Genomic DNA, 46,694 nt, shown 5'->3' on the forward strand with positions numbered 1-46,694 from the left:
AACTTGCAAAGAACATCGACGAAAACGAGCTCTTTACCATCCCGACGCCGATGACTCAGGACCGCTTGGAACAAATTCTCATCGACTACGGCATGATGGAAAAAGACTACTCCATTTAAAAACTTTTTATTGCCAACTATCTCTAAAAAAATCCTGCCCAATCGGGTAGGATTTTTGCGTAAAAAGCTATCCATTATTTTTTCGATTTTCTTAGCACTTCCTCTATAGTAAAATCTTCCTTGCTGAAGAAAAATGTCTTTTTGCCTAAATCCTGAAGCGATGCTCCAAAATGATACGCGGTTTCGTCTATAAATAAGAATCTATCATGGACTCCATAACTGGGTAAAATTTTAATGGGACAATTCGCGTACTGCACATTGTACGTCGTCAGATCTACTTCAAAAACTTTGCTTTTGTCATAGGTGTAAATAGTAACTGATACATCTTTACTGCGCTTGAGCATCATCGCCAATGTTTTCTCGTTCACATAGTTGTCTACAAGAACGATTTTCTTTTTTGCTTGACGAATCAAATTGCAGACGAATACATATGCATCGAATTCTTGGTTGTTGTAGAATAGCCCCTTTGATTTCAATTCATTTCGGTCCATTGCCTCAAAAACTTCGTCTAGCCTGCGGTCGTATTCGGCATTTTTGCGGTCTTGCTCTAAAACTTTTGCCTCGACATTGGAAAGACGATTGATACATATGGCTTAAATCTGTCTCCACCCCAACTTGAAATCACATTTTGTGATTTCAAGTTTTGTAGTTCATCTGCTGTTAATTGAAAGCAATATCTTTCGGGGAATCGTTCTGCATTTCGTTTTACGGCTTGATTTATGGCTCTGGTTTCCACCCCATAAAGTGTTGCTAAATCGCGATCAAGTAATACTTGTTTGCCTCGAACGATTTGAATCATACGTTCGACACCGGATGTTGTGAGTGGGCTAGAGATGGCAACATCTGTATTTTCATTGTTTTTCTTCATTTTTTTCTCCTTATAACAAAAAAAAGCCGTGCTCCTTTAGATATAAAGAACACGGCTTGTTGCAGGTGTATCCTGCGACTATAGCTTAACTATGGTTAATATAAAAAAAATAAATGAAATAGCAAGTCTTCGTATATGTTTCAAGAATTCTCGCCTTTTACTTCCCGATGATTCCGCTGGCGACCACGCCTTTGTCTGCATAGAGCACGAGCACTTGTCCCGGAGCAGATGCGAATTGCGGTTCGTCAAATTTCACGCTGATGGTGCCTGCGGCGGTGTCCAAAGCTGTAATTTTTGCTGTTGCGCCTTTATGCCCGAGACGAATGTGTGCTGTGAGCGGTTCCTTCAGCAAAGGCGATGTTTCCGAAACCATCAAGTTCAAGTCAACGGCAGAAACTTCGGTACAGCTCAATGCGCTTCGCGGTCCGAGAATCACCTGGTTGTGGTGCGCGTCAATTGCTACAACATAAAGCGGTTCCGCTTGCCCGCCGATGTTGAGTCCCTTGCGTTGCCCAATCGTGTAATGCACAATGCCCTTGTGCTTCCCGAGAACCTTTCCATTCACATCGATAAAATCTCCGGGAACGTTGTCGCTCTCGTCAAACAGCACCGAGTAATCGCCGCACTCGATAAAATCCTGGCTCTCACGCTTTGTTGCAAAATCGTCCCAGCCGATTTCCTTGGCGAGCGCTTTCACGTCTGCTTTCTGCATTCCGCCGAGCGGGAAAATCACAGTGGAAAGTTGCTCTGCCGAGAGTCTTGATAAAAAGTATGTCTGGTCTTTATGCTCGTCTAGCGCTTCGTACAAGAACGGAACATCGGGATTCTTAAAATCGAGTCGTGCGTAATGCCCTGTCGCAAAATAATCGAAATCAATCCCGAGCTTGCGTGCCGCATGCTGTAGCGCTCCAAACTTGATGCTCTGATTGCAACGGACGCACGGATTCGGCGTTCGCCCTGCGCGGTATTCTGCACGGAAATAGTCGAGAACTTCGCGCTTGTAATCTTCGGCGACAGGAACAACGTAATGCGGAATTCCGAGACGCTCGGCAACAAGCTTTGCTTCCTCGATATTTTTGTCTTCGCTAGGGCCGTAGCAGCCTTCGCGGCCTTCAACCGCAGGCATTTTTACGGAGCCGTCCCATGTCGCCATCGTCATGCCGACAACTTCGTAACCTTGCTTTTTCAGTAAATACGCCGAAAGGGCGGAATCCACACCGCCCGACAATCCTACAGCGACACGTTTTTTTTCAGACATTTTTGCATCCTTTAAAACACAAATAAACGCTAGAGAGGCGAATGGAACCTTCTAGCGTTTTTCACTCAATAATGAATCATCTTAATGTTTTTTTCGGTTTCTACTGCGAGGCGAATGGAACCGCGAAGCACTTACCGAACAAATTTCAAATTAATTTACCACTTCCTACCGTCTACTTCCTACTGCCTACTTATTATTAGTCAGCGAAGAGCGGAGTGGAGAGGTAACGGTCACCGCTATCCGGGAGGAGTGCGACAATCGTCTTGCCCTTGTTTTCCGGACGCTTTGCAAGTTCGATTGCGGCATGCAAAGCAGCGCCAGAAGAGATACCCACGAGAATGCCTTCAGCCTTGGCAATTGCCTTGCCGGCGGCGAATGCGTCTTCGTTCTTGACCGGGAGAACTTCGTCGTAGACGGAAGTGCTCAAAGTATCCGGGATAAAGCCTGCGCCAATACCCTGGATCTTATGCGGACCTGCAACGCCCTTGGAGAGCACCGGAGAGGATTCCGGTTCGACAGCGACAACCTTCACGTCAGAATTCTTGGACTTGAGGTATTCGCCAACGCCCGTGATCGTACCACCGGTACCGACACCTGCGACAAAAATATCAACCTTACCGTCCGTGTCTTCCCAGATTTCCGGACCCGTTGTAGCCTTGTGAGCAGCCGGGTTTGCCGGGTTCACAAACTGTCCCGGAATGAAGCTATCCTTGATTTCGGCAGCGAGTTCGTTAGCGCGGGCGATAGCGCCCTTCATGCCCTTAGCACCTTCAGTGAGAACGATTTCTGCACCGTAGGCCTTGATGAGCTGGCGACGTTCAACACTCATGGTTTCCGGCATCACGATGATGATGCGGTAGCCGCGAGCGGCAGCGACAGAAGCAAGACCGATACCCGTGTTACCAGAAGTCGGTTCGATAATCACGGAACCCGGTTTGAGCTTGCCGGCAGCTTCGGCGTCGTCGATCATAGCCTTGGCAATACGATCCTTGACAGAACCTGCGGGGTTGAAGTATTCGAGCTTTGCCACAATCTTAGCCTGGAGATTGTTTTCCTTTTCGATGTGGGAGAGTTCGAGGAGCGGGGTATGACCGATAAGCTGGTCAGCAGATGCGTAAATTTTAGACATTGTAGAATCCTTTTTTTAGTTAAAAGTTAGAAGTAGGAAGTAGGAAGTTTTTGCTTGCGGTGAAGTTTATTTTTGCTATAACTTCCTACCGTCTACTTCCTACTGTCTACTGTTATTGTTAAATCTGGTCAAGAGCCTGTGCGAGGTCGTTGATGATGTCTTCGTAGTGTTCCGTACCGATGGAGAGACGGATCGTTGCAGGAGAGATACCAGCTTCGGCAAGTTCAGCCGGAGTGAGTTCGGAGTGGGTCGTTGTATACGGGTGAACAACGAGGCTCTTCACGTCGGCAACGTTAGCGAGCAAGCTGAAAATCTTGAGCCCGTCGATGAACTTGAAGGCTTCTGCCTGGCCGCCCTTCACATCGAATGTGAAGATGGAACCTGCACCGTTCGGGAAGTACTTCTGGTAGAGAGCGTGCTGCGGATGATCTGCAAAGCTCGGGTGGTTGACCTTAGCGACCTTCGGGTGCTTCGAGAGGAATTCGAGAACCTTCTTGGTATTTTCCACATGACGGTCGAGGCGGAGCGAAAGCGTTTCAGTGCCCTGCAAGAGGAGGAATGCATTGAACGGAGAAATTGCTGCACCTTCGTCGCGGAGAAGAATAGCGCGGATGTAAACGATGTAAGCTGCAGCGCCAGCTGCTGCGGTGAAAGGCACACCGTAGCTCGGGTTCGTTTCGGTGAACTGCGGGAACTTGCCAGATGCAGCCCAATCAAACTTGCCACCGTCAACAATCACGCCGCCGAGAGTCGTACCGTGACCGCCGATGAACTTCGTTGCAGAATGCACGACGATATCAGCACCGTGTTCGAGCGGACGAATCAAGTACGGAGTACCGAAGGTGTTGTCGATCACGACCGGAATCTTGTTCTTGTGAGCGAGTTCGGAGATGGCCTCGATATCCGGGATGTCGGAGTTCGGGTTGCCGAGAGTTTCGATAAAGACGAGCTTCGTGTTGGACTTGATGGCGCCTTCGACTTCTTTGAGGTTGTGGATGTCAACGAAAGTCGTTTCAATGCCGAACTTGCTGAGCGTATGTTCCAAGAGGTTGTAGGTGCCGCCGTAGATGGAGCGCTGAGCGACCACGTGGTCCCCCTTGCGGGCGAGAGCCGTGATGGCGTAGGTAAGAGCTGCTGCACCAGAAGCGACTGCGAGACCTGCGATACCGCCTTCGAGAGCTGCGATGCGCTTTTCAAAAACGTCCTGCGTGGTGTTGGTGAGGCGACCGTAAATGTTGCCTGCATCCTTCAGGTGGAAACGGTCAGAAGCGTGCTGGGCGCTGTGGAACACGTAAGAAGTGGTCTGATATATAGGAACTGCGCGGGAATCGGTTGCCGGGTCTGCCTGTTCCTGACCAACGTGGAGCTGAAGAGTTTCGAAATGGAGCTTGTTCTGAGTCGTCATATTATTTAAATCCTCTTGTGCGCTTTTGCGCAAATTTTCGCGTTCGCCCGATCGTTTTGTAACTGTTGGCGTCGGGCGACGCGATTGTTAATGGGTTTGCTCAATCCTGAGCGTTAAAATTTTGCGGTATTAGGCCCGCCTGCCTTCGGCTAGATTATACATTCGACATCGCATAGCGAAATCCTCCAGGCTTTTCCCTTGCGGGGTGCCTCGTTCGTTTGACGTGCATAATTTAAAAACTTAATCCTACTAGTCCAATAGGAAAGTAGGGTGAATTATAAAAATTTTTAAGAAAAGTTGCTTATCTATAAGCAAAAACTATAACAAGACCGCAATTTTGGTAATAACGAGGGGAATTTTGCTGTCATTCCCGCCTCCGAGCGGGAATCTCCCTTATCTTTCGTACTTATTTACGAGAGCCTTCGCCGTTTCCAGTATCATCTGCCTCAACTTTTTCGGCTGTTCGACCGTCGCGATGTTCCCATAATACATAATCCACTGCTTGAGTAGCTCGTTTACCTCGACCTTCATTGTCACGCGGATCTCGTCGCCTGGCGCATCTTCCATTTTCATGGAGCGGTGGTACGGGCGTTCCTTCAAAAAGTTCTTGGCGTATTTCGGGAAGTAAATGACAACCTTTTCTTCTTGCGGATTTTGATCGCCCAAAAGCAGTGCCCCCGTGCGGATGCGCTTGCGCAACGATTCGACCACCTTCGAGTCTTCTTCAAAAGTTTCCTTCAGCAATTTTACCGACTCGATGCGCTGCAATTTTAACGCGTAAGTTTTGTCGGGGTGGTGCTGCGAAACGCAACCGATATAAATGTCTCCATGACTTATAGCGACCATCAGCGGAACGCGTGGCTTATCCGATGGCGTTCCCCAGTTGTCTGTGTATTTTATCTGTACTTTCCGCTTTTGACGAATCGCGTTCAGAATAGTCGGCAGGTTCTTGCTCACGTCTTCGTCGTAATTTGGCGGAGTCCCCATAAAGAGAATGCGGCCGTTCAATTCTTTCGAATAGCTCTTCAGAACGTCTTGCTGCTTCGCAGGCAAATCCTGCGTGATTCTCTTGGTGAGGTCTTCGATAAGGCTTGATGTTGTCGGGTACAAGTTCGCGATGCGCTGCAAAAAGACAAAATGCAAAACCATGTCGCCAAAATCCGGGAATATGAGCTTGTTCGCACGTTCAAGCGCTGCCTGGTAATAAGTCTTGCCGCTGTCAGTAATGCGTTGGATGTAACGGCTTTCGAGATTTGTCAATGCCTGCATATCGCGCTGCACACTTCGCAATTCATTTGCGGGAATATCCAAATGCTGCATGATATCCGTAACGCTATAACGATTGTTATAGTGTGCCATCAGGTACACAAAAATTCGCACCATGCGTTCGCCGCGACCCGGATTTTCCATAAGACCTCGCTTAAACATGTCATTCCCCTAACGGGGCCTGACTAGTTCGCCTCGGATATAGAAACATGCAAGCATGTTTCTGCATCACTCGGCTCCTTTGTCATTCCCGCCTCTGAGCGGGAATCTCCCTTTCCTTTCAATATAAATAAATCCGACGACATCTATTGTCGCCTGACAATACTATATTTCTTTCTATGCCGACCTTCACTAAGTACATCCAAAACGAAGAACACTATTCCGAAGTCATTTCCCGTATCGCAACAGTCCGCGAAACGCTCTGGATCGGTACCGCCGACATCAAGGATGTTTACGTCAAACAGAACGGTGAATCAATTCCGCTGCTTGGACAACTCGCAGGACTCCTCAAGCGTGGCGTGGGCGTGCGGCTCATTCACGCCAAGGAACCCGGCCCGAACTTCCGCGAAGATTTCGACCGCTATAAGATTCTCGCGACCGATCTCGAACGCGTCATGTGTCCGAGGGTCCATTTCAAGATGATGATTTTCGATCTAGAAACCGCCTACATCGGCTCCGCAAACTTGACAGGCGCTGGCATTGGCTTGAAAAGTTCCCTCCGCCGCAACTTTGAGGCGGGAATCCTCACGAACGACCCGCAAATCGTCGAACCCGCCATTGAACAATTCGATACGCTTTGGATGGGCGCCCACTGCGAAAAGTGTGGCCGCCAAGAATTCTGCGGAGATAGAATCAAGTAGCATCTTGAACGAAAAAAACATATTTCCGTTCATTTCGATGAAGGTTCTGAAAAAGTGCTATGTGTTTTTTGAGGCTTTTGAGTAACATTGCAACTTGGAACAGTTAAAAATGGATTTTATGGATTTTTTTTTACCCTTCTTTTATTTTGAGGTTAATTTTATACCGGGTGCAATAATTGAGGCTCTGTTTTGAAATGGTGAGCGGGAGGGACGATAAAGTAAAAAAATGCTGGTTTGACGATGATGCAGATTTGTCTTTTCTCAATAAGACAATTCTTATAAAAGGATGAAAAACACGAAATCAATTGGAGGAAGGTCAATGACGGTATGGAAAGTTGGTTGCCGTTGGAGTAAAAATGGAAACGAAAATTCCAAAATTATTTCTGTTTTTAGGCGTAATGGATTAATTTTTGTTGGGGAGCAGAAAGACGAATTTAAGAAAATAAGGAAAGGTGACTTAATTGCCATAGCCGATGGTTATAAGGTTGTCTCTGTTGCTAAGGCAACTTGTAATGCCGTATTTTTAAAGGATCTCAATCCGATAATCCGAATACGCGGCAATGAATGGAATATTATCGATAAGGATTGGGCTCTTGAAAACGCTATTGGTGTAACAGCAAAGATATTTGATCTTCAGGAACCAAATGAATCGTTAAATGAAACATCTGATAATCAACAAATTTTGTACAAAAAACGAGGATCCTGTTGTAGGGCTATTCAAATAGCAGACAAAGTTGAGAATCTATATGAAATGTGCGCAACTTCTTCTGAAAAATTCGATATTGATTGTAAAAGGTGCTCTCTGAAAGATTTGCTTGATTCCAAGACTCATTATGTAATCCCTGTTTATCAGCGTGAATATTCCTGGGGTGAACCGCAGATTACTAAGTTCGTGCGGGATTTGTTGCTAGGTTTTTGTGGCGTTTCCGGTTTTGATGAAGATGAGAATGGTAAGAAGAAACTTCTACCAAAAGTAAATCCTGCACCAATGTTTATTGGTACGATGCAGTTGTCTTGTCGCAAGTATATTACAAAGAAAGAGCATGAACAAGATGTGATTGACGGTCAGCAACGTTTCAGTACGCTTTTATGTTTATTGAAATACCTATCATTTCTTTGTGACGCTTCAGATATTCGATTCACCGATATTCTTGAATCTAGAGTAAATAAAGGCAAGGAAGATGAATTTTTAAGCGAAGCGATGTCTTTTGATTCTTTAGAGATTTTGAATAATGATTGTTCTAGTAACAAATATTTAGAAAATATTAAGCTAATTAAAGAAACATTTGAGGAATTAGATTTCCCATTCGAATGTTATGCGGATTTGCTGAAATATATTAAGGATAATATTTGGTTTGTTGTAATAACTACAAAGGCAGGTATTTCTAAAACATTGGAAATTTTCAATACGATTAATACCGCTGGTCTTGACTTGAATGGTGGTGATTTATTTAAGGTGAGATTGTATGAATACCTTAAAGACAAAAGGGGAGAAAATCAATTTGATGGCATAGATAGTTTATACAATCAGATAAAAGAGTCAAATCTAGAATGGCGAATTAATCATAATTTCGACTTAGTGAATGTTGACATGGTTCGTGATGTCTATAAAACATATTTGATTACTAAGTTTGATTTGCCCAAATCTATGTACGAATGGGGAACCGACCGTTTTTATGACACGCTATTTGATGTTTGTCTAGATGTTGCTCCACATCAGGAATTAAACACCAATAAGGCACACGGGGTTGTTCTTTGTTTAGAGGATTTGCAAAAAGTTAAAGATGCCATTATTCGTTGGAATAAAAGAAATGTTGATTCGCAAGAAAAGATGATTGCCGACCTATTGGTTTGCAAGTCGCGGTATGGAAGATATTGGCAATATCCTATCCTCTATTTACTGTTTATGAATGAAAATAATGTAGAGAATGTCTATGAAACATGGCAATTGCTTGCAAGAATTTTCTTTGCGTATAGTATTTATTATGCGAAGATTGTAAACGAAGGAAAAAATTTTATGTATGGTATTTACAAAATGCTGTGCAATAAAGATGCTGCAAATCTTGTGAAAAATTTAGAAGAACGAAAAATAGGATTGCAATGGATGGTGAATAATGTATTAACTGGCTCCATCACGGATAATCAAAAAAAGAAGGATTTAATCTGCATTGTGTCTGCATTCCTCAAAGAACCCTCTATATCGGATGAACTTGGTATAGAGCAACTGAGAAACCGACTTTCTTGGGGTTTTGATGTGGAACATATTCATGCCACAGGAGATGGAGCTGTAGAAGTAGACTGGATTCTTCAAAATAGCATTGGTAATTTAATGCTGCTAGAATATGATATTAATCGTTCTATAAAGGATAAGCCGTTTGAAGAAAAGGTAAAACGCTATCGGAAAAGTAAATATGCTGTTGCTCAACAAATGGCGGAAATGAAATGTTGGGAAAAACAACAAATTCAGGGGCGAAAAGAATCAGAGAAAAAAGCGATATTGAATTTTTATAATCAAACTTGATAAATCTTATGCTTGTAGATAATTAAACTAATTTCTCGCACGACATTAATTGTCGTGCGTTTCTTTTATATTGCATGGTGCAAAATTGAGGTTAAAACCATGCAGTTACATTACGAAAATACAACCGAAAATTACTTTAAAAATAAGCGCGAAATGCTTGGTAAAGAGGGTGTCTCTGAAAAGTCTCTGAGCGGTCAGCCGACTTTTATAGACTTGAAAATTATGGAATTTTGGAGCCGCTTTATGCGGTATTATCCAGATGGGGATTGTCGGGTCTTTTGCGACAAGTATATGACGGATGAATGCGTTGCGGCTTTTTTGGATAGAGTGTGTGAAGCCCGTGAATGCATTGAACTTCCTACTGGAATTACGACGGAGATTGAGGATAAGTGGTACAAGTCGAAGGACCTTCTCGAAGAATTCCATAAAAGCCGAAGAATCATTTTTGCTAGGCATTTCCTGGACTTTGTTGCTCATTGGGGCGATGGTGATGCTTATACACGTCAGTTGCTTTCTCGGTCAATTCAAGAGTGTTCCGCAAATTGGCTTGCTGGTGGATGCGATGAAAGTGATGTGTCGATGCAGAGGACTTTTGAATTGAAGCGTCTTTTCCATCTTTCTGATGAAGCCTTGGATCTTGTGCTGTATTTATGGCTGCGCGATCATCATAACATGTTTTTTAAGGTTGAAAAAATCTCGAAGATGTTCGATTACTTTGACTCGTCTGAGCGGGGGTCGTTTAGGCGAATTTCTTTGATTGCGGGGCTGGAGCCGGCGACATTGCATGAACTCTGTTCAAAGGAGAGCGCGCTTATCAAGTTCCAGTTGGTGCGTGTGGAGGAAACGAATCGAAATGCAGATTTGAAAATCAAGCGGTGTGAACTGTATTTGGCGAGCGAGGTAAGCGATTTTCTGTATGGATTTTCGGATATGTCAAGGATTATGGATTTGAAAACGGCGCCAAAGCCTTGCGTCAATTATGCCCAGATTTCCAAGACGAATCCGCAGGCGTCCTTTGTTTTGCAGATGCTGAAAACTCATCAGAAGGGCTCGCCACTCAATATCCTTTTTTACGGTCGTGAAGGAACGGGAAAAACGGAACTTGCGAAAGCGCTTGCTCAGGAGTTGAATGTTCCTTTGTTTGCCGTGGGCTTGGGTGACGAATCTATGGATAAGGAATCCCTTTTGCAGACTCGTTTGCGTTCCATGTTGCTTGCCGATTGGGAATGTGAACGGAGTGGTGGCGTAATCCTGATGGATGAGGCTGATTTGGTTTTGAATCAGGCGGAGAAAGGTTTGCTGAATATCATTTTTGAAAATCTGAAAACGCCTGTCATTTGGATTACGAATAATATTGCGTGTATTGAAAATAGTACTCGTCGCCGGTTTGACTATTCTCTGGAATTCTTCACGTTCAGTAATAAGGAACGCGTTGCAATTTGGCAGTCTGTTCTTGAAGCGCAACAAGCGGAATCGATTTTGTGCAACGACGAAATAGAAAGTATTGCGAAGGAGATTCCCGTGATGGCGGGGAGCATTACTTTGGCGGTTCGTCAGGCGCAGCGGATGCTGGCGGCGGATTTTTCCCCGTTGAACGTGGTTCGTGAAATTGCGTCGTCTCATGCCAAACTTTTGGGCATATCGATGGGCTCGCAAGAGGCTAAAGGAAACGAGTATAATATGGAATGTGTCCGCATTTCTAGCGGGGATGTAAAGAATATTGATTATGTCGTTCCGATGCTCAAAAATTTCGATGCGCAATGGCGTGCTTCAAAATTGAATGGACGCAGAGAAAACTTGAACATCTTTTTGTACGGTCCTCCGGGAACAGGGAAGTCGGCTTATGCAAAGCATATTGCTCAAGATATTCTTGGTCGTGATTTGCTTGTGAAGCGTACAAGCGATATCCTTGGTGGAATTGTGGGCGATACGGAACGCAACATTCGTGAAATGTTCAGAGAAGCTGAACAGAGTGATGCTATTCTTTTCATTGACGAGGCTGATAGTTTCTTTGAAAATCGAGGCAATGCAAAAAATCACTGGGAAGTGACTTTGGTAAATGAGTTTATATGCCAAATGGATTCGTTCAACGGAATGCTTATTGCAGCCACGAATTACGAGAACGTTTTGGATTGGGCAATCCGTCGGCGTTTTCAGCTGAAGCTGGCGTTTGACTATATGGACTCTAAGCAGGTTTCGAAAACATGGACATCGTTTTTTGGGGATAAATGTCCAAGAGAAGTTCTTGCTTGCGATAATGTGTCCATTAGCGATTTTCAGAATGTTCGCCGTAAACTAGCGTATGTTCCCGCCGACTTGCGCACGCGAGAACTGATTACGCAGAACATGCTCGAAGAAATCGCCAACAAAGATGACCATCAAGGACGCAGATTGGGGCTGTAATTTATTTTACAGTAAAGTTACAAAACGTCGCTTGCCACTATATTCAAATATTGATTCATTAATGCATGACCCTTGAAAAGGCCTCAGGCATCCGAAAAAAAATCGGATGCTTTTCTTTTTTCAAAACTAGGAGGCTGAATGAGTCAGGAAAAACGCGGCCGTATTGCTTTTGTGATGCTGTTGCAGTTATGTCTAGAATTGCAAATCGAAACGGTAAAATGTATATTAGGAGAACAAATATGGCCTTAGCAATTAGCAATATCCCGATTTTGACGGATGCGGTGGCGGAATCTTTCGTGAAAAATGCGGAAGAGGCCGAACGTAACTGCGGATCCATTGACTTTACTCGGCAACATTCCGAGTGGAGTGGGTTTGATATGCGCAATGCTGCACGAATTGATAAACTAAGGGCTGAAGGAAAATGGCCTTTTTAGAATCTAATTGCATTCGCACGGCTCTGACTCTATCAGTTTTAAATCGTTGTAATACTTTTTCTTGTGGTAACGAAGACCTTGATTCGTTCTTTTCTAGGGATGCCGTTAAGTATAGCCAACAGCTGATGGGTAAAAAGAAACAGATAGGCAAAAATCTACCTTGGGAAAAACGGGATTTGATATATCCTGCGGTGTTGATAGGTCGACTTGGTGTAGGTGTACCTTTTAAGAAACTAAAGTTGCAAGAGCTGATTCTATTTTATAGCCCCTTCAAATACTCTTCTACATTCAAATAATTGATATCCCCAAAGCGGTCTTTTGCTCCGCGGTAGATGACGTTCTTGCTTAAGATTTTCCCGTAGCGAAATTCCGTCTCGGCGCATTTCTTGGGGTCAAGCAAGTGGCGACATTGCTCTTTGGCGATTTTGTCGCTATGCTTGATTTCGTAAATTTCGGAACAGGCGCTTTGCGGGTCGAAAACCACCATGTCGAACTCGCCAACGGCGAATTGCAATTGGAAAACTTGCTTTGTGGGGTTTGCAATTTTGGTCTCCAGGAGTACAATCTCTTCCATCATACGTCCGCGGATTTCGTCGAGAATTCGTTTCTCGATTGCCATACGCTCAGTAATCGGAACTTGTTTGAAAGTCTCGTCTAGCAAAAGGCTCTTGATGAGTGCTGATGCTTGGGCGTAACGGAGTCCTGGTTGCGAAAGAACTGTACGTGTGCGGTGCTCATTCAGGTTGGACATATTGACAATATCGATGTCGCAAGTTAAATCTAGTAAGTCAAGGTATTCCTTGATTTCTATGCGGTGTGGCTCGCTAATTTCTACAGATTGTTCTGCATTGTCCTTGATAAGCAAGAGATGTTTTAGTTGCTTGGTAAAAGCGTTAATGTCGATGCGGTCGAGAATGTCGGTGGGCTTGTTTCTGTCGCGACGCAGATTCGATGCCGATATTCTTAAATCGTTTGACTTAAATTTTTTAGTCAGTACGTCTATGGTGAATCTGTGGTTGACGTCTTCTACGATGCGGTTGATGGCGCTTGTCAATTCGCCTGCATTGTATAGATCTTGCAATGCACGGAAGTGCCCTTCGTGCTGGTAGCATTTGAGGGAATGTTGAATGTTGCGTGCAATGGCGGAATCCACGTAATCGTTTGCGCTTTTTTGTGTGGCGAAAGTAAACTTGTCTGTGTTGTAGTTGCTCCCGCCCATGCTCATCGTTCCGCCGAATTCGATAAATTTATCAATGCCTGCAATTCCAAGAACGTTTTCAAATTCACGATAGGGGATGAATGTTGTGTGCAATAAAATGCAACGGTCGTAAAGTTGCTCGTCTTCAGAAAAAACAAATCCCAAAGAATCAGTCCCGGATAAAACCACTTTCATGCCGCCGGCGGCGAAAATATCGGAGAATAATGCGGCACCTTCGATGAAATCGTTTAGCAAGGTCACTTCGTCAATGAATACGTAACGAAAACCAAGCAATTCTAATTGTTTCAGGTCGTGGTTGACGTCAGCGAGCGAATGTCTAGAGCTCAGCTGAATAAACGCCGTTTTCTGTTGCATGTCGGCAGGCATTTCGCCAATAAGTTGGCGGATGAGCGTCGTTTTGCCTGTGCGACGTAGCCCGTATAGGATGAGAACTCGGTCGTTGTTTTCTCCGTAAATGTAATTGTGGAGCGTGCTAAAGCTTTCGCGTTTTTCCCATTTCATGACGGGTTCGAAAAAACGGGTGAGTTGTGCTCCAATTTTTATGTCGGTTTTGAGTTCGGGTTTTGCAGAATATGGAGCGATGTTTTCAGCAACCATCAGTTGCTGAATGTTTTTCGATGAATTCTTTTTCGCTTTTTCTGTCGCAATTTTTGCAGCGAGTTCCGCAAATTCATCATCCTTGACTCGGCGACTGTGCTGCTTGCCGTTTTCGGTCCATTGATAGTAAGCGTAACGCTTGCCGTTGATGGTCTTGAATGTAATTCCGCCGATGCTCATGCTCTCTCCTTTTAACTTTAATTTAACTTATTAAGTTAAAAAAGTCAAGAGCAAGTTAAATCACTCAGCTTGCGTTAATGCTTTCTGATAAATGTCGTTCATCACGAGGCCCGCAATCATAAACCCGAAAATGGCGGTGGCGTGAGCCATGGTGCCATTGATTTGGGCTTTGCTGCTGCACCATTCGTGATCGACGAGTTCGGCGTTCTTGAGTTCCGCTTCGCTACGTTCCTGACGGACTTTAGGACACATGCAAGCGGCGGTTCCGCAAGAAGAATTTTGACCGCGGTTTTTTAAGAGTTCGTCGCTGTAGACACACAACACTTTTTTGGCGAGCTTTTTCTTTTTGCGTTTGAACTTGTCGCGCAGTGCTCGGGCGAGCGGGCATCCGGCAACTTTCCAGAATTCGGCAACCTTGATTCGCGTCGGGTCCATCTTGAGGGCGGCGCCCATCGAAGAGAAAACGATGGCCTTGGTGCGTGTGGCGTGCCAAAGCAACTGCATCTTGTTTTCGAGACTGTCGATAGCGTCAATGATGTAGTCAAAAGTGTCCAGCTGGAATTTCTCGGTGTTCGCTTCTTCGTAGATGTCTTGCAACGCAATGATGTTTGCATGCGGGTTGATTTCTAACAAGCGATTCTTGAGAACTTCGACCTTGACTTGGCCCACGGTTTTTGTAGTGGCCATCAACTGTCGGTTCACGTTGGTAACGCATACGCGGTCAGAATCAACAAGGACGAGTTCCTTGATGCCGGAGCGGACCAAGCTCTCGGCACACCAGCTGCCGACTCCGCCGAGTCCAAAAATGATGACGCGTTTTTGATAGATACAGTCCATAACATCGTTCCCGAGAAGGAGCGATGTACGGTTGAAAATCCCTTTTTCAATTCCCATGAGAATCCTGCAAACTAGCGGAATTTACCCGAACAAACGCAAAACGCGTTTGATGCCAGCAACAAAACGGTCGATGTCGCGTTCAAGCGTGTACACGCCGAAGCTCAAACGGAGCGTGGCGTCCAGCCCAAAGCGGTCCATCACCGGTTGCGCGCAATGGTGTCCGCTGCGCACGGCGACGTTTTCTTCGTCAAGAATCATGGCCGCATCACCGACGGCGATTCCGTCCAACGTAATGCTGATAAGCGCTCCGCGTTCCTTCGGGTTGCCGAGGACTTTCACTTGCGGGATTTCTGCGAGCTGTTTCAGAGCGTACTGCGTAATTTGTTCTTCGTGCTTGCGGATGTTGTCGAGGCCGACGTTATTCAGCCATTCGATGGCTTTCCCAAGTCCGATGACTTCGGCAATGGCGGGCGTACCTGCTTCAAAGCGAGCCGGGACATCTGCGTAAGTTGTCTTTTCGAACGTGACGTTCTTGATCATTTCGCCACCGCCATGCCATGGCGGCATGCTGTCGAGCACGTCGTACTTGCCGTAAAGAACGCCGATGCCAGTCGGGCCGTACATCTTGTGGCCGCTGAAAGCGAGGAAATCGCAGTCGAGCTTCTGCACGTCAATTTTGATGTGGCTAGAACTCTGGGCGGCGTCAATCAAAATTTTTGCTTGCGGGGCGAGCTTACGGACGGTCGCAATGATTTCTGCAATCGGGTTCACGGTGCCGACGGAGTTGCTCACGTGGGCGACGGCGACCATCTTGGTGCGCGGTGTCAAAAGTTCCGGGAGCTTGGTTAAATCTAAATCGCCGTCATCGCGGACGGGAATGACCTTGATTTTTGCGCCCTTCATTTCGGCGACGAGCTGCCAGCTCACAATGTTCGCGTGGTGTTCCAAACCGCTGATTAAAATTTCATCGCCCGCTTCAAAGAACTTGCGTCCGTAGCTCCAAGCAACGAGATTGATGCTTTCGGTGGTGCCGCGCGTAAAGACGATTTCGTCTTCGGATTTTGCGTTGATGAATTTCGCAACGTCTTTGCGGGTCTTTTCAAAGGCTTCGGTCGTGCGTGCGCTGAGGCGGTAAACCCCGCGCTTTACGGAGCTATAGTGCTCGCGGTAAAAATCGTCCATCGCGTCGATGACGCTTGCGGGCTTCTGGGTCGTGGCGGTGCTGTCCAAAAAGGCGAGTGGCTTTGATTCTTTGTCGCCTGCGACCAACATCGGGAATTCATTGCGTAAGACTTCTGCGTTCATGCCCCAAAAGATAGAAATCCTCTATAGCCGGAGTCAAATTCAAGTAAAATATTATTAGAGTTCAAGATTTTTTTTGATTATTCGTTAGGGATTGTTTATAATTCGTTATATATTAAAACTATTCATGTATCATCCCGACTTAGGATTTGTCATCCCGAGCGAAGTCGAGGGATCCAGTTAAGTTTCAAAAGAGGAAAAAATGAAAAAGTTTTTTGTGGCAAGTTTGATTTGTTCTGCAATTTTGGCGCAGGGTGGTTTTGCCCAGGAAGCGCTCCGCAATGCCGTTGATTCCAATAATTGGAAAAAGGTTAAAAAGATTGTCAATTCCGGCGAACTTGAAGAAATCTATTGCGGCAAGATGTCTGCAAAGAATGCGGCGAACATTTATGGCAAGCATTTTAAGCAGATGCCGGATGAAGCGTTTGCCGCCTGCCCGTCCCAGTTTGCGTATGGTTTTGGCCCGAAGGTGTGCTCGATGGCAAACGCCGCGAATGCCTGTTCGGGTGTCATCAAGTATTTGCTCGCTGATGGTGAAAAGGGAAGTGCAAAGGCTCTCAAGACGCTTGACGAGGTGGCTAAGGCGGCAACGAAGACAAAGGCTTTTGGAAAGCAGTCTCTCGTGAGTGTCGATACGACGGTCTGGAAACCGTGTCCCAAGAAAGGTGCTGCACGAACAAAGTGCATTGCCCAGTGCAAGGTGGATGCAAATTCCCTGATGGCGATTGACCACGATGTGAACTGCAAGACGAAACCTGAACAGATGGTGGACAAGACGATTAAGGTCTACAAGCCGTCCCCGGTTTTTGCAAGCTTGCGCGAAGGTCTTTTCGAAGGTTTCTGGAAGGCTCCGATGTCTGTTGCCGGGACGTATGCTGCACTCGCAGGCAAGTATGCCAAGGTGCTCTCGATTCCCGATACCGCAGTGACGGGTCTCCATTACGTGAAGACTTGGGCTGCCAAGCATAAGGGCGCTTCGCTCCCGGGCGGTCAGCTGTTCCGCTTCTGCACGGCCTGGAAGGGCAAGGTCGATCCAATTCTTTCTGAAGCTGGCTTCAGTACGCGCTGCCCGGTTTTCAAGAATTTTGTGGACAAGCGTGACAAACAAGTTTACAAGGTCAAGGAAATCGGTGGCGTGGACTGGTTCGTCGAGAACTTGAACTACAACGATCCTGATGGCTCGATTTGCTACGACCGCGACGATGCAAACTGCAAGACGTTCGGCCGTCTCTACACGCAAGAAGCCGCCAAGAAAGCTTGCCCGGCGGGCTACCATCTCGCCACAGATGCGGACTGGAAAAAGCTTGAAGAATACGCCGGTGGCGCACGCTCTGCGGCACTCAAGCTCAAGAGCAACGGCAGCGACGATTATGCCTTCACGGCCATGTTCGGTGGCTACGCTAACAAGACCGGCGTCTGCACGACGATGGGCGAGGGTGCTTACTTCTGGACTGCCGATTCCGAAGAGGATTCTCGTGGCAAGGCCCGCACAATGTTCAGCTCCGATAAGGATGTCGGCTCCATCTCCGTGGACCCGAGTTTCTATCTTGCGGTCCGTTGTGTAGCCGGAGCTAACGAGTGATGGAAAATTTGAACTCGGGCGCGTTTGCGCCCACTTGCACACGTGAAACTTGGGTCAAGCGCCAGGCGCTGATGGCCCGCGTCCGTGATTTCTTTGTTCGTCGTAATGCGCTCGAAGTCGAGACGCCTGTGCTTTCTGCATACGGCGGAACGGACCCGCAGCTCGATTACTTTGAGATCGAAGATCCGAAGCGGTTCATGATGACGAGCCCGGAATTTCACATGAAGCGCTTGCTTGCTGCAAAGTTCGGTGACATTTTCCAGATTACAAAGTCGTTCCGCAAGGATGAATTTGGCGGTCACCACAATAACGAGTTCTCGATGGTGGAATGGTACCGTGTGGGTATGATTCAAGACAAACTCATGGATGAAGTCGAAGACCTCGTGAGTGAAATCATTGGGACTAAACTAAACGCCCGCCGCACCCGCTGGATTGATGCTTTCAAGAACTACGCTGGCGTGAATCCGTTTTGCGAAAAGCTCACGGACTTTGCGGATGCTTGTAGCGCCCGCGAGATTCCTGTGCCCGAAAAGAGTGAGACGCTCACGCGCGAAGACTGGTGGGACTACCTCATGGTCTTCCTCGTGGAACCTGCACTCGCTAGTAACGGTCCCGAGTTCATCTTGGATTACCCGCCGTCGCAGGCGGCTCTGGCGCAGACGTACGTGGATGATGATGGTTACACGTGGGCCCGCCGCTTTGAGCTTTTTGTGAATCAAGTGGAACTTTGCAATGGTTACACGGAGCTTACGGATCCTGTGGAACAGCGTCGCCGTTTTTATGCTGATTTGGAAATCCGCAAGGGGATGAATAAGCCCTTACCGCCTATCGACGAACGGTTCCTTGCTGCTCTTGAATCGGGAATGCCAGCTTGCTCTGGTGTGGCGCTTGGGCTCGACCGCCTGTTCATGCTCGCTCTCGGTAAAGAAGAAATCGCCGACGTAATCCTCTTCCCAAGTCCTATTGCTTAACGCACACTCTCGTCATCCTGAGAGCGAATGCCCGAAGGATCCAGTTATTTTTCGTATTACAATCCCAGCAGTCTCTTTAGCTCGTGCCGGACTTTGAGTTCGTTGAGTGTCCCGACATCGACATGCTGGATCTTGTCGTCCTTATCGACCACGAAACTCACGGGAATCACGCCTGGGTTCCCTAGCGCCTTGAGCGCGTCGTAGTTCCAGTGGAGCATCGTCCACGGAATTTCCATGCTCTTCTTGTACTTGCGGGCGACCTTCTTGGAATCGTCTTCGTCGATCATCAGGATCCTGAGGCCCTTCGGGCCAAAATCTTCGTGGAATTTCTTAAGAATCGGCAGTTCCGCCCGGCATGATGGGCACCACGATGCGGTCAGCACAATGAGCGTTGCGGTTCCCTTTTCGCTCAGGTAGTCCGATTTGCCTCCCATCACATCGTCTGCCGTGAAGTTCACGACAGTCTCCGGGAAGTTCAGTTTGTAGCGGGACTTCGCCTCGATCGCATAAAACGCGAAGCCGAGGAAAATGACTGCCCCTACCCATGCGAGTATTTTATAAGTGGATGAACGCATTGCATAAAGAATTTATGAAATTTTTGGGCTTTTTAAATTATATTCTAGTGCATGGCATATAACATTCAAGATCTTTTAGCAGAAATGGTCAAACGTGGGGCCTCCGACTTGCACATTACGGCCGGTGCACCCCCTCTTATTCGTCTTTCCGGCAAGCTAACCCCCATCGGGGAGAATAAGCTCAAGCCCGACGAAACCATGCGTATGACTTACAGCTTGATGAATGAAGCCCAGAAAAAGACTTTTGAACAGCAAAAGGAATGCGACTTTTCATTCGGTATTGCAAATCTTGCGCGTTTCCGTGCGAACGCCTACTTGCAGCGTGGCTGCGTGGCGCTTGCCCTCCGTATTATTCCGCTTGATATCAAGACGTTTAAGGATCTCGGCCTCCCGAAGATCATGGCCGAATTTACGACCCGCCCTTCTGGCCTCGTGCTTGTGACGGGCGCTACCGGTTCTGGTAAGTCCACGACTCTCGCTGCCATGATCGACAAGATCAACAAGGAACGTCACGACCACATCTTGACGGTCGAAGACCCGATCGAATTCTTGCACAAGCATCAGGGATGCATGATCAACCAGCGCGAAGTCGGTAGCGATACGCACAGCTTTGCCCAGGCGTTGAAGATGGCCCTCCGTCAGGACCCGGACGTGGTGCTCATCGGCGAAATGCGTGACTTGGAAACGATCCGCTCGGCACTTACGATTGCAGAAACGGGTCACTTGACTTTTGCAACGCTTCATACAAACTCTTGCGTCCAGACGATTAACCGTGTGGTTGACGCCTTCCCGAAGGGTGAACAGCAGACCGTGCGTACACAGCTCTCGTTTGTGCTCCAAGGCGTCATCTGCCAGACCCTTTTGCCAAAGATTGGCGGTGGTCGCGTGATGGCGTACGAAGTCATGAACGTGACGCCGGGTATCCGCGCTTTGATTCGCGATGACAAGGTGCACCAGATTGAATCCATGATTGAAATTGGTCAGAAGTTCGGCATGAATACGATGAACATGTGCTTGTGCGACCTCGTCAAGAACCATAAGGTTGACCGTTTTGATGCGCTTGCTCGTTCGTCGAGTCCGGATCAGTTGGAACAGTTGTTTGTAAAGGAAGGGGTGTAATCGATGGCAGAATTTTTGTACAAGGCTCAAAACTCTCAGGGCAACAGCTTTGAAGGTACGCTTGAAGCAAAGGACAAGGCCGAAGCCGAAGCACTCCTGCTCCGTCGTCGCTTGGTCATTACAAGCCTCAAAAAGAAGCCGACCGAAATCAAGATCAAGATTGGTTCTGGCATCAAGACCGAAGACATCACCCGTTTTACGCGTATGTTCTCGTCTATGTGCTCGGCAGGTCTTCCGATGTTGCAGTGTTTGAACATTCTCGAAGCCCAGTGCGAAAACCCGGAACTCAAGAACGTTGTGCATAAACTCACTCAGTCGATTAACGGTGGTTCTTCTCTCGCTGATGCTCTAGCGCAGCATCCGAAAGTTTTTGATTCCCTGTATTGCAACATGGTGGCTGCCGGTGAAGCGGGCGGTATTCTTGAAGGCATCTTGGCTCGTCTGGCAGAAACGCTCGAAAACAACCAGCGCCTCAAACGCAAGGTGAAAAAAGCTTTGACGTACCCGGTGATGGTTATCATTGTGGGTATTGTCGTCGTGATTGCCCTTATGACGTTCGTGGTGCCGACATTTGCTGAACAGTTCGCCGCCCTTGATGCAGAACTCCCGGCTCCGACGCAAGTCGTGATGGATATTTCTGATTTTGTACGAAATAATGGTGCGTTTTTGTTTATCGCACTTATTATTGTCATATTTGCCTATAAGATGATAATGCGAATACCGCAAGCGCAATTTGCAATGGACAAGTTTACGCTAAAGGTCCCAAAACTAGGTGATTTGCAGATTAAGTCCGCAACAGCTGGCTTTGCGCGTACGCTCGGAACGCTTTTGAATGCTGGTGTTTCTGTGATGGATGCCTTGAAGGTGGTTGCTTCAACGGCTGGTAACAAGGTTGTTGAAAAGGCTATTTATAAAATATCGATTGGCATTGCAGGCGGTAAGTCGATTGCCGAGCCGATGGAAGAAGTGGGCATTTTCCCGCCCATGGTGATCCAGATGACTGGAGTCGGTGAAAAAACTGGTAACCTAGGCGGTATGCTTTTGAAACTCGCTGACTTCTACGATGAAGAAGTGGATGCCGCAGTCGATGCCGTCGTGAGTATGATTGAACCGCTCATTATCGTGTTCTTGGGCGGCGCCGTCGGTGGCCTTTTGATTGCTATGTATATGCCGATGTTTAGCATGGGCGACGCCATCAAGGGTTAAAATTTCGCTGAAAACACATCGCGATACGGTATCACGCTTTGGCTCACGTATTATTATACGCTACGCCAAAGCGTTCTTTGTCTCGCTCGGTTTTGAGCAAAATTTGGAAAGAATGGCTTTAGGCAAAATCTCATTTAAATTTTAAAGACGGGGATTCGACGTCTCGTCTTTTTGCATTGTCATGCCCGCCGCTGAGCGGGCATCTCCTATTTTGCTCTGTCATCCCGGCCTTGCGATGCGCTGAGCTTGCCGAAGTGTGCCGGGATCACCTTCTCGTATAACAAACCCTTCCTACTTCCTACCGCCTACGGTCTACTGCTTTCCCAGCCTGTGTATTTCGCGGTTTCGAGAATTTCGTTGGCGTTCTTGACGCGTTCTGCGGAAGGTGTTTGCGTGTCTTTAAGGGCGTAGTCGATGCCGAGTTCTTGGTACTTGCTAAGGGCAAATGCGTGGTAGGGGAGGACTTCGACGCGTTTGACGTTACTCAGCGTACGGATGAAGTCGCGGGTACGCGTGAGGGCTTCGTCATTGTCGCTGATGCCTGGCACGAGCACGTGGCGGATCCAGATGGGCTTTTGGATGCGGTCAAGGTAGCGGAAAAACTCGATGATGTTTTCGTTACTGTGGCCCGTGAGTTCCTTGTGCGCGTCGGCGTCGATGTGCTTGATGTCCACGAGCAAGAGGTCGGTGGATTTCATCAGCCGTTCGAACTTTGCAAACTGTTCGCCTGTGCTCCTGAACGTGACTCCGCTCGTGTCGATGCATGTGTGGACTCCCGCCGCTTTTGCCGCTTCGAAGAATTCAATCATGAAGTCGATTTGTGCGAGTGGTTCGCCGCCGCTTACGGTGATGCCGCCGTCGGTTCCCCAGTAGGGCTTGTAGCGTACGGCTTTTTTCAGCAGGTCTTCGGCGCTCATTTCGAACGATCCGTTCTCTGTCCCGTTTACACTTTTCGTCCCGAAATCCCATGTTTCCGGGTTGTGGCAGAACTTGCAGCGCATGGGACAGCCCTGCAAAAATACGACAAAGCGGATTCCCGGTCCATCGACCGATCCGAACGTTTCGAGCTTGTTGATTCTTCCGAGAGTCATGCTGTAAAAATAAAAAAGTCTTGCTCCGCATTAAAGTGATATTTCGTATTACAGAATAAAGTCTGTGATTTTATGCATAGGTCTAAACAATGCGAGATAAATAGTCAAATAATTTGAGGAAAATGATTGTTCGTCGTGAGAATGAAGGCGTCGGCCAAGGTGTATTCTTCGCAGTAGTGTGCAAAACGAGTGTTGCGACGGGCTGCTTGCAGACCGGCATAACCGAGTGAAGCCGCTGACGCCGTAGGCGTCAACTCCGAGCTGGGACCCCGCCCGCATGACGTGCTTTTTGCATTAAAAAAGAATCCTGGCGGTGAGCCGTATTCTCTATATAATACAAACCTCGAAAAAAATCCAATCATAGCGCGTCAGTACGCTATATTGCTTGAAAATTATTCGTTTTTAATTGAAAGTTCATTTATATTTAAAGGAGTGATAAGGAGGAATCTTTATGAAAAAATATTTGCTCGCTTTGATGGCTGTTGCAGCGGCCTTTGCAATGCTTACAGCTTGTTCCGATGAATCAGGCGTTAATAATGGCGTTGGCGGTTCTGCAAGTTTAAACACGGGATCTCAAAAATCCTCAGATTATGAAGTGGGGATTGGTTCGTGCGGTGGCGGGCATTTGGCAAAAAGAGCTGAATTTGGGGATGAATCCATTGATTTCGTTATGAACGAGGACGGTTCTGCTGTTTTTTTCTTGAATACGATTTCAGGTTGTGCCGAATATGGACATGTAACAGATGTTAAGTTGGAACGTCATGACGATACTTTATTGGTTCATGATGTTTTTGAATATTACCCAGATTATGATAGTCGCCCCATACATAATTGCCTTTGTTTTGCCGATTATAGAGTGAAAGTCCCTGTAGAGTATATTGGCGTCAAGTACCTAGAATTTCACGATGTTTACACCATCGTTTATAAGGATAAAGAGTAAGCGAAATTTTCTATCTTTGGCACCGTGCCAAGAATCATTAAGCTCACCGATAGAATCCAGTATTTACAGATGTCGAATGACCCGCTGAGTGCGGATGTCATCGCTGTGCGCGGCGATCGCGCGTGGTGGATTTTTGACGTAGGCGCGTGTGATGAGGCGGCGCAGTTTATCAACGCGCTGCCGCGCATTCCTGTAGAAGAAGCGGCGATTCCCGTTGATGAGAATGGGGCGAATCTTGCGGCATGTAACAATGCCGCGCGTCTTGCGAAAAATGTCGTCATTTCGCATTTCCATCGTGACCACTTGCTGAATGTACAGCGCATGTGCGGTGGCGAGATTTCGCTAGACATTGATGCGCTTTATGTGGGCGCCTACACTTCAAAAACATTCGGTGAAATTGAAGGCGTTGCAAAGAACGTCGTGATGGAATCGCTTTCGTTTGACGATGGTGTGCAGATCCAAATTTTACCGATGCCCAATAGCCATGCCAAGGGTTCGCTTGCGCTCATCGTGGATGATTTCGTTTTCTTGGGCGATGCGACTTACCCGATGGTGGGGCATGGCGCACCTGACGTTTATAACGTGCAGATTCTTGGCGAACAGATTAAGCTCTTGAAGTCTCTCACGCCGTCTCGTTTTTGCTTGAGTCATAAGCGTGGACTCGTACGCGATAAGACTTCCGTGATTCAGTTCCTCGAATCAGTTTACGCTCGCCGCCAGAAAAACGAAAATTACATCGTGGCATAGTTTTCGCGGCTTTTCAAAGCCTGCGTTCCCCAAAAATTTGCGGCATTCCCTAAAACAAAAAAGGTTCCCTTTCGGGAACCTTTTTAAGCTTTGTGGCTTCTCGCGAACGTTTGTTGCCTTGCGGCGTTGAGCGCTCGCGGCGCTTTTCAAAGCGATTAGAGCACACCGTGTGCCTGGCGGGCAATCACGTCGAGCTGCTGTTCGCGAGTGAGCTTGATGAAGCGCACAGCGTAGCCGGAAACGCGGATCGTGAAGTTCTGGTATTCTTCCTTTTCCGGATGTTCCATAGCGTCCTTGAGCTTTTCGACACCGAACACGTTCACGTTCAAGTGGTGGCTGCTCTGGCCGAAGTAGCCGTCGAGCACCTGCACGAGCTTGTTGGAACGTTCTTCGTCGTTGTGGCCGAGTGCATCCGGGTTGATCGTCTGCGTATTGCTGATGCCGTCCAAGGAGTATTCGTACGGGAGCTTTGCCACAGAGTTGAGCGATGCGAGGAGACCGTTCTTTTCAGCACCGTAGCTCGGGCTTGCACCAGGAGAGAACGGTTCGCCAGCCTTGCGGCCGTCCGGAAGGGTACCGGTAGCCTTACCGTAAACAACGTTACTCGTGATGGTAAGAATACTTGTGGTAGCTTCAGAATTGCGGTAAGTCGGAGTCTGCTTGATCTTGGCCATGAACGTCTTGAGGAGCCAAACAGCGATATCGTCGGCACGGTCGTCATCGTTTCCATAGCGCGGGAAGTCGCCGACAATCTGGAAGTCTTCAGCAAGGCCTGTAGCCGGATCGCGGATGACCTTGACCTTAGCGTACTTGATGGCAGAAAGGGAGTCGACAACGTGGCTGAAGCCTGCGATACCCGTAGCAAACGTGCGGCGGACATCCGTATCGATGAGGGCCATTTCGGCAGCTTCGTAGTAGTACTTATCGTGCATGTAGTGAATCAAGTTCAAGGTATTCACGTACAAGTGGGCAAGCCAGTCCATGTAAAGTTCGAACTTGTGGACAACTTCATCGTAGTCGAGGTATTCGCTAGAAATCGGCGGATATTCCGGGCCGACCTGCTGACCCTTCACGAGGCATTCATCCTTACCGCCGTTGATGGCGTAGAGGAGAGCCTTGGCGAGGTTTGCGCGGGCGCCGAAGAACTGCATTTCCTTACCGGTCTGGGTTGCAGAAACGCAGCAGCAGATGCTGTAGTCATCGCCCCAAATCGGACGCATCGTGTCATCGTTTTCGTACTGGATGGCGCTGGTCTTTACGGAGATTTCAGCAGCGAACTTCTTGAAGTTGTACGGAAGACGCGGGCTGTAGAGAATCGTGAGGTTCGGTTCCGGAGACGGACCCATGTTCACGAGAGTGTGCAAGAAACGGTAGTCGTTCTTGGTCACCTGATGGCGACCGTCCTGGCCGAGGCCAGCAACTTCGAGCGTAGCCCACACCGGGTCGCCGCTGAAGAGTTCATTGTAGCTTGTGATACGTGCGAACTTCACCATGCGAAGCTTCATCACGAAATGGTCGATGATTTCCTGAGCTTCGATTTCGGTGAGTGTGCCGTTCTGCAAGTCACGGGTCATGTAAATGTCGATGAAGGTCGAGACGCGGCCAACGCTCATGGCGGCACCGTTCTGCGTCTTGATGGCGGCGAGGTAGCCGAAGTAGAGCCACTGTACAGCTTCGTGAGCGTTCGTGGCCGGCTTCGAAATGTCGTAGCCGTAAATCTTTGCCATGGCCTTCATGCCTTCGAGAGCCTTGATCTGTTCGGCAAGTTCTTCGCGTTCACGAACAACGTGTTCGGTCATGTCCTTCTTGTCGGAGAGAGCCTTGTCGGCCTTCTTCTGTTCGATAAGATAGTCAACACCATAAAGGGCAACGCGGCGGTAGTCGCCGACGATACGGCCACGGCCGTAAGTATCCGGAAGACCCGTGATGATGTGGGCCTTGCGGGCCATACGCATATCCGGCGTGTAGGCATCGAATACGCCCTGGTTGTGAGTCTTGTGGAATTCCGTGAAGATGCGGTGGAGTTCTGCGCTCGGCGTGTAGCCGTAGTTCTTGCAGGATTCTTCCGCCATCTTGATACCGCCAAACGGCATGAATGCGCGCTTGAGCGGCTTGTCGGTCTGGAGACCTACGATCTTTTCGAGATCCTTGGTTTCATCGGCAATGTAGCCTGCCGGGTGGCTTGTGAGAGTGGAGACAACGTCCGTGTCCATGTCAAGGACGCCGCCCTTTGCGATTTCCTTCTTCTGAAGGTCTTGCAGTTCTGCCCAGAGCTTATTTGTTGCTTCGGTCGGACCCTGCAAGAAAGATTTGTCGCCGTCGTATGGGGTATAGTTCTTCTGGATGAAGTCGCGGACATTGATTTCTTCCTGCCAGCGACCGCCTCTAAAGCCAAGCCATGCTTCCTGCATAGTAACCTCTTTTGTCTCGGATCCGGCTGTAAATACAATTAAAAAGTTGTTTAACTTTTCAGCGTTGTAGAAAAAGATGGACCCGAATTTGTGCTTTTTTCTATCAATCTTTTTTGTAAAACGCAATATACATATTAAAAAAGGGGTGGGCAAGGTATAAAATGAGCCTTTTCAGCCGAAATAGGCGTTCCAAAAAGCTTACGGAAAGCTTATGTGGTCAATTTTTGAAAAAGTCGGTTTTTTTATGTAAAAGTGCTTCAAAAATATGTAAAATACGGTTGATACAGTTGGTTTTAAAATGCCTCTCGCTGGGCATACGATGCGAAAAAACAGAATCTATCTTATAGAAAAAGAAATTAAGAGGTCAACAATGAAAAAGATTCTTATCCCGATGGCTGCTGTGGCATTCTTCGCTGCCTGCTCCGAAGTAAATGATTCGTTTATCCCGGTTAATCCCGGTCAATCTGAAGTTTCTTCCAGCTCTGAAGCACAGCTCCCGCCTGCAGGTGAATCTTCCAGTTCCGAGGCTCTGATCGGAGATCAGTCTTCGAGTTCTGAAGCTCTTTTTCCGGAACTTTCTTCTAGTTCCACTGTGCTTCCTGAACTCTCTTCCAGCGCAGGTTCTCCGGCTGATCCGCAGTTCACCTACAAGGTTCCGTATTTGACAGAACTCGATCCGACCAAGACGTACACCTTCTACGGTGCAGAACTCACTGGTCTCGATCAGTTTAAGTATGGCCGTTACGAAGCTCGTATGAAGATGGCTGCCCTTTCCGGTTCTGTAAGCTCTATGTTCCTTTACTACGATGACTCCTGGAAAAAGGATGTTGAGCCGTGGAACGAAATTGATATTGAAGTCCTTGGAAAGGCTCCGGGTTCCTGGCAGTCTAACATCATTACCCGTGAAGGGGATCCGTCCATCAAGTCGAATACCGCTTCCGAAAGCAAGCCGCTTCATGACTTTGGTTTTGATGCCACCCAGGGTTTCCACCTGTTCGCGATTGTCTGGACGCCGGAATACGTGTCCTGGGAAATCGACAGTGTTGAAGTCCGTCGCGATACGCTTGGCATGAGCCGTGGCAAGCATGCCGATGCTGACCAGGTCGCTTTCTTGACCGAAAACCAGTCTCTTCGCTTTAACCTTTGGGCTTCCAAGAGCACTGCATGGACGGGTAAGTGGGCAGGAGGCGTTGGCCTTCCGATTGAACAGCAGATTGATTACGTCCGTGTCTACGCTTATGATGTAGCGACCAAGACCTTTACGCTTTCCTGGCAGGATGACTTCGATGGTGAAGATATCGATCCGCAGCGTTGGAGCAGGGGCGATTGGGAAATGGAACGCGTGAACCTTCGCCCGGACAATGTGATTGTCGAAAATGGTGTTTGCCGTCTTATCTTGGACTACGAAGCAAACTAAAAAAGTTTGGTGTATAGACGTAAGCCTCCCAGAGAAATCTGGGGGGCTTTTTGTGTGTCATTCCCGCTTTGAGCGGGAATCTCCTTTATAAAACATTTTTTGCTTTTCTCAAAATGTAAATGATTGTATATTGAATTCTAATCATTGGTCGTTAGTCATTAGTCGTTACTGTTTACTGCCTACTTCCTACTGATAACTAATACAGAGGTAATCATGAAAAAAATTTTCCTTACGGCTCTTGCCGCAATTTCGCTTGCTTTTATGGCTTGCGCCCCCTCCAAGCTAGACATTCAAGAGGCTTCGATTACAAGCGATGTGTTGATCGAAGTTCGTCAGGTGTTGAATGATTCTATTAGTTTGTATGTCGGAAACGTTTTCTATCTGAATTCGAAACAGATCGTGGCCGACGACATGTACCCGCTGCATGCAAGTACGCGTGACCCTGCTGAATTCGAAAAGCTCACGCCGACAGATGTGCTCAATAGCGATGAAGAGTTCCTGAATTACTTGCGCCGCAAGGCCCCGGACATGATGAACGTGGGCATCGTGATTGGCGAGACGGCGTACAACGAAGTTGGCTTTGACGAGACTGCTGCCGTCGAAAAGCTCACCAAGATTTTCCAGAAGATTCAGGGCGGTTCGCTCAAGCTTTTCCACGAAAAGAACGGTGAACTCACCGACATGAAGAAACTGTACTAGTTATTAGTCAATAGTCATTAGTTATTGGTACATTGTCATGCCCGCCTCCGTGCGGGCATCTCCTTTTTTTTCTAAATTCGTGCCCGTAAAAAATCAAAGGAATAGCTATGTCCGAAAAAATGACTTCTGCGCAAGTGCGCGAATCCTTTATCAAGTTCTTCGAATCCAAGGGCCACCTCTTCGTGCGTTCTTCGCCGGTGGTTCCGCATGACGACCCGACGCTCATGTTCACGAACGCGGGCATGAACCAGTTCAAGGCCATCTTCCTTGGCGACAATCCGAAGGGTTGGAAGCGCGTATGCAACAGCCAGAAGTGCCTCCGTGTGTCCGGTAAGCACAACGACCTCGACGTCGTGGGCCGCGACAACTACCACCACACCTTCTTCGAAATGCTCGGTAACTGGAGCTTCGGTGACTATTATAAGAAGGAAGCTATTGCTTGGGCATGGGAACTCCTCACCGAAGTTTGGAAGCTCCCGAAGGAACGCCTCTTTGCTACGGTCTATCAGGACGATGACGAAGCCTGGCAGATTTGGAAGGACGTGTCCGGCCTCCCGGATGACCGCATCATGCGCTTCGATGCTCACTCCAACTTCTGGGAAATGGGCGACACCGGTCCGTGCGGCCCGTGCTCCGAAATCCATTACGACCGTGGCGACCTCGCTACGCAGGCCGAAACGTTCAAGGACCCGATCAAGGGCGTGAACGGCGAAAACGACCGCTACATTGAAATCTGGAATAACGTGTTCATGCAGTACGAACGCGTGAGCGACGGCTCCCTCATTCCGCTCAAGGCCAAGAACGTCGATACCGGTATGGGCTTCGAACGTATCTGCGCTATTCTTCAGGGCAAGACCAGCAACTATGATACCGACGTGTTCACCCCGATTATCGCAAAGATCGCTGAACTCTCCGGCGTTCCGTACAACGATGGCGAAGCTGGCACCCCGCACCGCGTGATTGCCGACCACATCCGCGCTATTTCGTTTGCAATTGCTGACGGCGCACTCCCGTCTAACGAAGGCCGTGGCTACGTGCTCCGTCGAATCCTCCGCCGTGCTAGCCGCTTTGCTCGCCTGCTCGGTCAGAAGAAGCCGTTCATTTGCCAGCTCGTTCAGGTGCTTGCCGACACGATGGGCGATGCCTTCCCGGAAATTCGCGAGCGCAAGGAATTCGTCGCTTCTGTCATCAAGAGCGAAGAAGAAAGCTTTATTCGTACGCTTGACGCTGGTCTCGAACGCTTTGCCGCCATCTCCGCCGAACTCAAGAAGGGCGACAAGATTCCGGGCGACAAGGTGTTCCTCCTCTATGATACTTATGGATTCCCGCCGGACCTCACTGGCATTCTCGCCGAAGAAAAGGGCCTCCTCATTGATGAAGAAGGCTACGAAAAGTGCATGAATGAACAGAAGGAACGTGCCCGTGCCAACATGAAGCAGGGCATCAACACGATGGGTACCGAAGGCTGGACGCAGTACAGCGAAGCTAGCACGAACTTTGTCGGTTATGAACTCTCCGCTTGCGAAACGAAGGTTGTCCGCTGGCGCGAAGACAAGGGTGTTTTGAGCATCGTTCTCGAAACTTCTCCGTTCTACGCCGAAATGGGTGGCCAGGTTGGTGACAAGGGAACGCTCGTTTCCGCCGACCTCGAAATCCAGGTGTTCGACACCGTGAAGGTGAACGATACGGCCCTTTGCCGTGGTAAGGTTGTGAAGGGTACGGCTGACGAAAAGACGATGGGCGCCGTGTTCATGGCTACGGTCGATAACGATCGTCGCGCTGACATCCGCAAGAACCACTCCGCAACGCACTTGCTCCAGGCCGCTCTCCGCGAAGTGCTCGGCACTCACGTGCAGCAGCAGGGTAGCTTCGTTTCGAACGAACTCCTCCGCTTTGACTTCAGCCACTTTAATGCTATGACTGCTGAAGAAATCCAGAAGGTCGAAGACATCGTGAACGCGAAGGTCATGGAATGCTTGCCGGTCCACACCGACGTGATGGACGTCGATGAAGCTAAGGCTAGCGGTGCTATGGCTCTGTTCGGCGAAAAGTATGGCGACAAGGTCCGCGTCGTGAAGATGGGTGACGCTGGCGTCGAATTCTCCCGCGAACTTTGCGGTGGCTTGCATGTGCAGAACACCGGTAACATCGGTCTCGTGAAGATCGTTTCTGAATCTAGCGTGTCTGCTGGCGTACGCCGTATCGAAGCAGTCTCTGGCCGTGGCGCTCTCTCGCTGCTCCGCGCCGGTACGCAGATTCTCACGGCTCTCCGCGAACAGCTCCGCTGCAAGGATGCCGAAGTTCTCGACCGCATCCAGCAGGCGTTTGCCAAGACGCAGAACCTCGAAAAGAGCCTCCAGTCCGTGAAGCTCGAACTCGCAACGCTCGCTGCTGCCGAACTCTTGAACGGTGGCATCAACGTGATGGGCGTGAACCTCTACGTGCGCGAACTCTCCTTGCCGGATGAAAAGTACAAGAACTTGCTCGACGGTGTTCAGAACAAGCTTGATGTTGATAGCGTTGCCGTGATTGCAAACAAGGACAATGGTTCTGGTAGCATCGCCGTGATGGTTGGCAAGAACGTTCAGGCCAAGGGCATCAAGGCTGGCGACATCGTCAAGGATCTCGCCAAGGCTTGCAACGGTAAGGGCGGTGGCCGTCCGGACCGTGCTCAGGCTGGTACTCGCGAACCGGAAAAGATTGCCGAAGCTATCGCTAACGCTAACAACTGGATTCGAGCTAAACTGACCGCTCAGCCCTAAGTTCAAAAAAGAACGTGTGATTGGGCATCGCTCTCGCCACCACGGCTTGTTAATACAAGTCGCTTGTGGCTCACAATGCTCGGTGCATAATGTCATTCCCGCCTCCGAGCGGGAATCTCCTCCTATAAAAGGTGTTCCTCGCATTTATGCGTGGCGCCTTTTTTTTGTTTGTGGACCTGGGGCCGCGCGCTTCTCAATCTCGCGGCATTAAAACGCACTCGGCTCCTGCGCGCTTCTCGGTTGCGCGTCTCTCGTAAAAAAGCAACAGCCTGTTGCTTGCTTTTGCTATAGCTTGGTTCTATATTATACTCGTCAAAAGAAATGATAAACGATCAAAAATATTTTATTTGCAAAAGGAGAGTATTATGGAAGTACGAGAAGTTTTGCTTAAGTTGCGCTCGAATCAAAACCTGACCCAGGACCAGATGGCCGAACGCTTGCATGTAACGCGCCAAGCTGTGAGCCGCTGGGAAACTGGCGAAACCCAGCCGAATACCGAAATGCTCAAAGTCATCTCCCGTGAATTCGACGTGTCCATCAACACGTTGCTCGGCGCTCCGCGCCAACTCTTCTGCCAATGCTGCGGAATGCCTCTCAGCGAAGATTCCATGATCAGCCGTGAACCCAGCGGCGAATTCAACGAAGATTATTGCAAGTGGTGCTATACTGACGGTAAGTTTGTTTACAACGACAAGTCGGTCCTCCTCGATTTTCTGCTTTCGCACATGCCCAATCCCGACAATACTCCCGACGCAGAACGCCGCGCCTTTTTCGACAAACACCTCTCGCAACTAAAGCATTGGAAACAAGCGTAAAGCGTTTTGCACAAAATACGTATAGAAAAATCCTATAAAACGCTATAGTTAAATATATCTTGCTGATAACTCTTGCTAATCTTATCTTTTGTGCGAAAAAAATAGGAGAGTAAAAATGAATATCAGTAAGATTATTTTGTCTGTTGCTTTTGCCGCTATTGCTGCGTTTTCTGCCGAAGTCATCAAGGTTGGTGCGACTCCGGAGCCGCATGCTTCTATCTTGAACCTGGTAAAAGAGGACCTCGCCAAGGCGGGTTATGAACTCAAGGTTGTTGAGTTCACAGATTACGTGACTCCGAACGAGACGCTGGAATCTGGCGAATTAGATGCCAATTACTTCCAGCATTTGCCTTACCTCGAAAGTTTCAATAAAGAAAAGGGAACGCATCTTGTGAATGCGGGCGGCATTCATGTGGAACCTTTCGCACTTTATCCGTCGAAGAATTCCAAGAAAAAGGTCAAATCGCTTGCGGATTTGAAGAAAGGTGCAACGATTGCGATTCCGAACGACCCGACCAACGAAGGGCGCGCCTTGCTTTTGTTGCAGGCTGCTGGCCTTATTAAGCTTGATCCAAAGTCTGGCATCACTGCAACTCCCATTGATATTACCGAGAATCCGAAAAAGCTGAAGTTCAAGGAACTGGAGGCTGCTTCGCTCCCGCGCATTTTGCAGGATGTGGATGCGGCAGCCATCAACGGCAACTATGCGATTCCGGCAGGTCTTAATGCATCGTCTCATGGTTTGTTTGTTGAAAATGCGAGTTCGCCTTACGTGAATGTTATTGCGGTCAAGGCGGGTAACGAGAAGTCTGCAAAGATTCAGGCCTTGGTGAACGCCCTCAAGAGCGAAAAGGTCAAGAATTGGATTAAGGGCAAGTACACCAAGGGCGAAGTGGTTCCCGTTTTTTAGATTGCGTCAATGCAGCTTAGGCTCGAGCATCTCAATAAAACATACACGACAAAACGCGCAAGCGTCACGGCAGTCAAGGATGTTTCCCTTGATTTTCCTGATAATTCCATCATCGGCATTATCGGCAAGAGCGGGGCTGGCAAATCTTCGCTGTTGCGGCTTGCGAGTTTGTTAGAAACTCCCGATAGGGGCGAGGTCTATTACGATGGCGTTCGTGTGGACCATTTGCCAAAAAAAGAGCTGAACCGCCGTAGGCTCGAAATCGGAATGATTTTCCAGAATTTTAATTTGTTCAGTTCTCGCACGGCAGGCAAGAATGTGGCGTTCCCGCTGGAACTTGCAGGTTGGAACCGCCGCGATATCGACGCTCGCGTCAAAGAGATGCTTGCGCTTGTGGGCCTTGAAGACTGCGAGAAGTCGCCGATTACAACACTTTCGGGCGGTCAAAAACAGCGCGTGGCGATTGCACGTGCCTTGGCGCCGCGGCCGAACATTCTTTTTTGCGACGAAGCGACGAGTGCGCTCGACCCGCAGACGACTCACGAAATTCTGGACTTGATTAAGAAAATCCATGCAGGAATGAATCTCACAGTGGTGATGATTACGCACCAGATGGAAGTGGTGCGCGATGCATGCCAATATGTCGCTGTTGTAGACAAAGGTTATGTTATCGAGACGGGTGCGGTGTCGGATGTTTTCCGTTCGCCCAGGCACGAAATCACTCGTGAATTTTTATCGAACATCCGTCGCGAAGAAATCACAGTGGATTCCGCTATCGCTTATTTGCAGGCTCAAGGTTACGAGGTGAACAAAAGATGAGTCCTATAACAGAACTGGTTTTGCAATCGACTTGGGAAACTGTCGTCATGGTTTTCTTTTCGACGTTGTTCGCGATTCTTCTCGGATTTCCTCTTGGAATTTTCTTATTTGTCACATCTCCGCGCGGTATCGCTCCCAAAATTATTCCGTATCAATTAATTAGCCGTATCGTGAATGTGCTGCGTTCGTTCCCGTTCGTGATTTTGATGATTGTGCTGTTCCCGCTTTCCCGTGTGGTGTTGGGTACGGCGATTGGAACTGAGGCAACGATTATTCCGCTATCCATTGCGGCGGCTCCTTTTATTGCGCGCTTGACCGAAACGGCGTTGAACGAGGTGGACAAGGGCGTAATCCAGGCGGCTGTTGCCATGGGCGCATCCAAACGTCAGGTGGTGCGAAAAGTGTTGATTCCCGAAGCGCTTCCATCGATTATTTCTGGTGTTACTTTGACTATAATCACGCTGATTGGCTATTCGGCGATGGCGGGGGCAATCGGCGGGGGAGGTCTTGGTGATCTAGCCATCCGTTATGGCTACCAGCGTTTCCGTACTGACGTAATGATCGAATCGGTCGTTATCATCGTTGCGATGGTGGAGGTTATCCAGTTCCTCGGCAACAAGGCGGCAACTTTGGTGGTGAAATACCCTATCGGGAGTTTTGGACGCCAGAAAAGTCCTAAATAATTTCTTGAAACTTCTTTTTTTTTGTTGCAAAAAGCGTTTTTCTGCGGAACCCTTATTGCCAAGATTGCCTAATTATAATGTATAATTAGGGAGCAGGTTGGAAATATGGAGCCGTTATTTAATCTAGAAAGCATTTATGTTACAAACGTAATCGGGATAGTTCTGATTGCTGTCATGATTGTTTGTAATTTATGGCGTTTCCAGACGCGCAGCCGTGCGGACCGGAATTTGCTATTGATGATGTTCCTTGCTCTCACGAGCTGCATTGCCGACCCGATTTCCTATTCGATGAAGGGCGTGCCGGGAATTCTCCCCAAGATTTCGGTCTACGTGACTAGCTCTTGGCTTTTTGCGGCGAATATGCTTGCGAGCTTTTTTTGGGTACGCTTCCTGTCGTTTCATCTGAACGGTGGAATCCCGCGCCGTACAAGGATCGTGCTGGATTCTATTGTTGCCTTTGGTCTTATTTTACTCGTAATTAACCTTTTTGTTCCGATTGTGTTTTTTATCGATGAAAACAACCTCTACTCTAGAAGTTATCTGTATGTTGTTTATTTGATGATTGATTACTTGCTCGTTCTATATAGCTTGGTGACGTATTTTAAAGCGAGAGCAAATGGCGGATTCCTGAAATTTTTCCCGATTTGGGTCTATATTGTACCGATACTTATTGGAGGCGTTGTCCAGTCGCTTTACTATGGCATTTCGGTTATTCCCACAAGTATTGCAGTTTCGATTGCGGGTGTTCTTGCGAGCCTTCAGAACGAGATGATTTACCATGATCAGCTGACTGGTCTTTTTAACCGTTCTTATCTGCACTACATGCTGGAAAAATGTATGGTTCGTCCGAAAATCAAAATTTCGGGCATCATGATTGACCTGAACGGTTTTAAGCATATCAATGACAAATTTGGGCATGCCATGGGAGACGATGCGCTAGTGATGTCTGCGCGTCTCCTGAAATCGGCTGTGGGAAACGCCGGAAGTGTTATCCGCTATGCGGGCGATGAATTTATTATTTTGTTAAATACGCAGGATGACGAAGCGATAGAAAAATGCATAACAAAAATTCGGAATTTGTTTGATGATTTCAATAAGAACGCTTCTAAACCGTATGAATTGTCCGTTTCTGTCGGATCGCACAAGTTTGATATGAAGATGGAAAGTGTCGATACCTTCATCAATATTGCCGATGCCCGCATGTACGAAGACAAGAAGGCTTTCTATGCCTCTCATGCCAGGATGGATCGCCGTAAGCGATAGCTACCAATGTGGCGTGTGTTTTTGTTGAGATAAATTAGATTCAACCTGTAAACCTTGTATTCGTTTTTGCTAAATTTTGACTGTAAATTTTAAAATAAGGTATTGCCTTTAAAATTAAGGCTTTATCCAAAAATTACGGGTGGAATTTGAGATATGAACGATAATAGATCGTACAAGGAAATCCCTTTTCAAAATTTGGCGCCGATCGATAATGTCAAGGATGAGGTGTCTTTTAAAGCACTTGACTATGCGCTGTCCGAAAAGAAAATTCATAATGTGGCTCTGACAGGAAACTATGGCTCTGGAAAAAGCTCTGTCTTGGCGAGCTATATTAAGCAACAGAAGGATAAACATCAATTTCTTAATGTTTCATTAGCGACTTTTGCTGTTGAAAAAAAAGATGAAAAGACTTTAAGTAGCCAGAAAAAGCTTCCTAAAACAACAATCCATGCAATAGAAAAGAGCATATTGCAACAGATTTTTTATACAAAATCTGGTGAATGTTTTCCGTTTTCGCGATTTAATCGTGTGAAGAACATTGATAAAGCGAAAAGAATTTGGATTTCGATTTTTATCCTTATTATATCCATTGCGTCGATTGTCGTTGCAAAAACGAATTTTGAACAGATTAAGTTAGAAAATGTTACGCAGTTGAGTGGTTGGTCAATCGGGCTGCTTATTGTTGCTGTTGTTGGAATTATTGTTGCATTTATTGGCCTTTATCAAATCATCCCGTATATAAGCAGAATTGGATTTACAAAAATATTTGTTCCAAAAGCTGAAATAGAACTCGGAAAAAAGGATTCGGAATCCTTGCTGAATAAGCATCTGGACGAAATCTTGTATTTCTTTGAGGTTACAGATTATGATGTCGTTATCTTTGAAGACCTGGATCGGTTTAAAAATACGGAAATATTTATAAAGCTTCGTGAATTGAATACGCTTCTTAATAACTATGAGAATGTTAAACGTAAGCGAAAAATTGTTTTTATTTATGCGTTGCGCGATGAAGTGTTTAGGGATAGTTCCCGTACCAAGTTTTTTGACTTTATAATTCCTGTTATTCCTGTAATTAGTAACCAAAATTCTGGTGACGTTTTGGTTAATCTCAGAAAGCAAAATAAGGAAAGTGTGTTGAAGGAAATAGATGAAAATTTCCTTGAAGATATAGGCCTGTACGTAGATGATATGCGATTGTTGAAAAACAGCGTGAATGAATTTAAAATATATGACCAGAAAATAAATGTCGAAGATTATAAAACTAATGAGCAGGCTGATACTACCAAATTTCACGATAAAACAAGCCGTGATCGGAATAAAATTTTTGCCTTGGTGCTGTACAAAAATCTGTATCCTAAAGATTTTGCAGATCTAATTTGTAACAAAGGCGAACTGTATGAAGTGTTTAAAGAGAAAAAGCAATTGGCGGGTAAAAAAATACAGGAAATACAGAAAAAAATTCCTCCGTTGGAGGCGCAAATAGAAGTACTGGAAAAACAGGCTTTGAAAAATGTGAAAGAATTGCGTGTTTTATATGTTGCGACCGTATTTTCGAAAAGTTCGCGATATTCCTATGATATTGAAGATTTGTATGATTATGTTTCGGATGAAAAATTTGAAGAATTTTGGAAACAAGGCTTGTCAAGTCATGTTGCTTTTTTAAGTGCTCAAGAAGAAATTGATCCGCAATATACGTATGATCAACGTGAAAAAATGATAAAGGATAAATCGAATGAAGAAATTGCTAAAATAAAAAAGCAAATTGACGAATGTCGAAATGCGATTTCTGATATGGAACAGAAATCTATAAAAGATATGTTGCTGGATTTCCCTGAGATGGATTTTGTTTCTAAAATTAAATCCCCTCAAAAAAAGGAATTTGTTGATTATCTTTTGCGCCATGGATATATAGATGAAAATTATTCTCGCTATATCTCGTATTTTTATGGAAATTCATTAAGTGAAAATGATACGCGTTATTTACGGTTGATTAAGAATAACCAAGCTCCAAATGATGTCTTTCTGGAATTGAGCAATTTTGGAAAAGTTGTTAAGCGCATTCAGAAGCATGAGTGGAAATATTTTGCTGTTTTAAACCTTTCTTTATTGAAATATCTTTTGCAAATAAAAGACCGCCATTTAGATTATTTCTTAAATACGCTTTGGAAATATAAGCAGCAAAATTCAGATTGTACATTCTTAAGTGCATTGAATGTTGATTATGGTCTTACCCCAACTTTGTACAATAAGGTATATAAACTTTTTAATGATAAGAATAACTGGTTGCAAGTTCTTTTTGAAAAAGAAAGTAATAGTGTACGTTATAAATTCTTTAGATATACGGATTTTGAAGAGAAAAAAGATGATGTTGTAAATTTTCTGTCTAAGGATGTGTCTTTTTTGTATGATCCTGATGTGGAAGACGATAAAGAATTTGTTGCGGAAAAATTTGACACGTTAAATCTAAAGTTTAATCTTTTGAACGATACTCCTGAATATCCGATATATGATATTTTGTTGGAACAAAATGCGTATGTGATTTCAAAACAAAATTTTGATATAATTGTCAATCATGCTTTAGGGAATGATTTTAATCACCCCATTAATGATTATTATACACAAGTGTCCAAGATGCCGAATAAAAAGGTAAAGGCGTATGTAGACGAAAATATTGAAGATTTCGTTGATAAAGTTATGCTGTCGAGCGGTAAAAACATCGCAGAAAACGAAGATGCTTTTGTAGAATTGCTGAATATGGAGAACTTATCACGAGATACTAAAGCGGAACTAATTAAAAAGAACGATTGTGAAATATCTGATTTGACAAAAGTATCACTTGATAAATTGAAATCTACAGACGCAAAACAGATGGATTTATGTGAATTACTTTTTGCTCGTAGACGGGTAAAACTGTCTTGGAAGAATGTTTTTGAAAGTTTCAAACATAATGGCAATACTTTGAAGGAATACCTGAAAGATTACTTGCGCGATAAAAAGATTGTAGGTGAAATCGTTGAAAGTGTACTTTTGACACCGGATGATTTGAATAATGGAAATAATGAGATTGCACACATTTTCTATCAAAGTCTTTTAACTATTGATAAAATGCCATTGGAATGCTTTTCTTCATTAATAAGCATGTGCCCTTGGAAAGTTGATGATTTTGAATTGACCCGGTTTTCACAAGAAAAAATGAATTATTTGATAGAGTCGGGAATTCTAAAATTTACAGCTAAAAATTATGAACTTGTTAGAAGTCAGTTTTTAAGCCTGATTCCCAAATATGTTGGCTTGAACTTCGATGAGTTTATTGCGGCTTGTAAAAATTTATACGTGTCATTTGAGATATTAAGATTGTTGCTAGATAGTAGTGAGTTGGATAATGAACAAAAGAAAATCTTGCTGTCAACAGAATTTAATGCATGGCAAGATTTATGGAGGCTTGGTACTAATTGTGACTGGCTTGGCAAAAAGGTCATTGAATTGGGATATACTGGAAAAATATTTGTGCCTTTAAATTATATTGTCCGAAATTTGGATAATGCGTTAGATGTGAAGAAATTTATTTCGCTGCAAGAAGAGTATCTGAAAAACAACGAAATTGCGGATTTTATATATTCTAAAGGCCTTGATCTTTATAGATCCTGCATTTCAAAGAATGGAAAAAATGTGAAAGTTCCTAATACTCCTGAAGATTTGGCGTTTGTGAAAGTGCTGAAGAAAAAGGGTTTAATTGCTGGTTTTGACGTAGAAAAGGATAGTATTGTGGTTACTCAGCTTTCTCCTAATCAATAGTTCTCTCTTTTTCTATCTTTGCGCAGTATGAAATTTGAAGAACTTCCTTTGGCAAATCCATTGCAGCGGGCCGTCCGCGCTGTTGGTTACGAAACCCCGACCCCGATTCAAGAACGTTCCATCCCGAGTCTTCTCGAAGGCAAGGATCTCTTGGGAATTGCTCAGACGGGAACCGGTAAGACGGCAGCATTTGCACTCCCGATTTTGCAACGCTTGCTCGACTCCGGGAAGTTCCGTTCTCCCAAAACTTGCCGTGCATTGATTTTGTTGCCGACACGTGAACTCGCCATCCAGGTAGAAGACTGCTTCAAGGATTATGCGCAGTTCACGGCGATTTCGACGGCATGTATTTTTGGTGGCGTGAATGACAATCCGCAAAAGCAAAAGCTTGTTCGCGGTGTCGATGTGCTTGTCGCCACTCCGGGACGCTTGCTTGACTTGATTGGTCAAAAGGCGATATCGCTCAAGAAACTTGAATTCTTTGTGCTTGACGAGGCGGACCGCATGCTCGATATGGGCTTTATCCATGACATTCGCAAGGTTGTGGCGATGCTCCCGCAAGACCGACAGAATTTGTTCTTTAGCGCCACGATGCCGGAAGAAATTTCGAAACTTGCCGCGACGATTCTGCGCCCGAATCCGGTGCGTGTTGAAGTGGCGCCGCAGAGCACTCCGATTGAACGCATCCGTCAGGAGCTTTACCGCATTGACAAGCGCCGCAAGGGCGCGCTCCTCAAGGAACTCTTGGCGGAACATCCTGAAATGAAAAAGGTGCTCGTGTTCTGCCGTACCAAGCATGGTGCCGATAAAATTGTGCGCGTTCTTGAAAAGGCGGGCATCAAGTGTGCCGCTATTCATGGGAACAAGAGCCAGAACCGTCGTCAAGAAGCTCTCGGAAATTTCAAGTGCGAACAAATTCGAGTGCTTGTGGCAACAGATATTGCGGCGCGTGGCATTGATGTGGACGATGTGAGCCATGTGTTCAATTACGACTTGCCGAATGAGCATGAAACGTTCGTGCATCGCATTGGTCGTACAGCCCGTGCAGGGAAGGAAGGCGTTGCCATTTCGTTCTGCTCTCCGGACGAAGAATCCGATTTGCGCGGGATTGAAAAGCTTACACGCGTGAAAATCCCGGAAGGCGATCAGAGCATTTACGAGAAGCTCCCGCCTCCGCAAAAAGAGACTGCTGAAAGCATGATGCGTAATTCTCGCGGGCGCATGTCTCGCGAAGAAGCGCAGGCCCGCGCTGCTGAAACCCGCAACAATCGCGGTCCTCGCGGTCGCAAGGACAATCGCAATGAAAATCGCGAGAATGCCCGTAATGCAAATGCTGAAAATGCGCAGACGCGTCAGAATTCTCAACCGCACGATAAAAAGCCGCAGCGTAACAATGCTCCGCGCAATCACGAACAGAACTCTCGCAATGAATCTCGCAATCCTGCCCAGAATGTGAATGCGCAAAACGCTCCGACCGACAACACCCCGAATCCGCAAAACGGCGGTCGCCGTCATCGCCGTAACCGCCCGGGTTCCCGCGCTCGCCGCCGCATGCGCGAATCGCAATCCCAACAACAGTAAGAATCCCGCTCGCGGGCAACGCCCGCGCATCTTGTCATCTCGTCGTCCTGAGCGACGCGAAGGACCCAGTGAAGTCTTGAATTGCATTGTCGCCTCCGCCGGAGCCTCCATCTCGTCGTCCTGAGGGCGTAAGCCTGAAGGACCCAGTTATTTCTTGATCAAGCATCTCCTTTTACGTTGTCACCCCGTACGCGTTACGGGAGCGCCATTCTCTACTGAAATAAAATACAATACGTTTGTATTGTGAAAATTGCTTAAATTTTTATAAAATTTTCTAAAAACTTTAAAATTTTTATAAAAATCAATATTTTGTGTTGTAAATCTATTGCATTTTTAAAAAATAAGTTGTATATTTGATTTCAAGAACGAAACGGACAAAAGAGCCGCAATTCGTTTGTTTTTACGGACCCTAAAAAATTTAGGGATTGTCGTAAGGAGGAAAAATGAAAGAAATACTAGAATATACGAGCTATCGCCAGTATATTGCGGACTACTATGCCGATAAAAAGGCGAGTTCTGCGTTTACCTGGCAAACGTTCGCTACCGAAGCTGGCTTTTCTTCACGCGTTTATCTAAAATACGTGAGTGAAGGCCGTTTTAACTTAAGCGATTCGGCGACCGCTCGCGTGGCAGATGCCATGCGATTGGTGGATTACGAACGCGAATATTTCACCGAAATGGTCAAGTTCGACCATGCAAAAACGGATGATGAAAAGAAGGCCGCTTTCAATAAAATGCTTGCGATTGCGGATGCCCACAAGGCGAAAATCTTGGAAGGCGATGCGTTCCGCTTTTTCGAAAGCTGGAAAAATCCGGTCATCCGTGAACTTGCTCCATCGATGCCTGGCGCAAAGCCACTTGCGCTTGCACATGCATGCCGCCCGGAAATTACGGCAGCCGAAGTCAGCGATGTGCTGAATTTCCTTGTCAAAGGCGGGTTCCTAAAAAAAGATGACGATGGCAATTACGTACAAACGGACAAGTCCTTGACGACGGGACCTATGGGTGTGACGCCGGTCGCTGTCCGTACGATGCACCGCCAAATGGGCGAACTTGCGCTTGAGGCAATCGAAGGTGTCGCTCAGGACAAGCGAAATTTTTCGGGTGTCACGTTCGGCATCACGAAAGAAGGCTACGATGAAATCGTGCAAGAAATCGCCGATTGCCGTAAAAAAGTTATTGCCATTGCTCGGAAAAACGCCGCCACGGACGAAGTCTACCGTCTGAACATGCAGCTTTTTCCGCTGACAAATAAACAGGAATTAAAAAAATAGAGTTGGAGGAAACTATGAGTTTCTCGAAATTTAGCGGACAATTTGTCTGCACGATGGCGATGCTGCTCGCCTTTGTGTTCGCAGCGTGTTCTGAAAATTTAGCCGGCGGCACCGTCGAAGAAACAGGTGTGTATGCAAATCTTGAAAATATTACGATTCTCGGGAAGACGCACATGACAAAAACATTGGGCGGAGAAGGTTCCTATGTTGGGCGGATTGTTGTTGCGGGGCTTGAAAAAGGTTCAGTTGTTTCTCTTTATCAGTTGGATCCTAAATCGTTCGCAGTATCTGATTCTTCGATTACTGTGGTTGTTGATGACGAAGGTGTATTTGCCTTCCAAAATGTAACGCTTGAAAGTCCTTATGTTTTGATATCTGTGGTAAGGCCGGGTTCCGTAAGCATGTATCCTTATACCGTTCTTGCGGATGTGCGTGATTCGGATGGAGTGAATGTCGATATTTTGACGCATCTTGAAGCCTTGCGGGGGCTTTATCTCGTGCAGTCGGGAACGCCGTTTGTCCAGGCGAAAAAGCAGGCGCGAGCCGATGTGCTGTCGGCGTTCGGAATGTCCGGAGTTGCCGATGATATTAGGGACACGGATGCTCTGGAATATGCGGCGATGATTTCTGCGCTTACTAATGTTTTGCCTGCAAGTGCAATAAGTATTTACGCCATTAATATGCCTTCGGAAAATTCCAATATGAATAAGTTGTTTGAAGCGATTGCTGAGCGGGGAACTTTCTTGAATGTTGATTCTGCGTTGGATGAGGACTTTATTGATATTGTTTTTAGGCAAACTGATGGGCTGAGGGAGTATTTCAGCGTTCCTGCCATAGCGTATCAGAAGTTGAGTGATGAATGGGCTCGTGACTATCAAATAAGGTTGCGCGTGGTGGATTTCTATGCCGGAATGCTTGCGACTGCATTTGGTGCTGGACCGTGTGATCAGGGCCATGAAGGAAATGTCTTTGAGGCTCCGAGAGGGGGCGAGGATGGCGTTTTTGTGCCGGCCTATAATTTGGTCTGTCGTTCTGGGAAATGGAATTTGGTTCATAAGGAGATTGAGCATTCGATGGGTTCCATGGTGGACGACCGCGATGGACAAGTTTACAAGACGACTACAATTGATATTAATGGTGTGACGCAGACATGGATGGCCGAAAACTTGCGCTATGATGGAGCCGAAGGTGCGTCTTGCGGTGATGATGGCTGTAACTATAATTTTCTTGATGCGATGGGCTTGGATAGTTCCTATTTCATTTTTACTTATGCATATGAATCCTATGAGGCTTGTGTGGATTCTTTCCGAAATGTTGTTCAGGAGCCTTATGGTGGTACTGAAGTCTATTGTGCGAAGATTATGGCCGATCCGTGGGTCGAGCTTGATACGACCAAAGTGGATGTGAGCGATACTGCAAGGCTTCAAGGTGTGTGTCCAGTTGGATGGAGGCTCTCGAATCCTCGTGATTGGAAAAATCTGCTGTCGTTTGTTCAGGCTGAATTTGGCACGGATGATAATTCAAGTACACTTTATCTGTATGACCTTGCACCGTTTGGCAATCCCACAGGTGTCGGGTTGACTGCGCGTTATTCTATCATGTGGCTAGGGCATACTTCTGATTTTGTGCCGGATCCTTCTTCGGGGCTTCTTTCGGTGTATGGAACTGATCTTGCAACGGCTCCGGGGTACGCTGATATTTATGACGATTATGGTTATGTTAAGTGGGAGGATTTAGTAAATAGTGTCTATATAGGAAATAAGGGGATGAATTTTGCATCTGGAAATTCGCAAAATCTTGTCCGTTGCATCAAGAATTAATCGTTCTCGTTGAGCTGGAATGATTGGTGAAAAAGGAGGAAAAGGGAAGGCGAGCTGCGGCCCGCCTTCTTTTATATTACAATGAAATTTTGATTGACGTTGTCATGCCCGACTTGATCGGGAATCTCCCTTTCGTCATCCTGAGGGCGTAAGCCCGAAGGATCCAGTTATTTCTCATTATTGAGTTTCAGCCCAGCAATTTCTTTCTCGAGTTCTGCGGCTTGTGCGGCGAGTTTCTGTGCGAATTCTCGTGAAGCGGGCGCCTGCGAATCGACAATACGGTGGTTCGCCATTTTCATGAACTTTTCTACCTTGCGGATATCTTCGTGCGTTTTCTCGTTGCAGTACGTTCCCGCCATGCGCTCGAAAATGTATTCTTCCGCCTTTTTTGACAAATGAATCATGTCGTCATTGTAAAAGCGGTAGTCGCGCAGCTCGTCCATCACAATCTCGTAACTCGGGAAGTAGGTGACGGTTGCTGCAGATTCCGTGGCGCACTCCCTTATGACCTTTTCTATAGCAAGTTGCAAAGTCGCTTTCGAGAGCGTGTTCTCGTGTGCGCCATCGCTCAAGTGCCGTAACGGCGAAACCGTAAAGACAGTGTGTAGTTCGCGATTCTTGCCGAGTTCGTCATTGCGAACCGAAGGCGAAGCAATCCGGTCACGTTTTATTTTCTGCAAATCATGCACGATGCTTTTCAGCGCTTCGGCTGCGTGGTCCACGGAAATCATCTTGCGGATGAACAAGTTTGGATTTTGCCTATGGCAATTTGAAACGGCGATCCCGCTCTCTTTCAAAAAATACACGAACGCAGTTCCGAGCGTAATAAATACGACGTCGGCTTTTTGCAAAAACTCTCGCGCCTCGTGAGTGGCCGCATTCAGCTTTTCGATGCATTCCTCGCGAGTCGCCGCCGAAAGTGAACTGTGCGCATTCCAGCAGTGCCAAGGGCCGCAAATCTCGTTACGGTTCTCCGAAACGCCCAATCGCATGTCCTGGAAAACATCCGCTTCGCCAAATTTTTTCCCGTTTGCAATCGCCTTGATCTGCATCGCTGCCGAAAGCGGGTTGTAAACTGTTCCGAACGGATTTGCCAAAACATTGAATTTCCGCGCCCTAAACTGCGCCGAGATGTTGTCGGCAAAGCACGACCCGAAAAATGCGAGTCTGGATTTGTAGTCAATCTGCCAATCTGCTGCCGGAATATCGATTTTCGTAAAAAAGTCCATGAAGTAAATATAGTAGGATAATTCTACAATATTCTTTATATTGTGAAAATCTTAAATTTTCTAATCATTATTCAAAATCATTAAAATTCTTTTAAAAATCAATAAAATATATTGTAAAACTATTGATTTTTAAAAATTAAAGAGCTATATTTAAAATATCAAACAATCAGCCTGAGAAAGAGACTGAGTGTAGGGAGGAAAAATGAAAGATATACTTGAATATAGGGACTACCGCCAGTATATCGCAGACTACTACGCCGATCGAAAGGCGAAGTCGGCGTTTTCTTGGCAGGAGTTCGCCAAAACGGCGGGGTTTTCGTCGCCGGTTTATTTGAAATACGTGAGTGAAGGCCGCTTCAATTTGAGCGAAGAGGCTGCAACCCGCACAGCGCGGGCTATGCATCTTGCTGATTTCGAGTGCGAGTTCTTTGTCGAAATGGTCAAATTCGATCATGCGAAAAACGACACCGAAAAGCGAGCCGCATTCAGCAAAATGATTTCGATTGCGGATGCGAATAAGGCTAAAATCCTGGAAGGCGAGTCGTTCCGCTTTTTTGAAGACTGGAAAAATCCGGTGCTCCGTGAAC

36 protein-coding genes and 1 pseudogene are annotated in these 46,694 nt (G+C 46.7%); 24 read left to right on the forward strand and 13 right to left on the reverse strand.

Translation table 11 applies throughout. From position 1 onward, the window contains the following. A pseudogene (gene nifH / locus B7990_RS15265) lies at window positions 1-119 on the forward strand (nitrogenase reductase); the annotation flags it as partial. Window positions 120-193: 74 nt separating this feature from the next. On the opposite strand, the gene B7990_RS15160 reads toward nifH, so the two are convergent. From B7990_RS15160 to B7990_RS14540, 6 genes are all read right to left on the reverse strand, one after another. Continuing rightward, complete coding sequence (locus B7990_RS15160; RefSeq protein WP_088641595.1) at window positions 194-610, reverse strand: DNA-binding protein; 417 nt, start codon at window positions 608-610, stop codon at window positions 194-196. 56 nt (window positions 611-666) lie between these two features. Further along, complete coding sequence (locus B7990_RS15165; protein WP_088641596.1) at window positions 667-987, reverse strand: ORF6N domain-containing protein; 321 nt, start codon at window positions 985-987, stop codon at window positions 667-669. A gap of 157 nt (window positions 988-1,144) precedes the next feature. Then, the gene (gene mnmA, locus B7990_RS14525; protein WP_088641597.1) at window positions 1,145-2,245 is read right to left on the reverse strand and encodes a tRNA 2-thiouridine(34) synthase MnmA; all 1,101 of its coding nucleotides are present in this window, start codon (window positions 2,243-2,245) and stop codon (window positions 1,145-1,147) included. A 196-nt stretch (window positions 2,246-2,441) separates the two neighbouring features. Further along, window positions 2,442-3,374 carry a cysteine synthase A gene (gene cysK, locus B7990_RS14530; RefSeq protein ID WP_088641598.1) on the reverse strand — a complete coding sequence of 311 codons (933 nt, stop codon included), beginning with the start codon at window positions 3,372-3,374 and terminating at the stop codon, window positions 2,442-2,444. A 118-nt stretch (window positions 3,375-3,492) separates the two neighbouring features. Next, window positions 3,493-4,779, reverse strand: a complete 1,287-nt coding sequence (locus B7990_RS14535) for an O-acetylhomoserine aminocarboxypropyltransferase/cysteine synthase family protein (RefSeq protein ID WP_088641599.1) — start codon at window positions 4,777-4,779, stop codon at window positions 3,493-3,495. Window positions 4,780-5,172: 393 nt separating this feature from the next. Further along, window positions 5,173-6,207, reverse strand: a complete 1,035-nt coding sequence (locus B7990_RS14540) for a YafY family protein (RefSeq protein WP_254917558.1) — start codon at window positions 6,205-6,207, stop codon at window positions 5,173-5,175. Window positions 6,208-6,383: 176 nt separating this feature from the next. On the opposite strand from B7990_RS14540, the gene B7990_RS14545 reads away from it, so the two are divergent. From B7990_RS14545 to B7990_RS14560, 4 genes are all read left to right on the forward strand, one after another. Beyond that, the gene (locus B7990_RS14545; protein ID WP_088641601.1) at window positions 6,384-6,905 is read left to right on the forward strand and encodes a phospholipase D-like domain-containing protein; all 522 of its coding nucleotides are present in this window, start codon (window positions 6,384-6,386) and stop codon (window positions 6,903-6,905) included. A 286-nt stretch (window positions 6,906-7,191) separates the two neighbouring features. Next, on the forward strand, window positions 7,192-9,426 hold the full coding sequence (locus B7990_RS14550; RefSeq protein ID WP_088641602.1) for a DUF262 domain-containing protein: 2,235 nt from the start codon (window positions 7,192-7,194) through the stop codon (window positions 9,424-9,426). Window positions 9,427-9,525: 99 nt separating this feature from the next. Next, window positions 9,526-11,829: an AAA family ATPase gene (locus tag B7990_RS14555; RefSeq protein ID WP_088641603.1), complete on the forward strand. Its 2,304-nt coding sequence runs from the start codon at window positions 9,526-9,528 to the stop codon at window positions 11,827-11,829. A gap of 239 nt (window positions 11,830-12,068) precedes the next feature. Further along, a complete protein-coding gene (locus tag B7990_RS14560) occupies window positions 12,069-12,263 on the forward strand; it encodes a hypothetical protein (protein WP_088641604.1) in 195 nt (64 codons plus the stop codon). A gap of 259 nt (window positions 12,264-12,522) precedes the next feature. Here the strand turns inward: B7990_RS14560 and B7990_RS14570 are convergent, their stop codons facing one another. The 3 genes from B7990_RS14570 to B7990_RS14580 are packed head-to-tail and all read right to left on the reverse strand — an operon-like array spanning window position 12,523 to window position 16,401. Then, window positions 12,523-14,259 carry an AAA family ATPase gene (locus tag B7990_RS14570; protein WP_088641605.1) on the reverse strand — a complete coding sequence of 579 codons (1,737 nt, stop codon included), beginning with the start codon at window positions 14,257-14,259 and terminating at the stop codon, window positions 12,523-12,525. A gap of 60 nt (window positions 14,260-14,319) precedes the next feature. Next, entirely contained in the window at window positions 14,320-15,153 is an 834-nt protein-coding gene (locus tag B7990_RS14575; RefSeq protein ID WP_088641606.1) for a ThiF family adenylyltransferase, read from the reverse strand. A gap of 24 nt (window positions 15,154-15,177) precedes the next feature. Further along, window positions 15,178-16,401, reverse strand: coding sequence for an aminotransferase class V-fold PLP-dependent enzyme (locus tag B7990_RS14580; protein WP_088641607.1), 1,224 nt, complete (start codon window positions 16,399-16,401; stop codon window positions 15,178-15,180). Window positions 16,402-16,600: 199 nt separating this feature from the next. Between B7990_RS14580 and B7990_RS14585 the strand changes: the two genes are divergently transcribed. Then, window positions 16,601-17,980, forward strand: a complete 1,380-nt coding sequence (locus B7990_RS14585; RefSeq protein WP_088641608.1) for an FISUMP domain-containing protein — start codon at window positions 16,601-16,603, stop codon at window positions 17,978-17,980. Further along, entirely contained in the window at window positions 17,980-18,951 is a 972-nt protein-coding gene (gene epmA / locus B7990_RS14590; RefSeq protein WP_088641609.1) for an EF-P lysine aminoacylase EpmA, read from the forward strand. Before B7990_RS14585 ends, epmA begins: the two co-directional genes overlap by 1 nt. 56 nt (window positions 18,952-19,007) lie before the next feature. On the opposite strand, the gene B7990_RS14595 is transcribed toward epmA, so the two are convergent. Beyond that, window positions 19,008-19,526 carry a TlpA disulfide reductase family protein gene (locus tag B7990_RS14595; protein ID WP_088641610.1) on the reverse strand — a complete coding sequence of 173 codons (519 nt, stop codon included), beginning with the start codon at window positions 19,524-19,526 and terminating at the stop codon, window positions 19,008-19,010. Window positions 19,527-19,577: 51 nt separating this feature from the next. Between B7990_RS14595 and B7990_RS14600 the strand changes: the two genes are divergently transcribed. Together B7990_RS14600 and B7990_RS14605 are read left to right on the forward strand one after the other, a co-directional pair. Next, complete coding sequence (locus B7990_RS14600; protein ID WP_088631124.1) at window positions 19,578-20,645, forward strand: type IV pilus twitching motility protein PilT; 1,068 nt, start codon at window positions 19,578-19,580, stop codon at window positions 20,643-20,645. Between the two features lie 3 nt (window positions 20,646-20,648). After that, window positions 20,649-21,851 carry a type II secretion system F family protein gene (locus tag B7990_RS14605; RefSeq protein WP_088641611.1) on the forward strand — a complete coding sequence of 401 codons (1,203 nt, stop codon included), beginning with the start codon at window positions 20,649-20,651 and terminating at the stop codon, window positions 21,849-21,851. Window positions 21,852-22,156: 305 nt separating this feature from the next. Here the strand turns inward: B7990_RS14605 and pflA are convergent, their stop codons facing one another. Beyond that, window positions 22,157-22,942, reverse strand: a complete 786-nt coding sequence (pflA, locus tag B7990_RS14610; RefSeq protein WP_088641612.1) for a pyruvate formate-lyase-activating protein — start codon at window positions 22,940-22,942, stop codon at window positions 22,157-22,159. A gap of 451 nt (window positions 22,943-23,393) precedes the next feature. Here pflA and B7990_RS14615 point away from each other — a divergent pair, with 451 nt between their 5' ends. Together B7990_RS14615 and B7990_RS14620 are read left to right on the forward strand one after the other, a co-directional pair. Next, entirely contained in the window at window positions 23,394-23,882 is a 489-nt protein-coding gene (locus tag B7990_RS14615) for a hypothetical protein (protein WP_088641613.1), read from the forward strand. Between the two features lie 24 nt (window positions 23,883-23,906). Continuing rightward, on the forward strand, window positions 23,907-24,629 hold the full coding sequence (locus B7990_RS14620) for an MBL fold metallo-hydrolase (protein WP_141099301.1): 723 nt from the start codon (window positions 23,907-23,909) through the stop codon (window positions 24,627-24,629). Window positions 24,630-24,784: 155 nt separating this feature from the next. Here B7990_RS14620 and pflB read toward each other — a convergent pair whose 3' ends face one another. After that, the gene (gene pflB, locus B7990_RS14625) at window positions 24,785-27,040 is read right to left on the reverse strand and encodes a formate C-acetyltransferase (RefSeq protein WP_088641615.1); all 2,256 of its coding nucleotides are present in this window, start codon (window positions 27,038-27,040) and stop codon (window positions 24,785-24,787) included. Between the two features lie 370 nt (window positions 27,041-27,410). Between pflB and B7990_RS14630 the strand changes: the two genes are divergently transcribed. The 12 genes from B7990_RS14630 to B7990_RS14685 all read left to right on the forward strand — a co-directional run bounded on the left by B7990_RS14630 (window position 27,411) and on the right by B7990_RS14685 (window position 44,878). Then, window positions 27,411-28,457: a glycoside hydrolase family 16 protein gene (locus tag B7990_RS14630; protein ID WP_088641616.1), complete on the forward strand. Its 1,047-nt coding sequence runs from the start codon at window positions 27,411-27,413 to the stop codon at window positions 28,455-28,457. A gap of 213 nt (window positions 28,458-28,670) precedes the next feature. Further along, window positions 28,671-29,156: a hypothetical protein gene (locus B7990_RS14635; protein WP_088641617.1), complete on the forward strand. Its 486-nt coding sequence runs from the start codon at window positions 28,671-28,673 to the stop codon at window positions 29,154-29,156. Between the two features lie 107 nt (window positions 29,157-29,263). Then, entirely contained in the window at window positions 29,264-31,918 is a 2,655-nt protein-coding gene (gene alaS, locus B7990_RS14640; protein ID WP_088641618.1) for an alanine--tRNA ligase, read from the forward strand. A 365-nt stretch (window positions 31,919-32,283) separates the two neighbouring features. Beyond that, window positions 32,284-32,733 (forward strand): zinc ribbon domain-containing protein, encoded by a 450-nt coding sequence (locus B7990_RS14645; protein ID WP_073423736.1) that lies wholly within the window; start codon window positions 32,284-32,286, stop codon window positions 32,731-32,733. Between the two features lie 115 nt (window positions 32,734-32,848). Then, window positions 32,849-33,643 carry a MetQ/NlpA family ABC transporter substrate-binding protein gene (locus tag B7990_RS14650; RefSeq protein ID WP_088641619.1) on the forward strand — a complete coding sequence of 265 codons (795 nt, stop codon included), beginning with the start codon at window positions 32,849-32,851 and terminating at the stop codon, window positions 33,641-33,643. A gap of 9 nt (window positions 33,644-33,652) precedes the next feature. Then, the gene (locus tag B7990_RS14655; RefSeq protein WP_088641620.1) at window positions 33,653-34,462 is read left to right on the forward strand and encodes a methionine ABC transporter ATP-binding protein; all 810 of its coding nucleotides are present in this window, start codon (window positions 33,653-33,655) and stop codon (window positions 34,460-34,462) included. Further along, the gene (locus B7990_RS14660) at window positions 34,459-35,145 is read left to right on the forward strand and encodes a methionine ABC transporter permease (RefSeq protein WP_014545773.1); all 687 of its coding nucleotides are present in this window, start codon (window positions 34,459-34,461) and stop codon (window positions 35,143-35,145) included. Before B7990_RS14655 ends, B7990_RS14660 begins: the two co-directional genes overlap by 4 nt. A gap of 105 nt (window positions 35,146-35,250) precedes the next feature. Next, window positions 35,251-36,408, forward strand: a complete 1,158-nt coding sequence (locus B7990_RS14665) for a GGDEF domain-containing protein (RefSeq protein ID WP_088641621.1) — start codon at window positions 35,251-35,253, stop codon at window positions 36,406-36,408. A 153-nt stretch (window positions 36,409-36,561) separates the two neighbouring features. Further along, a complete protein-coding gene (locus tag B7990_RS14670) occupies window positions 36,562-40,203 on the forward strand; it encodes a hypothetical protein (RefSeq protein ID WP_088641622.1) in 3,642 nt (1,213 codons plus the stop codon). Between the two features lie 27 nt (window positions 40,204-40,230). Then, window positions 40,231-41,784: a DEAD/DEAH box helicase gene (locus B7990_RS14675; RefSeq protein ID WP_088641623.1), complete on the forward strand. Its 1,554-nt coding sequence runs from the start codon at window positions 40,231-40,233 to the stop codon at window positions 41,782-41,784. A 443-nt stretch (window positions 41,785-42,227) separates the two neighbouring features. After that, window positions 42,228-43,058, forward strand: a complete 831-nt coding sequence (locus tag B7990_RS14680; protein WP_088641624.1) for a TIGR02147 family protein — start codon at window positions 42,228-42,230, stop codon at window positions 43,056-43,058. 14 nt (window positions 43,059-43,072) lie between these two features. After that, window positions 43,073-44,878, forward strand: a complete 1,806-nt coding sequence (locus B7990_RS14685; RefSeq protein ID WP_088641625.1) for an FISUMP domain-containing protein — start codon at window positions 43,073-43,075, stop codon at window positions 44,876-44,878. Window positions 44,879-45,045: 167 nt separating this feature from the next. Here the strand turns inward: B7990_RS14685 and B7990_RS14690 are convergent, their stop codons facing one another. Continuing rightward, on the reverse strand, window positions 45,046-46,107 hold the full coding sequence (locus B7990_RS14690; protein WP_088641626.1) for a GSCFA domain-containing protein: 1,062 nt from the start codon (window positions 46,105-46,107) through the stop codon (window positions 45,046-45,048). Window positions 46,108-46,309: 202 nt separating this feature from the next. On the opposite strand from B7990_RS14690, the gene B7990_RS14695 reads away from it, so the two are divergent. After that, the coding region (locus B7990_RS14695) for a TIGR02147 family protein (protein WP_141099302.1) at window positions 46,310-46,694 on the forward strand (385 nt) is incomplete at its 3' end.

The sequence above is a fragment of the Fibrobacter sp. UWB4 genome, from assembly GCF_002210345.1.
Taxonomy (GTDB): domain Bacteria; phylum Fibrobacterota; class Fibrobacteria; order Fibrobacterales; family Fibrobacteraceae; genus Fibrobacter.

Excerpts from the sequence above, each read along its gene's own strand:
- B7990_RS14655 (WP_088641620.1), top strand. The coding sequence starts at position 33,653 with ATGCAGCTTAGGCTCGAGCATCTCAATAAAACATACACGACAAAACGC.
- B7990_RS15160 (WP_088641595.1), bottom strand. The coding sequence starts at position 610 with ATGGACCGAAATGAATTGAAATCAAAGGGGCTATTCTACAACAACCAA.
- B7990_RS14555 (WP_088641603.1), top strand. The coding sequence starts at position 9,526 with ATGCAGTTACATTACGAAAATACAACCGAAAATTACTTTAAAAATAAG.
- B7990_RS14685 (WP_088641625.1), top strand. The coding sequence starts at position 43,073 with ATGAGTTTCTCGAAATTTAGCGGACAATTTGTCTGCACGATGGCGATG.
- pflA (WP_088641612.1), bottom strand. The coding sequence starts at position 22,942 with ATGACTCTCGGAAGAATCAACAAGCTCGAAACGTTCGGATCGGTCGAT.
- B7990_RS14580 (WP_088641607.1), bottom strand. The coding sequence starts at position 16,401 with ATGAACGCAGAAGTCTTACGCAATGAATTCCCGATGTTGGTCGCAGGC.
- B7990_RS14600 (WP_088631124.1), top strand. The coding sequence starts at position 19,578 with ATGGCATATAACATTCAAGATCTTTTAGCAGAAATGGTCAAACGTGGG.
- B7990_RS14660 (WP_014545773.1), top strand. The coding sequence starts at position 34,459 with ATGAGTCCTATAACAGAACTGGTTTTGCAATCGACTTGGGAAACTGTC.
- B7990_RS14630 (WP_088641616.1), top strand. The coding sequence starts at position 27,411 with ATGAAAAAGATTCTTATCCCGATGGCTGCTGTGGCATTCTTCGCTGCC.
- B7990_RS14585 (WP_088641608.1), top strand. The coding sequence starts at position 16,601 with ATGAAAAAGTTTTTTGTGGCAAGTTTGATTTGTTCTGCAATTTTGGCG.
- B7990_RS14575 (WP_088641606.1), bottom strand. The coding sequence starts at position 15,153 with ATGGGAATTGAAAAAGGGATTTTCAACCGTACATCGCTCCTTCTCGGG.
- B7990_RS14545 (WP_088641601.1), top strand. The coding sequence starts at position 6,384 with ATGCCGACCTTCACTAAGTACATCCAAAACGAAGAACACTATTCCGAA.
- epmA (WP_088641609.1), top strand. The coding sequence starts at position 17,980 with ATGGAAAATTTGAACTCGGGCGCGTTTGCGCCCACTTGCACACGTGAA.
- B7990_RS14535 (WP_088641599.1), bottom strand. The coding sequence starts at position 4,779 with ATGACGACTCAGAACAAGCTCCATTTCGAAACTCTTCAGCTCCACGTT.
- B7990_RS14645 (WP_073423736.1), top strand. The coding sequence starts at position 32,284 with ATGGAAGTACGAGAAGTTTTGCTTAAGTTGCGCTCGAATCAAAACCTG.
- B7990_RS14690 (WP_088641626.1), bottom strand. The coding sequence starts at position 46,107 with ATGGACTTTTTTACGAAAATCGATATTCCGGCAGCAGATTGGCAGATT.
- B7990_RS14540 (WP_254917558.1), bottom strand. The coding sequence starts at position 6,207 with ATGTTTAAGCGAGGTCTTATGGAAAATCCGGGTCGCGGCGAACGCATG.
- B7990_RS14650 (WP_088641619.1), top strand. The coding sequence starts at position 32,849 with ATGAATATCAGTAAGATTATTTTGTCTGTTGCTTTTGCCGCTATTGCT.
- B7990_RS14605 (WP_088641611.1), top strand. The coding sequence starts at position 20,649 with ATGGCAGAATTTTTGTACAAGGCTCAAAACTCTCAGGGCAACAGCTTT.
- B7990_RS15165 (WP_088641596.1), bottom strand. The coding sequence starts at position 987 with ATGAAGAAAAACAATGAAAATACAGATGTTGCCATCTCTAGCCCACTC.
- B7990_RS14635 (WP_088641617.1), top strand. The coding sequence starts at position 28,671 with ATGAAAAAAATTTTCCTTACGGCTCTTGCCGCAATTTCGCTTGCTTTT.
- alaS (WP_088641618.1), top strand. The coding sequence starts at position 29,264 with ATGTCCGAAAAAATGACTTCTGCGCAAGTGCGCGAATCCTTTATCAAG.
- B7990_RS14560 (WP_088641604.1), top strand. The coding sequence starts at position 12,069 with ATGGCCTTAGCAATTAGCAATATCCCGATTTTGACGGATGCGGTGGCG.
- B7990_RS14665 (WP_088641621.1), top strand. The coding sequence starts at position 35,251 with ATGGAGCCGTTATTTAATCTAGAAAGCATTTATGTTACAAACGTAATC.
- B7990_RS14680 (WP_088641624.1), top strand. The coding sequence starts at position 42,228 with ATGAAAGAAATACTAGAATATACGAGCTATCGCCAGTATATTGCGGAC.
- pflB (WP_088641615.1), bottom strand. The coding sequence starts at position 27,040 with ATGCAGGAAGCATGGCTTGGCTTTAGAGGCGGTCGCTGGCAGGAAGAA.
- B7990_RS14550 (WP_088641602.1), top strand. The coding sequence starts at position 7,192 with ATGAAAAACACGAAATCAATTGGAGGAAGGTCAATGACGGTATGGAAA.
- B7990_RS14615 (WP_088641613.1), top strand. The coding sequence starts at position 23,394 with ATGAAAAAATATTTGCTCGCTTTGATGGCTGTTGCAGCGGCCTTTGCA.
- B7990_RS14670 (WP_088641622.1), top strand. The coding sequence starts at position 36,562 with ATGAACGATAATAGATCGTACAAGGAAATCCCTTTTCAAAATTTGGCG.
- B7990_RS14675 (WP_088641623.1), top strand. The coding sequence starts at position 40,231 with ATGAAATTTGAAGAACTTCCTTTGGCAAATCCATTGCAGCGGGCCGTC.
- B7990_RS14595 (WP_088641610.1), bottom strand. The coding sequence starts at position 19,526 with ATGCGTTCATCCACTTATAAAATACTCGCATGGGTAGGGGCAGTCATT.
- mnmA (WP_088641597.1), bottom strand. The coding sequence starts at position 2,245 with ATGTCTGAAAAAAAACGTGTCGCTGTAGGATTGTCGGGCGGTGTGGAT.
- B7990_RS14570 (WP_088641605.1), bottom strand. The coding sequence starts at position 14,259 with ATGAGCATCGGCGGAATTACATTCAAGACCATCAACGGCAAGCGTTAC.
- cysK (WP_088641598.1), bottom strand. The coding sequence starts at position 3,374 with ATGTCTAAAATTTACGCATCTGCTGACCAGCTTATCGGTCATACCCCG.